Genomic DNA, 56,213 nt, shown 5'->3' on the forward strand with positions numbered 1-56,213 from the left:
TCTCTTCCGGATCACGATCAGGCAGCTGGTTAGTCAACCCGCTGAGGATATGGGAGGTATCTTCTCCTGCAGCCACGGCAGCCTCTTTTCATCTTTGAATGTCTGGGCTCTAAGTTTTCATATTGTGAGAAAACATTCTTGCCATTCGAGATTATGCAGGAGCGGGCGGGCGGTCAAGGCGGGGAGGGCGTGCGGCGCACCCGGATGGCCCGAAGGATGCTTGCGGACCGATTGTGACAGCGCGGCCTCCTTGACCGCGGCGTGACGCAGGTCATAAAGTTATTCCACTCCACAAAACCAATTTTCCATAATGTGGAACGAAGCTTCGGGGGCGCAGACTTCCGCCTCCAACCCATCCCTAGAACTGGAGATCCAGATGCAGACGACCCCATCAGTCGGCGTCGAAACGGCTCCTGTCCCGACAGAGTCGTCGGGACAGCCGGTCCATCACGCACAGGGCATCGAGGCCCTGTGCGAATCAGCAAGCGCCGCATCCGGGCGCACCATCAGCCCCACCCTCTACAACACCGACCTTGCCCCGACGAAGCGGCAGGGCCGGCGCTGGACGAGCTACAGCATCTTCACCCTCTGGGCCAACGACGTGCACAGCCTCGGCAACTATGGTTTCGCCATCGGGCTGTTCGCGCTCGGGCTCGGCGGCTGGCAGATCCTCCTCGCCCTTGGTATCGGCGCGGTCCTGCTGTTTGCGCTCCTCAGCTTTTCCGGCTTCATGGGCGTCAAGACCGGCGTCCCGTTCCCCGTCATGAGCCGGATCAGCTTCGGCATCCGGGGCGCCCAGATCGCCAGCCTTCTGCGCGGAGCCGTGGCCGTGGCCTGGTTCGGCATCCAGACGTACCTTGCGTCAGTAGTGCTTCGCGTCATGCTTGTGGCCATGGTCCCTTCGCTCCACGAACTGGACACCAACTCCATCCTCGGCCTCTCGACGCTCGGCTGGGCCGCGTTCGCTTTCCTCTGGATCGTCCAGCTGGTCATCGTCAGCTTCGGCATGGAAATGATCCGCAAGTACGAGGCCTTCGCCGGCCCCATCATCCTGGTGACCATGGCCGCCCTCGCCATCTGGATCTTCGTGGAGGCCGGCGGCTCCATCGCCTGGGCTTCGGATAACGCCCTCGAAGGCGCTGACATGTGGCGCACCATTTTCGCCGGTGGCGCCCTCTGGGTGGCCATCTATGGAACCTTTGTGCTGAACTTCTGCGACTTCACCCGCTCGGCCGTTTCCAAGAAGGCTGTGGTGCGTGGCAACTTCTGGGGCATCCCCATCAACATGCTCCTCTTCGGCGCCATCGTGGTGGTCATGGCAGGCGGCCAGTTCAAAATCAACGGCACGGTGATCCAGAGTCCGTCGGACATTGTCCAGACCATCCCCAACACCCTGTTCCTGGTCCTGGCCTGCCTCGCGCTCCTCATCCTGACCATCGCCGTGAATCTGATGGCCAACTTCGTGGCTCCCGTCTACGCCCTGACCAACCTGTTCCCGAAGCACCTGAACTTCCGCAAAGCGGCCTGGGTCAGCGGCTCCATCGGGCTCATCATCCTGCCGTGGAACCTGTACAACAATCCGCTCGTGATCGTGTACTTCCTGGGCGGCCTCGGAGCACTGCTCGGCCCGCTGTTCGGCGTTGTGATGGCCGACTACTGGCTGCTGCGCCGCGGCCGGGTCAACGTCCCCGAGCTCTATACGGATGACCCCGCCGGAGCCTATTACTACAAGAAGGGCGTCAACCCCCGGGCAATCATTGCCCTGGTCCCGGCCGCCGCCGTCGCGCTCCTGATCGCGTTCGTTCCCGCGCTGGAGGCCGCGGCGCCGTTCGCCTGGTTCTTTGCCGCCGGCATCGCTGCAGTGGTGTACTACTTCATCGCGGACCGCTCGCAGCAACTGGAAGATGTCGACGGCGAGTCCATCGCCGTGGCGAGCACGCACTGACACCCCGGCGCGGAAAAGTTCGGCACGGAAAAGTTCAGCACGGAAAACGGAAGAGACAGACATGCGCATTCTTGTCGCAAACGTAAACACAACGCAGTCCATGACCGACTCCATTGCCGCCCAGGCGCGGTCCGTCGCGGCGCCCGGGACGGAGATCGTCGGGATCACGCCGCGGTTTGGCGCGGACTCCTGCGAGGGAAACTTCGAAAGCTACCTCGCCGCGATCGCCGTCATGGACGCAGTGGTCAATTACCCGGAGCCGTTCGACGCCGTCATCCAGGCCGGCTACGGCGAGCACGGGCGGGAGGGGCTGCAAGAGCTCCTGGACGTCCCCGTCGTCGACATCACCGAGGCTGCAGCCTCCACGGCGATGTTCCTGGGGCACAAGTATTCAGTGGTCACCACCCTTGACCGGGCGGTTCCGCTGATCGAGGACCGGCTGAAGCTGGCCGGCCTCGATGCCCGGTGCGCCTCCGTGCGGGCCAGCGGCATGGCTGTCCTCGAGCTGGAGGAGGAGCCGGAGCGGGCCGTGGAAGCGATCATCGAACAGGCCCTGGTTGCCGTCCGCGATGACAAGGCCGAGGTCATTGTCCTGGGCTGCGGCGGCATGGCCGGGCTGGACGAGGAGATCCGCCAGCGTGCCGGGGTTCCGGTGGTGGACGGCGTGGCGGCGGCCGTCACCATCGCGGAGTCCCTGGTGCGGCTGGGGTTGTCCACGTCCAAAGTCCGGACCTACGCCACCCCGCGGCCCAAGACGGTCATAGGCTGGCCCGTAACGGCAGCGGAAGTGCCTGCTGCGCGGTAGGCCGGGCCTCGGAAGCCCGGCCCTCAAACCAAGGAGCGATGAATGACTGCAACCCACAGGCCCGTTCCACCCCACCGGCCGGGGCCGGTTGCCGTCGTGACCGGAGCAGGTTCCGGGATCGGCCGGGCGGTGGCGCGGCTCATGCTGGCCGAGGGGTACCGCGTGGTGCTGGCAGGCCGCCGCGAGGCTCCGCTGCTGGAGTCCGCGGCCGGCCACCGCCAGTCCCTGACGGTGCCGTGCGACGTGACAGTGCCCGACGACGTCGAGCGCCTTTTCGCTGCGGCCCTCCAGAAGTGGGGGAGGGTGGACGTCCTGTTCAACAACGCAGGTGTGTTCGGCCCGGCCGCGTCAGTGGACGAGATCAGCGTGGCCGACTGGGACGCGGTGGTGGCGGTGAACCTCACCGGTTCGATGCTGTGCGCTGCCGCTGCAGTGCGGGCGATGAAAGCCCAGGAGCCGCAGGGCGGCCGGATCATCAACAACGGGTCCATTTCCGCGCATTCGCCGCGGCCCCGGACCGTGGCCTATGCGGTGACCAAGCACGCCATGACAGGCCTGACCAAGAGCATCGAGCTGGACGGCCGGGAGTTCGGCATCACGTGCGGCCAGATCGACATCGGCAACACGGCCACGGACATCATGGGCACCATCGGCGTGGACTCCGGCGCCCTCCAGGCTGACGGCAGCCGCAGGGTGGAGCCCACGTTCCCGGTGCAGGACGCCGCACGTGCGGTGCTCCTGATGGCCGGCATGCCGCCGTCGGCCAGTGTTGGCTCGGTGGTGATTACAGCCGCCGGCATGCCGTTCATCGGCCGCGGCTGACAGCCGGGGACTCCGCTACTTTCCGCCACGGCTTCGGACATCCGCACCCCATGATCCAGGGTGCGGGTGTCCGAAGCCGTGGCTTTTTCGTGCCCGCAAAGTGCCAACTAATTCCGTATTGTGAAAACTCAATTTCCCCTTACGGAATAATGTGAGCGGGGTTACTTTGGAAACAGACCCCGATTTCCGGGGCTGTTCCCGATTGATAGGTACAGATCAATGAAGATCCCAGATTCCGCGGCGCTGAAGGCGAGTTCGGCGCCGTCGAAGAAGAAGCCCCTGTATAGGTCGCTCTTCTTCCAAATTCTGATCGCCGTCGTGGCAGGTGTTCTTATCGGACATTTCTGGCCGGACCTCGGCTCGCAGCTGAGGCCTCTCGGTGATGGATTTATCCAGCTCATCAAGATGATCATCGCGCCGCTGATCTTCCTGGTGATCGTCACCGGCATTTCGGCCGTAGGCGACGTCAAGGCGGTCGGAAGGGTCGGAGTCAAAGCCCTTCTTTACTTCACCGCGGCCACGCTGTTCGCGCTGGTCTTCGGCCTGATCGTAGGCAACATCGTCCAGCCCGGTGCCGGGCTGAACATCGATCCGAGCACACTGTCCCAGGAGGCCCTGGACGCCAAGACCGGCCATGCCGTCCCGAAGGACGCCGCAGCCTTCATCCTGGACGTCATTCCCACCAGCGTCATCGGCGCCTTCGCGAACAACAGCCTCCTGCAGGTCCTGTTCTTCTCGGTGTTCTTCGGCGCGGCCATCGTCGTCATCGGACGCGAACGCTGCATGCCGGTCATCAGCCTCATGGAGACCGTCCTGGAACTCATCTTCAAGATCATGTCCTGGATCATGAAGGTGGCCCCGATCGGTGCCTTCGGTGCCATGGCGTTCATCATCGGCCAGTACGGACTCGACACCCTCAGCACCTACGCCTTGCTCATTGCCGCCTGCTACGGCGCGGCCATCGTCTTCATTGGCCTGCTGTTCCTCGTGGCATGGGGCTTTGCCCGCGTCCCGCTCTGGCACTTCCTCAAGTACACCCGCGAGGAGTTCCTGCTGGCGCTCGGCACCGCCTCCACCGAGGCTGTGATGCCGCGCATCATGACCAAGCTGACCAACGCCGGCTGCTCTCGCGCCACCACCGGGCTGGTGGTTCCCACCGGCTATTCGTTCAACCTCGACGGCGCCGCCATCTACCTGTCGATCTCCCTGCTCTTCCTGGCGCAGGCCTTCGGCCACCAACTGGACCTCGGCCAGCAGCTGGCCGCGCTGGGCGTCCTGCTTCTGACCTCCAAGGGCATGGCCGGAGTGCCCGGTTCCTCGTTCCTCGCGCTGTCCGCCACCGCTGCCGCCCTCGGGATCTTCCCGGTTGCCGGCGTGGCCCTGCTCCTGGGTGCGGACCGCCTGATGGATTCCATGCGTGTTGTGGTCAACCTGCTGGGCAACTGCGTGGCCACGTTCGTGGTCTCCAAATGGGAGGGCCAGTTCGACCGCAGCGTTATGGTCCGTGCCTTCCGGGGCGAAATCACCAACCATGACTCCGCCATCATGCTCGGCGTCGAGGACGACTTCGAGGACCAGGAGCTTGCCCGGATCAGCGGCGGCGAAGCACCGTCCCCCAAATTCCGCGGCGGTCCCGATCCCAAGGACATCCACGGATTCCAAATGACGCGGCCCGGCGGCCACGCAGCTCCGCCGGAGCGCAGTTCGGCCGCGATCAACCACGAATAGCGGCACCTGAAAAAAGAACAGCGGCCCCGCCCCGGAACCCACCGGGGCGGGGCTGCCCGTTTTTCCCCGGCTGCCCGCGGGCCTGCCCTAGGATCAACCCATGACGGCAAACAGGGGACTTGCACTTTTCCGGTACTTCTTCGCGGCGCTGTGCCTGGCGGCACTCGTGGGACAGTTCACGTACAACGTCCAGAACATCGCCGACTACCGGCCGCTGAACTTCTTCAGCTTCTTCACGGTCGAGTCCAACATCATCGCAACGGCAACGTTCGCTATTGCCGGCTGGTACGCCTGGCAGGGACGGACCGCCCGCTGGCTGCAACTCCTGCGCGGCGCCGCCACCATGTACATGACCATCACCGGGATTACCTACAGCCTGCTGCTGAGCAACATCGAGGTGGACACCGCGGTTCCGTGGATCAACGTGGTGCTGCACTACACCATGCCCACCGTGATCGTCATCGACTGGCTCGTGGACCTGCCGCGGAAACGGATCTCCCTGAAGGAGTCCTTGATCTGGCTTGCCTTCCCGCTGGCGTACCTGGTGTACAGCCTCCTCCGCGGCCCTTTCGCGGACTGGTACCCCTACCCGTTCCTGGATCCGCGGATTGAGGGCTACGGCCACGTGGTATTCATGTCCGTGCTGATCGCGGTGCTGGCGTTTGTGCTGGCCGTGGTGATTGCGCTGTCCACGAAGCTTCAGGACACCGTCCCGCACCCGGCCGCCGAACTACCGGCCGAGGTCCGCTGAACGTCTTCCCGGAGGCTAGAGCGGGAGCAGTTCCGACAAGTCCGCCCGGAGCCCTGACGCGGACACTTTGCCCGAAGCTACTGCGTCTGCCCAGCTCAACCGGCCGGTGACCATTGCCAGCCAGGTGGCGGCGTCGCACTCGATGACGTTCGGGGGAGTGCCGCGTGTGTGCCGCGGGCCTTCCACGCACTGGGTGACGCCGAACGGCGGAACACGGACCTCCACGGAATTGCCGGGCGCCCTGGCGGTCACCTCTTCGAGCGTGTAGCGCACCGCCGTCGCGGTCACCGCACGCGGAACGCCCGACGCCGGGACGCCGGACGCCGGGACGCCGGCTTCCAGCCACGCGGCCAGCGCGGCGCGGCCTTCGTCGATCTCAATGCGTCGTCGTGAAACGGCCATGTCAGTCCAACAGGGCCGAGACGGCGTGGCCCAGCCGGATCTTGCCTACGGGCCGGCCGCCGCCGAGCACGGGTTCCACCACTTTTTCCAGGACGCTGGAGACGCCCGGGATGTCCACGGCGCCGGAGGCTGCCAGCAGCGTGAGCCCCACCAGGGTGGTGGCACGCAGGTTTCCGTCCAGGACCTTGATGGCCACGGAGACGCCTGTGGTGGTGGCCATGGCCAGTACACCTTCGGCGCCGATCTTGGCGATGATCTCCAGTTCGTCCATCACGATGGTGTTGGGCTCGCCCTTGCCCTGTACTGCCCACGGGTAGTCGAGCATGGAGGTGGCAATGGTGGCGGCGCGGGCATTGGAGTTTTTGTCCCCGGGAGCCTTGGCCAGCCGCGAGTAGGCCCGGGCCAGTCCGGTCAGCGAGATGGCTGCCACCGGAGCGCCGCAGCCGTCGATGCCCAGGTGGGCGATCCGCTCCTCGGAATACTCTTCGATCGCGGAGCGGACGCGCTGCTGCAGCGGATGGTTGGGCTCAAGGTAGCTGTGGGTGTCCCAGCCGTTCTCCGTGCAGGCCCACAGGAACGCCGCATGTTTTCCCGAGCAGTTGAACGCGAGCTTGGACCGGCCCTGCTCGGACCGGATCAGCCAGTGGCGGGCGTTCTCGTCCTGCGGCCAGGCGGTGGGGCACTGCAGTTGGTCTTCCTTGACGCCGGCGGCCTTGAGCATCCCCTCCACCACATCCATGTGGTCCAGCGACCCGGTGTGGCTGGCGCAGGCCAGGGCCACCTGGGCGCCGCGCAGGGGGACGCCGGCCTGCATGGCCGCGAGGGCCTGGAGCGGCTTCAGCGCCGAGCGGGCATAGATGGGGGTGGTGATGTCGCCGAGCTGCGTGACGACCGTTCCGTCGGCGGCAAGAACCACGGCTGAGCCGATGTGCCGCGATTCAACGAAACCGCTCCGTTCCACGACTGCCAGTTCGACGGCGGACTCCACTGTGAATGTGGCATGCGGATTTTCTGGCATGGCTAAAGTCTATGGTGCCGGTGCTGGAAACCCGGGAAATCCGGGCGGCGGCCCGGCTGTTGCCCGGGCCGCCAACGGGGCCACGGCCGGCTATTGCACCGTCACCATGACCGACTGCCAGCCGGACGCACCGTCGGGCACGGGATCGGCGCGCTTGTCCGTCTGGACCTCGCCGGTGCCGTCGGTGGCGCGGGCCTTGATGTAGTGCGGTCCCGGGGTGGCATCCCACTCAAAGGACCACTGGCGCCACGTCACCACGGACGCTTCCGTGGACAGCACGGCCTCGGTCCAGGGCCCGTCGTCGATCTGCACTTCCACCTTGGTGATGCCACGGGTCTGCGCCCAGGCGGTGCCGCCGATTGCCACCTTGCCGGCCGCCACCTGGGCGAAGGACTTGGGCACCTCCACCCGGGCCATGGTCTTGATAGGGCCGCGCTCGGACCAGCCCCGGTCAGTCCAGTACGCCTTGCTGTCCGCGAAGCGGGTGACTTCGAGGTCCACCACCCACTTGGTGGCGGAAACGAAGCCGTACAGGCCGGGGACCACCATGCGCACGGGATAGCCGTGTTCGAGCGGCAGGGGCTCGCCGTTCATGCCGACCGCCAGCATGGCGTCCCGGTCGTCCTGCAGCACTTCGAGCGGCGTCGAGGCGCTGAAGCCGTCCTCGGAGGTGGACAGCACCATGTCGGCGCCCTCCGTGGGGCGGGCCATTTTGAGGACCTCGCGGAGGGGGAAGCCCAGCCACTTGGCGTTGCCGGCGAGGTTTCCGCCGACGGGATTGGACACACAGGTGAGCGTCACGTGCGATTCGATCAGCTCGGCGTCGAGCAGGTCCTGGAAGGTGAGCGTGACCTCCTGCTCCACCAGGCCGTGCACCCGGAGCTCCCAGTCCTGGGCGTTGATCTCCGGCACGCTCAGGGCGGTGTCGATCCGGTAGAACTCATTGTTGGGTGTGACCCACGGGGTGACGCCCGGGGCGGCTGACTGCACTCCGGCCGGGACGGCGGGGGCTGCCTTGGCCGGCGACGGGAGCTGCAGGGATTCACGGGCCTGGGCGATGTTGCTGCGTGCCGCGCTGAGCAGCCGGCCGCCGGTGGCCGCGAGGGCGGCCGCCGCGGCAGTGATCCCGGATGCGGCGAAGAAGGCGCGGCGCGTTGTGGCCGGGCGTTCGGTGCCCTTGGCTGCCACATCGGCGGCCTCGCCGGGCCACTGGCGCATCCGCCACAGCCGCGTCATCAGGAGGCGCAGCACCACCAGGCCGGCGGCGGTGCCGATCAGCGAGGGGATGGCGTCCAGCGGCTCCACGCTCGCGCGGGTGACCACACTGGCGACGATGACGGCGCCCATCAGCAGGACACCGGCTACGCCCAGCGCCCACTTCCGGTAGGCCACCACGCCCAGCACGCAGGCCAGCAGGAAAATGGTCAGCCCCATGCCGGCGAACAGTGCCGCCTTGTCGTTAGTGCCGAACGTGGCGATGGCAAAGTCCTTCAGCCACGGCGGCGTGAAGTCAATGAAAGTGGAGCCGAGGGCAATGATCGGCGTTGCCCGCGCCGTGAAGAACGCACCGATCAGTTCCGCAACGGAAAGTACGACGGCGGCCGCGGCCACGCCTGCCAGCGCAGCCAGCGCGGTGGGGCCCTTGAGCCAGTTCGTGAGCTTCTTCATGCCGGAGGTTCGTAGCGGCCGGCGTTAAGGATTGACCGGGGCGGGTCACGGCTTAGGAGCGGACCGGGTGCACAAAGTACCCTTGGAGACTGTGAAGGTACTCGTCATTGGCCCCGGTGGCCGCGAACACGCCATTGTCCGCTCCCTGCTTGCAGACCCCAACGTTTCGGAAGTCCACGCGGCTCCCGGCAACGCCGGCATCGGCAAACTTGTCCCCACGCATGCCATCGACGCCAACGACCCGGACGCTGTTGCCGCCCTGGCCACGAAGCTGACGGTGGACCTCGTGGTGGTCGGTCCCGAGGCGCCCCTGGCCGCCGGCGTTTCCGACGCCGTCCGCGCAGCAGGGATCCCGGTCTTCGGACCCAGCAAGGCGGCCGCCCAGCTGGAGGCATCCAAGGCCTTCGCCAAGCAGGTCATGGCCGAGGCCGGAGTGCCCACCGCCATGGCGCGGGTTGCGAGCACCGCTGAGGAAGCCGCGGACGCCCTGGACACCTTCGGCGCCCCCTACGTGGTCAAGGACGACGGCCTGGCCGCCGGCAAGGGAGTGGTGGTCACCAACAACCGGGACGAAGCCCTGGCCCACGCCCAGACCTGCTTCGACGCGGGCGGTTCCGTGGTGATTGAAGAATTCCTGGACGGCCCCGAAGTTTCCGTGTTCGTGCTGTGCGACGGCCGCAACACCGTGGCACTCTCCCCGGCGCAGGACTTCAAGCGCATCTTCGACAACGACGAAGGCCCGAACACCGGCGGCATGGGCGCCTACACCCCGCTGGAGTGGGCCCCGGAAGGCCTGGTCCAGGAAGTCATCGACCGCGTGGCCCAGCCCACGGTCAACGAGATGGCGCACCGCGGCACCCCGTTCGTCGGCGTGCTGTTCGTGGGCCTTGCGCTGACCTCGCGCGGCACACGCGTCATCGAGTTCAACGTCCGCTTCGGCGATCCCGAAACGCAGGCCGTCCTGGCCCGGCTCAAGACCCCGCTGGGGTCGCTGCTCCTGGCAGCGGCCAAGGGCGAACTGGACAAGGCGGAAGAGCTGCGCTGGTCCAAGGACACCGCTGTCGCCGTCGTCGTCGCCTCCGAGAACTACCCGGACACCCCGCGGACCGGGGACCGCATCCGCGGACTTAAGAAGGCGGACGAACTGGAAGGCGTGCACGTCATCCACGCAGGCACCAAGCTGGACGAGGAAGGCAAGGTGGTCTCCGCCGGCGGCCGCGTCCTTGCCGTGGTGGCGCTGGGAACCGACCTCGTGGAGGCCCGCGAACGGGCATACGACGGCGTGGAGCTGATCCAGCTTGAAGGCGCACAATTCCGCACCGATATCGGGCGCAAGGCGGCGCGCGGCGAGATCAAGGTGGTATCCACTGCCACCGGAACGCTGCCCGTGACGAAGGCGAAGGCATAGCATGACTGAGAATTTCCCCCTCGAGGCGGCCCCCAAAGCCGGCCTGGACACCGAAACACTGGACCTCCCGGGCTGGCGGCATGTCTACTCCGGGAAGGTCCGGGACCTCTACGTTCCCGCTGACGATTCCCTCGTGGCGCAGTTCGGCCAGGAATGCGTCCTCGTGGTGGCCAGCGACCGCATCAGCGCCTACGACCACGTGCTCTCGAGCGAAATCCCGGACAAGGGCCGGATCCTCACCCAGCTGAGCCTGTGGTGGTTCGACCAGCTGGACGTGGAACACCACGTCCTGGCCTCCACCGTGGAGGACGGCGTCCCGGCAGCAGTCGAGGGCCGCGCCATGATCTGCAAGAAGCTGGACATGTTCCCGGTGGAATGCATCGCCCGCGGCTACCTCACCGGCTCCGGGCTGCTGGAATACCGGCAGTCCCGCACCGTCTGCAGCATTCCGCTGCCGGAGGGCCTGGTGGACGGTTCCCGCCTTGACGAAGCCATCTTCACGCCGTCAGCCAAGGCAGAGGTGGGGGAGCACGACGAAAACATCACGTATGACGCCGTGGTGGGCCTGGTGGGCGAAGACGTCGCCGCGCGCCTCCGTGAACTGACCCTGGAGATCTACACCAAAGCCGAGGAAATCGCCCGGAAGCGCGGCATCATCCTTGCCGACACGAAGGTGGAGTTCGGCTTCGACGTGGCCACGGGCGTCATCACCCTGGGCGATGAGGTCCTCACCCCGGACTCTTCACGGTTCTGGGACGCGGCCACCTATGAGCCGGGCAAAGCCCAGCCGTCCTATGACAAGCAGTACGTCCGTGACTGGCTGACGTCCTCCGAGTCCGGCTGGGACCGGGCTTCGGACGTCCCGCCGCCGGCACTGCCGGCGGACGTGGTGAGCCGTACGCGCGGCCGCTACGTTGAAGCGTACGAAAAGCTCACCGGACGGACGTTCGCCTAGCTGGCTTCTGCCGCGGCCTTGGCCGCGGCAGCGCGCCGCTGGGCGAGTTTGATTTCCAGCACGGCGTCCATGGCCTGCTGGACACGGTCGGACGCGCCGGCGGCACTGAATTCCTGCTGCGCTTCCTCGAGGAGCACCAGGGCTTCATCCGATTCCCCGGCGGCCTTGAGCGACTTCCCCAGCAGGAGTGACACTTCGCCGGCGGTGTGACGGGCCAGGGCCTTCCGCTCGGCGTGGATCTCGCGCAGCTTCTCCACGGCGGCCGGGATGTCACCCGTGAGGTACAGCCAGCGCGCGCGGATGAACGCCACTTCGAGCTGGTCCGTCTTGTTGCCGCCCACGATCGACAACGCCAGTTCGGCGCGCTCGATCGCGGAGAGGGTTTCCGGTTCCACAATGCCGGAGGAGAGCCGGACGGCCGCGGAGGCCTTGTTGAAACGGGCCCACAGTTCGATGTCGTTGGCCGGGGAGAGCAGCTTGGCGGCCCGCTCGTGGTACTTGATGCCCTCGGGGTAGTCGTGCCGCATAAACGCCACGTTGCCGATCACCCACGCCACCTCGCCTGCGAGCTGGGAAATGGATTGGTCGTCCATCTGGTCGTTCATGGCCTGGCAGTAGGTCCAGGCTTCGTCCAGCCGGCCGCTCTCGGCCAGGGCGCCGATCAGCGCGCGCAAGGCGCCGATGATCAGCGTGGAGCCCTTGGGCAGCTGCGAGCACAGTTCCACGGCCTTCTGGGCATGCTCGACGGCGGTGGCCAGCTGTCCCTGCCCGTGGCACACTGCGGCCAGCATCTGCCGGGCGCGCACCCCGAGTCCGGCGGACTCGGTGGCCATGGGGTGTTCCAGGAGGTGCTGCATGATGTTCTGGCACTCCTGCAGCTGGCCCTGTTTCATCAGGCATTCCGCCTGCATGTAGGTCATGTTCCACCATGCGCTGGTGTTCTTGCCTTCGAGGGCGATCTGGGCGGCAGTGGCGGCGTGGGCCGCTGCGAGCGGGTAGTCTCGGAGGTCCCAGGCCTGCCGGGCGTAGAGCCCGGCCAGGACATACTCGGCGTCGCTGACCGAGATAGGCTGGCTCCAGGCTTCCAACGCTTTGGGGGCCAGCTCCAGCCGGCGGGCTAACTCTTCTATAACATCGGCGGTTGGTTCACGCCGGCCTGTTTCCAAGAGGGAGATGTAGCTGGGAGAATAGAGGTCCTTTCCCAGTTCTGCTTGCGTCAACCCACGTTCGAGTCGTTCGGCGCGGAGCTTCTCCCCGAATCCGTTCCCCACGGGTTTCCTCCTTATTCCGGACAGTCTTTATACCAAATGCTTGACAGTCTCTGTGGAAAACATTTTACAATGTATGTCAACAAGGGCAGTGCTGACTTTGTAACGAATCCGACTCGTATTGAGGAAACCTAATGTTGAAGAAGATTGCAGCCGCCGCCGCACTGGCTGGCGCACTGGCATTTTCAGCCGCAGCCCCCGCAGTGTTGTCTGCAGGTCCTACCGGCAATTGGGCGGATCAGCTGGGAAGCACCATCGCTATCGGTAACTGGCCCGATCCCATGCAGTTTGCCCAGGCCATCGGTAACTGGCCGGACCCCATGTCTTTCCCGGCATACATCGGTAACTGGCCGGACCCGATGTAGGCGGTTGATGTACTTCCCGCAATGGAACACAAGCTCCGGGACATGCGCGAACCATGTCCCGGAGCTATTTTTTTTGGCCAAACGATGCGGGGGAGGGTCATGACGCGCAGGGGATCGAATGACTTGAAGCGGGCCTATGCCGCGTGGACCGTCGCCGGGAGCTCGCTGATCGTGGCCGCCGTGGCGGGGTCGGCGATAATCGCCGTGGTGGGCGGAACGGCCGACGCCGGAACCCTGGTGTGGGGGATGGCGGGCATTGCGTTGCTGCTGGAGGCGCTGGTGCTCTTTGCCTATGGGCTCCGGCTTAGGCACCGGTACGTGAACCAGGTCCAGACCTATGAAACGCGGGGAGATTGCCGGGAGGACGACGGCTCCAACCAGCCACGGGTTCCCCTGCTGGGCGACGGCCAGGCCAGCCAGCGTTCCACGTTGGAGGGCCTCTCGGACCACGGGCGGCAGCGCCGCAAGCAGCACCGCTGGAGCAATGCGGCCTCAGGTGCAACGCAAAGAGGGCCTTCCGAATGGAAGACCCTCTTGCTTTTGGTCGGGATGACAGGATTTGAACCTGCGACCTCGTCGTCCCGAACGACGCGCGCTACCAAGCTGCGCCACATCCCGATCCGTTGCTTCAAAAGCAACTTCACAAGAGTATCCGATTCCGGCCGCCATGTGAAATCGGCGCCCGGAAGCCCCGCGGGAGCTACACCAGCGAGTCCTTCCACGCCCCGTGCAGCTCCGCGAATCGCCCGCCGCCGCCGATCAGTTCCTCCGGCGTACCGTCCTCCACGACGCGTCCGTCGTGGACCACCAGGACGCGGTCGGCGGTCTCCACTGTGGAGAGCCGGTGGGCGATGATCAGGGCCGTGCGGCCGGCGTCGTGCCCTGCCACGCCCGCCAGCAGGCCGGCGAGCCCGCTCTGCACCAGACGCTCCGACGGGATGTCCAGGGAGGAGGTGGCTTCGTCGAGGATGAGTACCGCCGGGCGGGCCAGGAACGCCCGGGCGAAACTGATGAGCTGGCGCTGGCCGGCTGAGACGCGCCCGCCGCGCTTGTTGACGTCGGTGTCGAACCCCTGGGGCAGTTCCATGATGAAGTCGTGCGCGCCAACTGCCCGGGCAGCCTCTTCGATCTCCTCGCGGGAGGCTTCGGGGCGGCCCAGCGCAATGTTGTCCGCCACGGAGCCGCTGAACAGGAAGGCCTCCTGCGTCACCATCACCACGTTCCGCCGCAAGTCCGGCGTGGTGAGGTTCCTCAGGTCCACCCCGTCCAGTGTCACCGACCCCTCGGTCACGTCGTAGAAGCGGGCGATCAGTTTCGCCAGCGTGGACTTGCCGGCGCCGGTCTGGCCCACCAGGGCCACGATCTGCCCGGCCGGAATGTGCAGGTCCAGCCGGGGGATGATCACGGGGCCGTCGCCGTACCGGAACTCCACGCCGTTGAAGTCGATGGTGCCGCGGGCGTCTGGGAGCGCTACGGGGTTCTTCGGCGGCCGCACGGTGGGAACCTCCTCCAGCAGCCCCGAGACCTTCTCCAGGGCCGCCTGGGCGCTCTGGAAGGAGTTATAGAACATGGCCATCTGGTCCACCGGCTGGAAGAACCGTTTGGTGGACAGGATCAAGGCCAGCAGCACGCCCACAGCGAGGTCCCCGCCCAGCACACGGAAGCCTCCGAACAGCAGCACCACGGCGACGCAGACGTTGCCGATCAGCACCAGCCCCGGCTGGAAGACGCCGTTGAGGTTGATCGAGCGTACGGTCACCTTGCGGTAGTCCTCGGACAGTTCGCCGTAGCGCTCAGCGTTCTCGCGCTCCTTGCGGAAGGCCTTCACGGCCCGGATGCCCGTCATCGTTTCCACGAAGTGCACGATCAGCCGGGCGGACACTACCCGGGATTCGCGGAACGCGATCTGGGAGTGCTTCTGGTACCAGCGGGCCAGGAAGTACATGGGCACGCCTGCTGCCAGCACGATGAGGCCGCTGCGCCAATCCAGGGCGAACACCGTGATGGCGGTGAACACCATAAAGAGCATCCCCGAGGCCAGCGAGCTGACGCCGGAGTCCAGGAGTTCACGCAGTGCCTCAAGGTCGGAGGTCTGGCGGGCGATGATGCGCCCGGAGGTGTACTTCTCGTGGAACTCGAGGCTGAGCCGCTGCGTATGCCGGAACACCCGGACCCGCAGGTCCAGCAGCATCGCCTGGCTCAGCTTCGCCGTCGAGGTCACGTACAGCGCCGTGAGGCCGGCCGTCGCAACCGCAGCGGCAAGATATGCGACGCCGGTGAGCACCAGCGGCATGTTGTCCCCGTCCTGGAGTGCCGGCATGGCATGGTCGATCCCGAAGGCGATGAGCGCCGGTCCGGCCACCCGGGCGGCCTGGGAGAGTACCACCATGGTGATGGTGAGCCAGAACCTCAGCCGGACGGGACGGATCAGGGACCCCAGCAAGGCGAGCGACCGCCGTCGTACGGCCTTGCTCTCGCTTTTGCTCAGGTGGGCGTTGTCCTCGTTGGCGGTGCCGAAAGTAGCGGTGGTCATCGGGAGATCTCCTCGGACTCGTCCGTTAGTTCGGACAGTTCGGACAGTTCGGAATCCAGGTCCCGCGGTTCCGTTTCGAGGCTGGCGATCACGTAGCGGTAGTGCTCGTTGTGCGCCAGCAGTTCGGCGTGGGTCCCGACGGCGGCGATCCGGCCGTCCTCGAGCAGCGCCACCCGGTCCGCCAGTGCGACGGTGGAGGGCCGGTGGGCGACGATCAGGGTGGTGGTGTCGGCGAGCACCTCGCGCAGCCGGGCTTCGACTAGTTCTTCGGTGTTGACGTCCAGGGCGGACAGGGGATCGTCCAGGACCAGCACCTTGGGCTTCGCGGCGATGGCACGGGCCAGGGCGATGCGCTGCCGCTGCCCGCCGGACAGGCTGAGGCCCTCCTCGCCGATGAGCGTGTCCAGGCCCTCCGGTAGGGAGTAGGCGAAGTGGGCCTGGGCAACGTCCAGGGCTTCCTCCAGCGTTTCCTGGCTCCGCTCCTTGGCCCCGAGCAGCACATTGTCCCGGACGGAATTGGAGAACAGGGTGGTGTCTTCGAAGGCCACGCCCACCACGGTGCGCAGTTGTTCCACGGAGAACTCGCGCAGGTCCACGCCGTCGATGGTGATGGAGCCGGCCGTGACGTCGTAGAGGCGGGGGACCAGTTGCAGCAGCGCGCTCTTGCCGCTGCCGGTGATGCCCACCAGGGCCATGGTCTCGCCGGGGCGGATGTCCAGGCTGACGTCCTTGAGGATCGGCTTGTCCGGGGCGTCTTCGAAGGCGAACGTCGCCGCGTTGAAGCTGAGCGCGCCCTTGAGCTGCCCGGGTTCGCGGGGATGCTCCGGGCTGGTGATGGTGTTGGCGGCGTCCATGACCTCGAAATGCCGGTCGATGGCCGTCTTGGCCGTCAGCGCCATGGCCAAGAGCATGCCGCTGAATTCCACGGGCGCGGCCACCACGGCCGCGGTGGCGAAGAACGCCACCAGCGAACCGATGCTGAGCCGGCCGTCCGCGGCCAGCATGATGCCCACCACCAGGCCGGCGCCGAGGGCGAGCTCGGGGAGGAGGGTGACCACCATGCTGAAGGTGGCCTGGTGTTTCGCCTTGGCGATTTCGGTCTGCCGGAGTTCCTCGGCCTGTTCGTTGAAGTTCTCCAGGGCTTCGCGGCTGCGGCCGAACGCTTTGAGCACACGGATGCCGTGCACCGACTCCTCAACCGTGGTGGCGAGGTCGCCGGCCTGGTCCTGGCTGCGCCGGGCCACCTTGCTGAAGCGGGTCCTGAACCGGAAGCCGTAGATCATGATGGGCACCGCCGCGGCCAGGAAAATCAGTGCCAGCTGCCAGCTCATGGCAAACATCACGACGACGCCGATCACCACCGTCAGGCTGGTCACCACCAGCATGATGGCGCCGAACGCCATCCAGCGGCGCAGGAAGTTCAAGTCCGTCATGGCCCGGGAGAGCAGCTGCCCGGAACCCCAGCGGTCGTGGAAGGAGACCGTCAGGTCCTGCAGATGCCCGTAGAGGGACACCCTCATCCGGGTTTCCACGGTGGTTGCGGGGTTGATGACGAACTGGCGGCGGAGGGCAACCAGCCCGGCTTCGGCGATGCCCAGGCCCAGGATGATCAGGGAGGCCACCCAGACAGCGTCGGTTGCGCCGCCCGGCCGGAGCGAGTCATTGATGAGGACCCGCAGGACCTGGGGGATGGCCAGCGCCACGATACTGGCGAGGAGTGCGCACAAAAGTCCCATCACAAGCCGGGGGATGATCGGCTTCACATGGGGATAGAGTCGGCTGATTGACGTGAAGAATGGAGTCTGCTTGGCCATGCCCGCTTCTTAAAGCTCAACTGCGAATGTAGTTTCCTTTAGCAACTACCCTATGCCATCGAGTGACACGGTTCACAGGATTCGGCACCGCGCGGGAATCTTCCCCAGTCATTGCGTACCGCAATACTGCAGGCGGAGGTTGAGCCCCTCGAAACCGGGCTCAGCGTTCCGTCAGCGTCAGCAGCACGGCCTCGGGCCGGCAGGCGATGCGGACCGGTGCGAAGCGCGAGGTGCCGATCCCGCCGGAGACGTTGACCGGCGTCGTGCTGCCGTTGCTTTCCCAGTTGTTGAGTCCCTTGGCACGCCAGGTGGGGAGGTCGCAGTTGGCCACCAGTGCGCCGTACCCCGGCAGGCAGATCTGGCCGCCGTGCGTGTGGCCGGCCAGCAGGAGGTCGGCGCCGTCATCGGTGAAGTGGTCCAGCACCCGCTGGTAAGGGGCGTGGATGACGGCCACGCGGAGGTGCGGGGTCCTGTCCTGGCCTCTGGTTCCGCGGGGCCAGCCGGCGTACCTCTCCAGGCCCAGGTGCGGATCGTCGACGCCGGAGAAATCAAAACGCAGGCCGTTCAGCACCAGGGACTGGTGGCGGTTGGTCAGGTCCACCCAGCCGGACATGCCGAAGTAGGAGCGCAGCCGGGGCCAGTCGAGTTCCACGGGCTTCTTCTGGGCTTTCGAAGGACCCAGGAAGTAGGAGGCGGGATTCTTGATCGTGGGCGCGAAGTAGTCGTTGGACCCGGGCACAAAGACGCCGGGGAATTCCAGGAGGGGCGCCAGCGCCTTCAGGAGGGGGTCGATCGCCTTGGCGTGGCTGAGGTTGTCGCCCGTGTTCACCACCAGGTCCGGTTCCAGCTCCGCGAGCGACGACAGCCACTGGGCCTTCCGGTTCTGGCCCGGGACGAAGTGGATGTCACTCAGGTGGAGGATCCGGAAAGGACCGAAACCGGCCGGCAGGATGGGCAGGGTCTCTTCGCGCAGGACGAACTGGTTCTTTTCCCACAGCCCGTACCCTGTCGCGGCCATGCCGGCTGCCGCGCCGGCCGCTGCGGTTACGGCAAAGCCGCGCCCGATGCTCCGGGCGCGGCCTGCCAGCGTTGTTTTGTCCCCCATCGGTGCGCTACCCGTTGCCCTTGCCGTTGTCCTTGCTGGGCTCCGGCGACGGAGCCTGCGTGGCCGGCGCGGGTGCCGGTGCCGTGCTTTGCGTCGTCGGGGTGGTGGTCCGCGTGGGGGTCCCGTTGACCATGTTGGACGGTGGTGCCGTGAACGGGTTGGTGCCGTAGGCGGGCGCTATCTGGGACATGAAATTGGAGAACATAGGTCCGGCGATCATGTAGCCGTCGATGCCCGTGTAGAACTTGCCGTTGACGGTCACGTTCTGGCCGGCGCGCTGCTGGGTTCCGAGCGCGTCACCGAACCACGCCGCGGTGGCCAGGCCGGTGGTGTGGCCCACCACCCAGGTGGAGCCGTTGTTGTTGGAGGTACCGGTCTTGGCTGCGATGGGGAAACTGGTCCTCGTGGAAATCCGGGGCTGGATCAGCGAGCCGGAGCCTCGGTTGAGGACTTCCTGCAGGGCGTAGTTCACGCCGCGGGCTACTTCCGGTTTGAGCGCGTCCCGGCAGCTCGTGGACTGGGCCGGAAGCTGGGCGCCGGTAGGGTCCGTCACAGAAGTGATGGCGATCGGAGAGCAGTACTTACCGTCGTTCGCGAAGGTGGCGAAGGCGCTCGCCATCGACAGCGGCGACGTTTGCCTGGAACCAAGGAGGTTACCCAGCGTCGTCATGGTGATGGGCGGTTGCGTGTTGGTGATCTTCCCCTCGGAATCCCGCTGCGGAAGGCCCTCGTGGAGGCCGACAGCGTCCACGATCTTCTGGATTCCACAGAGGTCAACCTTGGCGGCAGTGGCAAAGGTCATGGTGTTGATGGAGTTGGCCAGCCCGTCCAGGACCGTCATCGAGCGGTAGTAGCCTTCCTCGGCGTTCTGCAGGTCCTTGGAGTCGCCGTTGGTGCTGTCATACCAGCCAACGGTCGGAGTCTCGCAGGTGTTCTTCCACGGGAAGTTTTGCGGATAGCGACGAACCGCGCCGTTCAGAACGGTGCTCATCGAGTTACCCTCGTTGAGCCATTCGGCGAAGGTAAATGGCTTCATGGTTGACCCGGGCTGTGCGCCGCCGAGGCCGTTGAGGTCGCCGCCGTTGGCGTCGAGCTTGTCGACGTTGAAGTTGATGTTGGTGTCAAACTTACCGTCATTAGGCAGCCAGACAGTGTTTTGAGCCATATTGGTGATCTTGCCGGTGTTCGGCTGGACTGAGACCACCGCTGCGCCCCACTTGTCCGGGTTGGCACCGGCAGAGGCGTCCACCTGGGCCTGCGCCGCGTTCTGCGCCTTGGTGTCAAGAGTGGTGGTGATGGTCAGCCCGCCGCGGAAGATCTTCCGCTCACGTTCCGTGTCATCGGCGCCGTACTTGGGGTCATTCAGAAGCAGGTGCAGGACGTAATCACAGAAATACGGTGCGGTGGAAGCATAGGCACAACCCTGGCGGGCAGGAGTGACCTTGGTTTCCACCGGGGTGGCCACCGCAGCCTCATAGTCAGGCTGGGTGATCTTTTTCTGGGTGTACATGGCCTTGAGCACCTGGTCGCGGCGGTTCTTCGCGTTGTCAGGGTTGTTGATGGGGTCAAAGAACGACGGGCTGTTGACGAGGCCCGCCAGCAGCGCGGCCTGCGGGAGCGTGAGGTCCTTCGCCGTGGTGCTGAAGAAGAACTTGGACGCGGCTTCAATGCCGTAGGCGTCCCGGTTGAAGAACACGATGTTGAGGTAGCCCTCGAGGATCTGCTCCTTGGTGAATTTCTTCTCCAGGGCGATGGCCAGTTTCATCTCGCGGAGCTTGTCGCCAACGCCCTTGTTCACGCCGTTGAGCTTGATGTCCTCGGTGTTGCCTTCGGCCTCAAGTGAGGCGTTGATGACATTGTTCACGTACTGCTGCGTGATGGTGGACGCGCCCTGCTTGTTGCCGCGGGCGGTGCTGACCAGTGCACGCATGATGCCGGTGGTGTCCACGCCGCCGTGCTCATAGAAGCGGCTGTCCTCGATGGCGATCACTGCGTCCTTGATGAATGGCGACATCTGGTCCAGTGCAACGCGCGTCCGGTTTTCGGCGTAGAGGTTGGCGATCAGGCTTCCGTCGGAAGCGAGGATTTTGGTGGACTGGCTGGGCGGGTCCACCTGCAGCTCCGCCGGGAGGGTGTCGAAGAATTCGATGGAACCGCTGGCTGTGCTGCCGGAAACAGCGGCCGCCGGGACCAGCAGGCCCGCTACCAGGACACCACAAATAGCGCTCACGCCAAGGAAAGCAAGGATCTTTCCGAGGGTGGTGGCCGTGTCGAATAAAGGGTTCTTACCAGTCGCCATGTTTTCCACTTTACCGGCAAGGACTAGTCTTTAGCTCATGACCAAATGGGAGTACGCCACGATTCCGCTCATTATTCACGCCACGAAGCAGATTCTGGACCAGTGGGGCGAGGACGGCTGGGAGCTCGTCCAGGTCGTCACCGGTCCTGACGGCAACGGCCTCGTTGCCTACCTTAAGAGGGAGAAGCAGTAGTTATGACAAGCCCCGCAGGCACGGCGCCGGAATCCCCGGCCCGCGCGGAAAGTTCGGCCTCCGGCGCGGAAAACGGAGCACCGGTATCGGCCGTGGAACAGCGGCTGGCAGAGCTGGGACTGACCCTTCCGGAAGTCGCGGCCCCGGTGGCCGCCTACGTCCCGGCAGTCATCTCCGGCAACCACGTTTACACCTCCGGCCAGCTGCCCTTTATTAACGGCAAACTCGAAGCTACCGGCAAGGTGTCCACGGGCACCGAAGGCTTCGCCGACGAACCGACGGTCTCTCCCGAAGACGCCAAGCGGTTCGCTGCAGTCTGTGCAGTCAACGCCCTCGCGGCGGTGAAAAGCGTAATCGGTGACCTGGACCGTATTACCAGGATCGTGAAGGTGGTGGGCTTCGTCTCCTCGGATCCGTCCTTCACGGGCCAGCCGGGTGTCATCAACGGCGCATCGGAACTCCTGGGCAAGGTCCTCGGCGATGCGGGTCAGCACGCCCGGTCCGCCGTCGGCGTGTCGGTCCTGCCGTTGGACTCGCCGGTCGAAGTCGAACTGATCGCCGAATTTAGCTAAGGCCGGTCACTTCCCTTGCCCCAGTTAGCCCGTCGCCTGTTTGTGCTGCCTCCCGATCTTGAGGGGGCAGCACAAAGCTGGCTCGAACACGGCGAGCGGACACCACGTGCCGCCCGCCTCGCATCCTCCGTCGTCCTGCTCCGCGACGCACCCTCAGGGCTGGAAACCTGGCTGGGCTACCGCCCAGGGTCCTCGCCGCTCGGAGTCCTCGCCTTTCCCGGCGGTTCCCTTGAGGCTTCCGACGACGACGCCGTCAGCTGGTTGGGCCCCTCACCGCAGCATTGGGCGGAACAAATGGGAACGGACGACGTCGGGCTGGCGCGCCGCCACGTGGTGGGCGCCATCCGAGAACTCTTCGAAGAAACCGGTGTACTCCTGGCCGGCCCGGACCTGTCCACCACCGTGGAGGCCACTTCCACGCCGGAATGGATGCGGGCCCGGATTGCCGTTGCCGAGCAGGAAAAATCCTTCATCGACGTCCTGGCCAAGCGCGGGCTTTCCATCCGTACCGACCTGCTGAAACCGCTGGTCAACTGGCTCAGCCCCGACTTCGCCCACCGCCGCTTCAACACCCGGTACTTTGCCGCCACCGTGCCCGTGAACCAGCAGCCCACGCTGCTGGAAAGCAAAGGTGTCTGGGGCCGCTGGGTCTGCGCCAGCAAAGTCATTGCGGAGCGTGACACCACCGCCCTGGGCGATGAAGTGGGCCAGGAAAACACCGTGGGCCTGACCCTCGGCCAGCTGCTGGTGCCAGGCTCAGAGATCATGCTCGAGAAGATGGCGGCCGCGAACGGGTGCATCGCCTACCTGAGCTACAAGCGCAAGGCGCACGTCTACCAGCCGAAGCTCGTCGAAGAAGGCGGCAAGCTGATGCTCGAAGTCGAGGCCGCCAAGACGGTCGCGGGCGAGCCGCAGCGGGAGCGGTAGGCCGCCCGCTCTGACATCCTCTGCGTGCCCGCTCGTTCCCGACCCGCAAATAGACTGACGACACAGAAAATGCCTGGCGACACCGTTATTCGGGGGTCGCCAGGCATTTTGCGCGTCATTTCCCGCTAGGGAAGGGATGCGCAATTTCCTTGATTCAATGCCGCAGAATGACTAGCGGGAGCGCTGACGGAGGCGCTGCATGTCCAGGATCACCACGGCACGGGCTTCCAGCCGGAGCCAGCCGCGCTGGACGAACTCGGCCAGGGCCTTGTTCACGGTTTCGCGGGAGGCGCCCACCAGCTGGGCCAGCTCTTCCTGGGTGAGCTCGTGAGCCACCAGGACGCCGTCGGTTGCCGGGCGGCCGAAGCGGTCGGCCAGGTCCAGCAGCGCCTTGGCCACGCGGCCCGGAACGTCGGAGAAAACAAGGTCCGACAGCGAGTCGTTGGTGCGGCGCAGGCGGCGGGCCAGTGCCTGCAGCAGCTGGGCCGAGACCTCCGGGCGGGTGCGCAGCAGGGCGTTGAGGCTTTCGTTCTTCAGGCCGGCGAGTCGGGTCTCCGAGACGGCGGTTGCCGTGGCCGTGCGGGGGCTCGGATCGAAGAGGGCCATTTCGCCGAAGAGCTCACCCGGGCCGAGGATCGCCAGCAGCGACTCGCGGCCGTCCGGGGACGTGCGGCCCAGCTTTACCTTGCCGGAGACGATGAAGTAGAGCTGATCACCCTGGTCGCCTTCGCGGAACACCGAGGCTCCGCGTGACAGGTCCACCTCGGTGAGCTCGTCCGTGAGCAGACGGAATGCTTCGTCGTCGAGCGTGGCGAAAAGGGGTGCGCGGCGCAATACCTCGATGTCCATGAATTCTCCTGAGTAAAATGTGTCGGCTGGGGCGCTTCAGCCATTGTTTCAGAATTTTGAAGGTTCTGTGACGTACTTGGCACGTGAAACGCCTGAAATGGGCCTTCCGAGGCCGGTCCAGGGCCTCTGGAGTGCGTTTCCAGCGCAGATTTCGACGGCGGGACCGGGCTTTCCGGGGCGCCTCGCGGTTTGCCCGGGGCGGCTGTCAGTCACGGCAAACTGTCAGGGTTCGCCACTAGAATTGGGGCTTACCTGTTTTTGTGAGGAGCCCGTGTGTTCGGCTTGACCATCCTGGACCTGGCCTTGATCCTGACGCTGCTGTCCTACCTGATCTATGGCCTTCGCAATGGCTTCCTGGTGACCCTCGGCGGCATCGCCGGGTTCGTCGTCGGTGCCGTGGCGGCGTTTGTGTCCGTGCCCATCGTCAGCAACCTCGTGGAAGACAGCGGCTGGAGGCTCACCGCGATCGTCGCCGCCGCCGTCGTGCTTATAGTCCTGGGGCATGCGCTCGGGACCATGATCGGCCGCAAAATCCGCAGTGCCGTGCGGATCCAGCCGCTGCGGGCCATGGACCGGGTGGTGGGCGGAGCAGTCAACGTGGTGGTGGCAGCGCTCGTGATGTCCATGCTCTCCTTCAGCATCAGCGCCCTGGGCGTGCCGTTCGTTTCCCAGCAGCTGGCGGAATCCAAGGTCATTCGCTTCATCGACGGACTCACGCCCGTGCCGGTGAAAACAGCCGTGGCGCAGCTGCGCTCCACCGTGATCGGGGACGGCATACCCACGCTCATCGAAGGGCTCGGGCAGGGCCAGCAGGTGGCCATTCCCAACGCGAGCACGGACACCCCGGCCCTGAACCGGGCAGCGGAGTCGGTCCTGAAAATCGCGGGCACCGCCTACCAATGCGGCCAGAACCAGACCGGCAGCGGCTTTGTGGTGTCGCCGGGGCGGGTTGTGACCAACGCCCATGTGGTGGCGGGCGTGTCGCAGCCTGTGGTGGAGATCCCGGGCGGAGGGGCCATGCCCGGCAGGGTGGTGTATTTCGACAGCCAGCATGACCTCGCCGTCCTTGCCGTGGACGGACTTCCGTCGTCTCCGCTCCAGCTGAGCGCGGACCTGCCGGCAGGCAGCCCGGCCGCGTTCGCAGGCTACCCGCACGGCGGTCCTTTCCAGTCCAAACCGGCAACGGTGCAGGACATCGCCACCGTCCTGGTCCCTGACATCTATGGCGGCAACCCCGCTCCCGAAGACGTGTACCGGCTTGCCGGCGATGTCCAGCCGGGCAACTCCGGCGGGCCGCTCCTCACCACCGAAGGCATGGTTGCCGGTGTGATCTTCGCCAAGGCCACGTCCGATGCCGAGCTCGGATTTGCCATCACGATGGATGACCTGGGCCCGGTGGCCGCCCAGGCGCCGGGCCTGAGCAGCCCTGTTTCCTCCGGGCAGTGCATCCAGAAGTAAGTGGTGCGGGGACCAGATGCAAGCAGGCGGGGACCCTAGAGCCACTCCAGGGTTTGGCCGTGCGGCCCGGCGATGGCCACGGGCACGCCGTCCTGGAGGAGGAGGAACCGTCCGCGCAGCCTTGAGTCATCCATTTCCGGCACCACCACGGAGCCGTCCGCCTGGGCAAGCACGGTGTGGCCCTCGTTGGACAGCCAGTGGCAGCCGCGCTCTGCCGCAAGGGTGCCGATGGTGGCGCGGAAGGCTTCCCGCTGGGAGGCATTTAGGTAGGCCATCACCGCGCTGTGGAATACCACCAGGGTGGCGTCCGGCGGCGCCTGGTCCGCTAGCGAAACCAGCTGCTCGTTGAGGTCGCCGGCCACCAGCAGCGGCGGATCCTGCTGCGCTATCGCGATGGCATGGCACCTTGCACTGCGCAGCGCAGAACGGGCGCTTCCTCCGCCGCGGGGCGCGCCCCGTCCGGTTGCGGCACCAGCCGCGTGACTGAGCCGCCGTCGTCGTACTCGTAGGCGTACTTGTCCGGAAACAGCGCAAGCCCGGCGGAAGCACCCACCTCGATCAGTGCCAGCGGACGGCCCGTCGAGCCTGCGATGGCGGCGAGGGACGGCAGCAGCGTGGTGCACCGGCCCGCCTCGTTGGTCTGGGTGGCGCGGGAGAGCACGACCCGCGAGACCTCGTCCCAGCGTGCCAGGAGGAACTCCCGGAACTCGCGGTACGGGGTGATCCCGGCGCCGAGGAACCGGGCTGCCGCCAGGATCAGGAGGGGCTGCCGCTTGTTGTGCGGCCACTGTTCGATGCGGCTGATCAGTTCAGTATCGCCGGCGATTCCCAGCGACCATTCTGCGTAGCACGGGGAGGAAGCCGGCGCATCAAAGGTGCCGAAGTTCCGGTACCAGTCCGCGGTGCCCGCGTTCCCCGCACCCATGATCAGGCCTTGCCGGCGTTCAGTTCTGCGAGGTATTCGACGGCGAACCGGTAGCCCATCACGCCGGCACCGGCGATCACGGCCTTGCTGATGTCCGAAAGATACGAGTGGTGCCGGAACTCTTCGCGGGCATGGACGTTGGTGATGTGGACTTCCACCGCGGGCAGCTGTACCGCGGAGATGGCGTCGCGGATGGCCACGGAGGTATGCGTGTAGGCGCCGGCGTTGAGCACGATGCCGATGGCCTTGCCGCGGGCCGCGTGAATGGCGTCAACCAGCGCGCCCTCGTGGTTGGACTGGAAGCATTCCACCTCCAGGCCGTAGGCTGCGGCGGCCTCCTTGGCGAGCTGTTCGACGGCGGCCAGCGTTGCCGTGCCGTACTTCTCCGGTTCCCGGGTGCCCAGCAGATTCAGGTTGGGTCCGTTGAGGACAAGGATGGTGCCGCGGCCGGCTTCGGTGGCGGGGGAGGCTTCAGTCATGAGAGCAAATCTATCGCTTCGGATGCAGCGTGCGCTGTTCTTTACGGCGGGCTGACGGGACGGGCCGTGATCCTGGCGATGCGGCGCAGTGCCGCTGAGCAAACAGGGAGATAGGCGGGCGCCCACCAAGGAACCGTGAACGTGACCCGGCAGCCGTCGCCTTCCGGAACCACCAGGTGCCCGGTGGCGCGGATTCCGGCCACCGACCAGGACCAGAAGCGGTCCGCCCGGAATTCCGTCACCGTGAAGGGCAGGCTGACACCGGCCACCGTCTTCACCCGGCCGGTGCTGCCGGCCGTGAAGCCGGGCGAGTCCAGCTCTGCACCCGTCACGGAAGGCCCCCATTCGGGCCACCGGCCGACGTCGGTGAGCAGCTCCCACACCTCCGCGGCAGGCGCCGCGATGTGCCGGGACACGATGTGCCGAGACACTGAATAGCGCATCCGCGCTACCCGAAGTCCGGGCGCAGGACAGCCTGCGCCGCGAGGTGGCCGCTTTCCAGGGCACCCTGGATGGAGGCCGTGGCGCGGTGGTCGCCGCAGGCGAAGAGTCCGGGGGAGATCTCAGCCGGCTGCGGGGACCCCAAGGGCGGAGGCTGGACGGGCAGGGCATTCGGAACCTCGTGCCGGGCCACCAGCTCCCATCCCGCGGCATCCGCCCCGTAGATTTCGGCGGCATGCCGGCGGACCGCATCATCGCCGGGCACCGGCCGGCCGGGGCCGAACAGCGCCGACGTCTGCACAAGGTGCCTGCCGGCGGGGGCGTACCCCGGGGCTGCGTTGGAAACGAGGGCCGTATTGACCAGGGGCCCGCCGGGCCGCTCCCGCGCGTCGACGCACAGCAGGTTCAGCCGGGTCGGCGGCTCGCTGGCCGCGAACCAGTGCGTCAGCACGCCCTTCATGGCGGGAACGCCGCTTCCCGTTGCGCCTCCGCCGTCGATTCCCAGCGCCAGGGATTCGGCGCCGGCCGGGTCCGTGGCCACCACCACCTGCTCAGCCCGGAGCTCGGCGCCGCCGGCACGGACCAGCATGGAGCCGCCTTCGCGCCGGATGGAATCCACCGCGGTCCCGGTGCGGACAGGCGTGGCGAGCGCGGCCGCCAGCTGCCGCGGCAGGGCCTGCATGCCCAGTCGCGGCAGCCCCGGCACTCCGAACGCGAAGGTGCGCAGCAGGAGCCGGGCGAAGTCATTGGAGGTGCTCCCGTCGTCTTCGAGGAGCACCCCGGCGAAGAACCGTTCAACCACCCGCCGGAGCCCGCCCGCCAGACGAGCGTCGTCCATGGCCTGCCGCAGCGTCACGTCCCGGCCGGGCACGGCGGTACGACGTCCGCCGTCGTCGTACTGTCCCCAGGACCGGACGACGGCGGGAGCCGCCCAGCGAAGGAGGGCAGCCACCTCGCGCGGCTTCGCCAGGCCGCTGCCGAAGGTCCCGGCGATCAGCTGCGGTTCGCGCAGGGGATGGGCCAGCACGGCCAATCCATCGTCACGTCGCACTCCCAGCCCGGCACCGAAGGGCTGCAGGTCCAAGGCACCGACGTCCACCCAGCGGCGGACGGCAGGGTACGCGGGATTCAGGACCTGGAACCCGCGGTCCACCAGGAATCCGTCCCGGTGCTCCGTGCGGATCCGGCCGCCCACGTCGTCGGCGGCTTCCCACACGCGCACCTCACGCCCGGCTGCCTGCAACTCCCGGGCGCACTGGAGCCCTGCAAGCCCCGCGCCGACCACCAAAACCTCGCACGAATCGGTCATGGTCCATCTTGGCACGCATGCCATTTCCGAACCTCTGGCCACGCTTTGTGCCGGTGCCTAGACTTGAAGGACCATCGTGCGGAGCTCCCGTACCGGTCAGCTCGCGCGAAAAGCCCGATCTGGAGAGAGCGTCATCATGCGCTGCAAAAATGTGGATTCAGGAAAAGCGATGCGCCGTGCCGCCGTGGGACTGGTGGCCCTCGCAGCACTCATAATTCCGGCACCCGTTGCGTCTGCCGGCCCGCCGTCGACGAGGGGCGATGACAAGGTCATTGAGCTTCCCGGCGCTTCGTCCGCCGAAGGCATAGCCGAGGGAGAGGGCACCACCTTTTTCGCCGGGGACCTCATGAAGGGGGACATCTTCCGGGGCGACATCCGCCGCGGAACCGCCCGACTGTTCATCGATGTGCCGGACGGCCGGATGGCGGTCGGCATGAAAGCGGACGTGGAGAACGGCCTGCTCTTCGTTGCCGGCGGCTTCACCGGACAGGCCTACGTGTATGACACGGACACACGGAAGACCGTGGCCACGTACCAGCTGACGGCGGATCCGGCTTTCATCAACGACGTCGCCGTCACGGATGACGGCGCCTGGTTCACCAACTCCGTGAAGGGCGAGCTGTACTTTGTCCCGGTGGATCGCCACGGCAAACCGGGTGACGAGGTCAGGAAGCTCACGCTGAAAGGACCTGCTGCTGAGACTCCTGCCGACTTCAACCTGAACGGCATTGCGGCCGTCCGGGGCGGCCGGACCCTGATCCTGGCGCATTCAGCGAACGAAGCCCTGTACACGGTGGAGCCGGGATCGGGTGAATACGCCGACACCGCAAAGATCACCGGTGCCAGCCTGCCCTACGTGGACGGGATTGTGGTGAAGGGGAACACCCTCTGGGCCGTGCAAAACATGATCAACCAGGTGAGCCGCGTCCGGCTGGACTCCCGGCTGGATTCCTTCGAGGTCAAGGACGTCATCACCAGTCCTGACTTCCAGGTCCCGACGACGGGGGCCCTGTTCGGCGATACCCTCGCCCTGGTTAACGCGAAGTTCGGCGTTCAGGGGGCCAGTACGTACGAGGTGGTCCTGGTCGACGCCCGCTAGGGACTTTCGATGCCCGCTAAGCGGTAGTGGAAAGCAGGGAGCCTGCCAGCCGGGTTGCTACCCGGCCGGCAGGCTCTTTGGGTGGCGCTGAAGCTACACGGCGCTGAAGCTACAGGCAGTGAACCTACGCGGCAGTCAGGCGCAGCAGCACTGCGTGTTCCGGGTTGAGGACGGGCATGGGCAGCCCCACCTCGGCCAGGAACCGGCCGCTGGCATCCGCCCCGGCGGCCAGCCAGGCGGGCGGCTGCGCCTGGGTGTAGTTGTGCGCGTAGTCCGCGTCGCCGGGTGTCGGGAAGATGGCCTCGACGCGGTAGCTGCGGTCCTGGTCCAGTCCCGGAATGGTGATGCGTCCCGGACGCTCCGCGAACGAGGTCCGGGTGCTGACCAGCGCGAACAGAGCTGCCGTGTCTCCGGTCGCCGGGGTGCCCTGGGAAACGACGCCGTGCAGCATGAATGAATCGTCGGCAACATCCGCCCGGACCATCCGGCCCGAGTGGATCAGGCCGCGGTGCTCCTTGTACAGGCCGATGAACCGCTTGAGTTCTTCGCGCTCCGCGCCGTGGACCTGGCGGACATCCCATTCCATGCCGAAGTGCCCGAAGAATGCCGTGATGGCGCGGAATGAAACGTCGTGCGTGCGGGCGGTCGTGTGGGACGTGGTGGGGCCGATGTGACCGCCCACCAGCTCCGGCGGTACCACCAGCCCGGTCCAGCGCTGGATGGTCTGTCGTTCCAGGGCGTCGTTGCAGTCCGAAGCCCAGATCCGGTCGGTCGTTTCCAGGATCCCGAGGTCCACACGGGCTCCGCCGGAGGAGCAGCTCTCAATCTCCAGGCCCGGGTGGGCCTTCTTCAGTTCGCCAAAGAGGCGGTAGGCGGCCAGCGTCTGCTGGTGCACGGAGGAGCGCCCGGCGTGGCCGTGTTCGGTGAGGTCCCGGTTCTGGTCCCACTTCAGGTAGCTGATGTTGTTTTCGCGGAGCAGGGCGTCGATGCGGTCAAAGACGTACTGCCAGGCCTCGGGGTTGACCAGGTCGATGACGTGCTGGTGGCGCCAGGTCAGCGGCAGCCGGCCGCCGTCCTTGTAGGACCGGACAGCGGGTCCAACGATCCATTCCGGGTGGGCGCGCGCCACGTCGGAGTCCAGGTTGATCATTTCGGGCTCCACCCAGAGGCCGAATTCCATCCCGCGGGAGGTGACGGCATCTATCAGCGGCGTGAGGCCGTCCGGCCACAGGCCCTCGTCCACGTACCAGTCGCCCAGGCCCGCCTGGTCATGCCGGCGGCCGCGGAACCAGCCGTCGTCGAGCACGAAGCGTTCCACGCCCAGGTCCGCCGCCGAATCCGCCAGTTCGACCAGCGTGGTGAGATCGTGGTCGAAGTAGACGGCTTCCCAGACGTTGAGCACCACGGGCCGGGCCTTGCCGGTGCCTGCATTACCTGCTGAAATGGCTGACGCCGAGGGCAGCACGTGGTGCGGACGGTTCCTGAACCAGCTGTAGAAGGCCTCGCTGATGCCATCCAGGCCGCGGTCCGAGTACGCCGCGAACAGTACGGGGGTGGTGTAGCTGCCGTTCGGCTCGAGGATCACTTCGGCCGGGCCCAGCAGCTCGGAGCCGCCGATCATGGTCCTGCCGTCGCCGATGGTGTCCGCGAACTGTTCGTGGTTTCCGCTCCAGGCAAGGTGGGTGGCCCAGACCCTGCCATGGCGGTTGCCGAAGTTCGCCGTGCCGGCGGCCAGCAGCAGCGAGGAGTCGTGGCCGGTGCGCCCGTGGCGCCCGGTCCGCACCCAGGTGCCCTGCTGGATGGCCCGGCGCTGCGGGTGCCGTTCCCGGCACCAGCGCCCGGTCAGGTCAAGAAGTTCGACGGCGTCAGGAGCCACCGCCAGCACGGTGGCCAGTTCGTCGAGCTGAAAAGGGGAAGTGCCCGTGTTGGTGACGGTGTGGCGCATTTCCAGCAGGCCGCCGTCGTGCAGTTCCAGCGTGGATTCGACGGTGATGCCGGCGTCCGGATCTGACTGGACAATCACAGCTGAATTCCCGACGGCGGACGTTCCGCCGGCTTTGACGTCCGCGACGCGGAGGCGGACGGAGAAGTCGTAGCCGGGCACGCCGTCGGCGATCCGATGCCCGCGGAGGGCAGGGCGTCCGCGCCAGCTCGACGACGCCTGCGGCAGCAGCCCGGCCGGGACGGCTGCGTCGGAGGCGGAAGGCGGGATCGGTTCGCCGAGGATGGCCAGATCGGGCAGTGTCGCGCCCAGATCTGCGCCCCAGTGAATGACCTCGGCCTCCCCGCTGTCGAAGCTGATCACCAGGCTGGTGCCGGCGGAGCGGAGGTGCAGGGGATCCATGGGGTTTCTCTTTCGTTGTGGCGGGCGTCCGGTGACGCTGGCGGCGGGGTTCGTAGGGTTTCGTTTGTATGCGGGTGCGGGGTGGAGTTCACCGGGTGCCGCCGCTTCGCGAGGATGAAACGGCGGCATCCGGCCCGTGACTGCGACCACTTACGCAGTCACGTCAGGTGCGGTCTACTTGAAGAGATCGTTCACCTGGTTGTTGGCTTCGGTCAAGGAGCTGGCAGGCTTTTTGCCCGAGAGCACGGCGTCCATTGCGGGCTTCATGATGCCGTCAACTTTGGCCGCTTTGTCCGCGATGGGGAAGAGGAAGGTGGTGCCTTCCTTGACGTGTGTGGTGAAGGCCGAGACGTCGGTGCCCTTGGCCTTGAACGCTTCGGCTGCCTTTTCGGAGGAGCTGGCGATGGCGGGGAAGACAACAGCCTTGGAAGCCACAACGTCCTGGCAAGCGGTGGAGCCGAGGTATTCAACCCACTTGACAGATGCAGCCGGGTTCTTGGTGCCCGCCCAGACGGAGTCGGCCAGGCCGTTGAACATGCTGGCACGCTTGCCGTCGGGACCCTTGGGGGTGGGTGCGAACGCCGTCTCCACGCCCTTGTAGGTCTTGTACTGGCCGATCAGCCAGTCACCCGTGGTGTTGATGGCGGCCTTGCCGGCACCGAAATTGTCGGCCAGGCTGGCGCCGACGGTGGTTTCCAGCTTGGGCATGTAGCCCTTCTCGATCAGGCCGGCCCACCATGCGATGGTTTCCTGGAATTTGGGGTCATCGTAGTTGAACTTGGTGCCCCAGGGGTTCTTGTCCGTGGCGGTCCAACCCGTGGTGGCGCTGAGGAAGCTCCATTCGGTCTGGCCCTGGCCGGAGCCGCTGCCTGCCAGGCCCAGGCCGTAGACGGCCACGTTGTTCTTATCGAAGCCGGCTTCGTCGCCGCGCTTGCCGCTCTTGTCCGTGGTGAGGTGCGCGATGGCCTTCTCGTAGCTGCCGCCGTCCTTCGGGTTCCAGTCCAGGTTGGCCATCTGCTCGGCGGTGAGTCCGGCGGAGTCCGTCATTGCCTTGTTGTAGAACAGGCCTACGGTGTCCCAGTCCTTGGGCAGGCCGTAGCGCTTTCCGTCCTGGCCCACCCAGAGTTCCGGCAGGCCCTTGGTGTAGCTGTCCAGCTTGACGCCGTCCTTGGCGACGGCGTCGTCGAGGGAGAGCAGCTGCTTTTTCGCGGCGTACTCGGGGTACTTGGAGAGATGGTTCGTGAAGACGTCCGGGGCGGTGCCGGCGACGAAGCCGTTGGTCAGTGTGGTCCAGTAGTCGTCCCAGCCGCGCTGGGTGATCTTGACCTTGATGTCCGGGTTGGCCTTGGTGAAATCGTCAGCGCACTGCTGGTAGGCCGGGAGCTGGTTGGCGTCCCACAGCCAGTAGTTGATTTCGCCCTTGGCCTCGCTGGAGGCGGGGCTGCCTCCGCCACAGGCGGAGAGGGACAGGGCGATTGCCGCGGCGGCAGCTGCGACGCCGATGGTTTTCTTCATGATGGACCTTTCGAGGGTGTTACTGGAGACGAACGTGTTTCTGGGGAAAGTGAACTGAAGGTGTTACTTGATTCCGGAGAAGCCGATGGAGTTGACCACCTTCTTGCCGAAGGCAATGAACAGCAGGAGCACCGGGAGCGCGGCCACGAGCGTTGCGGCCATCAGGCCGGTCCAGTCGGGGGCGCCCTGCGGTGACTGGGACTTGAAGACGCCCAGGCCCACCGTGAGCACCCGGACGTTTTCGTCCTGGCCCACCAGGAGCGGCCAGAAGTATTCGTTCCACTGGCCGATGAAAGTGAGAAGGGCCAGTGTGGCCAGCGGCGCCGCTGCGTTGGGCAGGACGATCTGGAAGAAGATCCGCAAGTGCTTGGCGCCGTCGAGCATGGCGGCCTCTTCCACTTCCCGGGACATGCTGAGGAAGAACTGGCGCAGGAAGAAGATGGCGAACGGGGTCATGAACAGGAAGGGCAGCGTCATGCCGGCAAAGGTGTTGAGCAGGCCCAGGTTCTTGATCATCAGGAAGTTGGGCAGCGCGGTGAAGATCGGCGGGACCATCATGGTGGCCAGGAACAGTCCGAATACGGCGTTCCGTCCGGGCCAGCGGAGCCGGGAGAACGCGTAGGCTGCCATGGCGCTGAAGAAGACCTGCCCTGCCGTGGTGACGCTGGCGAAGATGATCGAGTTCCGCAGGTAGAGCCAGAAGTTGATCGCGGCTCCCGAGCCTCCTTCGGCGATGGCCTCCTCGGGGCTCTGCATTCCGAGGACCCGCTTGAAGGCCCCGAGGTTGAAGTCCGCGGGAAGGAGGTTACCTGCGTTGGAGGCCAGCGAAGCATTCGTGGACAGTGCCGTGCGGAGCATCCACAGGAAGGGCGCCACGGTGACGGCGACTGCGACGGCCACCAGGGCCCAGGCTCCGACGCGCCGCCAGTTGACGGGCTTCTTGTTGACGGGAATGTTGTTGACGGACTTGCGGGTGAGTGTGGAGGTGCTCATGGCTGGGGTTCCTTAGTCCAGATCCGATTCGTTGCCCTTGAGGAACTTCATTTGCACGAAGGCCACCAGGGCAAGAATGAGGAAGAGAATGACGGACAGGGCCGATGCGTAGCCGAAGTCCGATTCGCCAAAGGCCTTTTGGTAGATGTACATCTGGATGACGCGGGAGGCGTTGATGGGGCCGCCGCCGGTGGTCACTGCCACAGTGTCGAAAACCTGGAACGAGCCGATGATGGTGACGACGAGCACCAGCACCAGCACGGGACGCAGGAGCGGCATGGTGATGCTCCAGAAGGTCCGGGTGGGGGACGCGCCGTCCAGCGATGCAACCTCGTAGACGTGGTTGGGGATCGACTGCAGCCCGGCGAAGAGCAGGAGGGCCGTGTAGCCCATGTGCCGCCAGACGTTGACGGCGGCAATGGTGGGGATGGCCCATTGCTCGCTGCCGAAGAAGGCGATGCGCGGCAGGCCCATCCAGTTGATGATTTCGTTGACGATGCCGATTTGGTAGTCGAGCATCCAGAACCACAACAGGGCGACGATGACGTTGGCCACCAGGAAGGGAAGCAGCAACGCGCCGCGGATGAACGTGGACTTTGCCACCCGATGCATCAGGAGGGCCAGTCCTAGGGCGATCACGGTCTGGAAGCCGATGTTCAGGCCAACGTACTGGACGGTGACCCCCATGGCGTTCCAGAACAGTTCATCGCCAAGCAGGGCGGTGTAGTTCTTGACGCCGATCCAGGTGGGGTCGCCCAGGACGCTGTACTCGGTGAAGCTGAGGTAGACGCCCCGGATGGTGGGCACCAGATAGAAGAGAACAAAGCCGATCATTGCCGGGAAGATGAAGAACAATGCCATCTTCAAGTCGCCGAGCCGGCGAAGGCGGCCCTTCCGGGCGGTCTTCCCGGTCTTGGGGAATCCGGACCGGGCTGCCGGGTCCTGTTGCTGCTTGGTAAGGGTGGTCATCATCGACCCTTTCCTGACTGTGATGTGGGTAACAACTGATGATGAATCTACACGAGTAGATATGAGGTGGCAAGTATTTTTTCCTGCAAACAAAGAAAGTTACGGCTAACGCTTCCAAATCCGTTGACTCGAGTAGATTCGGGTGGAAGACTTTGGCGCAGGCCCATACGGGGCCTTCATGCCCGCAATCGCGGGCCAGCCAAGGGAAGGTAAACAATGGCGTTTTCAATCGGAGTCGTCGGTGTCGGGCAGTTCGGCGGCCATTTCGCCCATCTCTTCAAGCTCCACCCGGGAGTCAGCGAGGTTTACGTCGTCGACGAACGGCCGGAACGCGCCGCCGCGGCACAGGAGCGCTGGGGGCTTGACGGCACCAAGGCGAGTTTCGAGGAACTGCTGGCGTCCGACGTCGACGCCGTCGCCATCTTTACGCAGCGCTGGACCCACGGCCCGCTGGTGGAGCAGGCGCTCCGTGCCGGCAAGCACGTCTACTCCGCTGTGCCCATGGCTGTTTCGGAAGAACAGATCGAGCGCATCATCGAGGCCGTGAAGGAAACCGGCCTGGTGTACGCCATGGGGGAGACCAGCTACTACAACCCCGCCACCGTCTACGCCCGCAACCAGCACGCCGCCGGTAAGTTCGGCAGGATTTTCTACAGCGAAGGCGACTACGTCCACGACATGGACCTGGGTTTCTACGACGCCTACCAGTACAGCGGCGGAGACGCCTGGAAGTCGACGGCGAGCTACCCGCCCATGCTGTACCCCACCCACGCCATCGGCGGCGTCCTGGGCGCGCTGCCGTCCCACGCGGTGAGCGTCAGCTGCATCGGCGTCAAGGACGACCGCGACGACGGCGTCTTCGACAAGGACGTCAGCATGTTCGGCAACGACTTCTCCAATGCCACCGCACTCTTTGAACTGAACGACGGCGGCGCGATGCGGACCAACGAGATGCGCCGTGTGGGCTACCCGTCGCACATCCGTGAATCCCGGTTCCGCTTCTTCGGCACCGAAGCCAGCTTCGAGCAGCTGGCCAAGGTCACGGTGTGGCAGGACAAGGAAAACGTCCACGACATCTCCGAACAGGTGGAAACCCGGCCCAGCATCCCGCTGGACGACCCGTCGCTGGCCGACGTCGCGCCGGAACTGCGCGACGCCTTCATCTCCGGCCTTGCCCCCGTGCATGACCGCAGCCGCCTGCCGGAGGAATTCCGCGGCGCCCCGAACGGGCACGAGGGAAGCCACCAGTTCCTGGTGGACGACTTCGTGACCGCGGTCAATGAAGGAACGCTGCCGCCCGTCAATGCCTGGGTGGCCGCGAGGTTCACTCTTCCCGGAATCGTGGCGCATGCCTCGGCTCAGCAGAATGGAGAACGCCTGCCCATCCGCGATTTTGGCGACGCTCCGCGGGACGCATAGCTAGCATGTACTCCATGACCATTCCCGCAACGCACCCGACCCGAGGTCCGGTAACCCGCAAGGATGTTGCCCGCTATGCGGGTGTGAGCACGGCGGTGGTCAGTTACGTTGTCAACGGCGGCCCTAAACGGGTGGCGCCTGCCACGGAGGCGAAGGTCCAGGACGCGATCCGCGTCCTGGGCTACCGCCCCAACGCCGCTGCACGTGCCCTCAAACTCGGGTCCAGCGAGACCATCGGCCTGATCATTCCGGACAACAGCAACCCGTTCTTCTCGTTGCTGGCGCACGCGGTGGAAGACGCAGCCGGCGAACTCGGCTACGCGTTGTTCCTGACCAACTCCGACGGCGACCTCGCCAAGGAACGCCGGCACATCCGGAACCTGGCCGCGCGCCAGGTGGACGGAGTGGTGCTTGCGAGCGTCCTTTCCGAACCGGACCTGGCGGACCTGGAATCGGCGGAGATTTCATCGGTCCTGCTCAGCCACAGTGAGAGGCCCGCCGGCGTCACCAGCGTCGGCGTGGACCTCGCCGCCGGTGCACGCACTGCCGTGGAACACCTGATCGGCCACGGCCACACCAACATCGGCCTGGCCATGGGTACCACCACGGCCAATGAGGCCGATGACCGCGAACAGGGCTGGCTGCAGGCGCTCGAGGCTGCCGGACTGCCCGAGGGCCCCATCGCGCGCAGCGCCTTCACCCGGGACGGGGGCTACGCCGCGGGCAAACGCCTGCTGGCATCAGGGCACCGCCCCACGGCGATTTTTGCGAGCTCTGACATGCAGGCAGTGGGCATCCTCCGTGCCCTGCACGAAGCGGGACTCACCGTTCCGGGCGACATTGCCCTGGCCGCCTTCGACGGCTCGGTGGAGGCCGAATATTCGTGGCCTCCGCTGACCACCGTGGAACAGCCGGTCCGTGCGATGGCGGACGCCGCAGTGCGCGCGCTGGTCGGCGCCGGCCGCGGCGAGCCGCCCCGCCACCACGTCTTTCCCACGAAGCTGCTGGTCAGGCAGTCCTGCGGCTGCCCGTAGAGCTTTCCGGCAACACCGCTAGCCGGCGTCCACGATCCGCAGCCGGCTGACGCTTTCCTGCAGGATCCGGCGCGCGTCCGCACTGAGGCCGGAGTCGCTGATGACCTCGTCCGCCTCCTCGAACCCCGAGATGGTGCTCATGCCCTGGGTGCCCCACTTGGTGTGGTCGGCCACCACCACCACCTTGCGCGAGGCCGCCACGAACGCACGGTCGGTCTCGGCCTCGAGCAGGTTGGGCGTGGTGAAGCCGGCATCGGGATCCATGCCGTGGACGCCCAGGAACAGCAGGTCCAGGTGCAGCTGCTTCAGCGCCGCCGTCGCAATCGGTCCAACCAGCGCGTCCGACGGCGTGCGTTCGCCGCCGATCAGGATCACCGTGGACCCGTACCGTCCGGCACCGGAGGATGAGCCGTGATGGAACACGTCGGCAATGCGGATGGAGTTGGTCACAACAGTGATCCGCGGTCCGTTGACCAGCTCCTTGGCCAGGGCCCACGTGGTGGTTCCGGCACCCAGTCCCACCGCCATCCCTTCATGGACAAGGGACGCCGCTTCCAGGGCAATGGCCCGTTTCTCGGCCGTGAGTTGCGTGGATTTCTGTTCGAAGCCCGGTTCGTGCGTGCTGGCATCGCCGGGAAGCTTGGCGCCGCCGTGGATCCGCTCCACCCGGCCGCCTTCCTCGAGCAGCTCGATGTCCCGCCGAACGGTCATGAGCGACACACCAAGCTGCTGGGCCAGGTCCGAGACGCGGACCACCCTCTCGCGCTGGACTGCGTCCACGATTGCCTGGTGGCGTGCTGCGGGGAGCATGGAATTCCTTTCGGGCTGCGGGCGGGGGAGTGCTGCCCCCGTCAGGTTCCATCATGGTCTACCCCTTGGAGGAACCAAGAGTCAGCCCCGCAACAAACTGCCGCTGCAGGAGCAAATAGATCACCAGCGTGGGGATGACCGTGATCACGGCGCCGGCGGCCAGCAGGTTGTAGTTATTCAGGAACTGGCCCTGGAGGTTGTTGATGGCCGTGGTGATCGGGAGCCGGTTGCCACTCTGGATGAACAGGAGCGGCCAGAAATAGTCGTTGTAGATGAAGATGACCTGCAGGGTGCCGAGGGCAGCAAACGCCGGCCGGCAGAGCGGGAGGATGATCTCCCGGTACTGCCGCCAGATTCCGGCACCGTCCACCAGCGCGGCTTCGGTCAGGTCGGCGGAGAGGGCCTTCATGTAGTTGGAGAGTACGAACGTGCAGAATCCCATCTGGAAAGCGGTGTTGACGGCGATGACGATGATGTACGTGTTCAGCATGTTGCCGGAATCGCTGAAGGAATACGGCACCTCGAAGTGCTTGGCCATCTCGAACAACGGCGCCGCCAGGACCTGCGGCGGCAGCAGGTTGCCGGCGGTGAACATGATGAGCAGCGTGATGTTGAACTTCCAGTTCACCCGGCTCACGGCAAACGCCATCAGGGACGCCAGGAACAGGGTCACCAGCACGGCCGGAACCGTGATGATGACGGAGTTCCAGAAGTAGGTGGCGAATCCGCCCTGCGTCCAGGCCTGGATGAAGTTGTCGAAATTGAATGCGCCGGCAAGGCTGAAGTAGCCGTGCTCGTTGGTGGACGCCACCGGCCGGAGGGCAGTGAAGACGGACCAGCCCAGCGGGATCAGCCACATGACGGCCATGACCGTCAGGAAGATGTGGGTCCCGTAGTGGCGTTTCGGCCGGCTTCCGGACCTGGGTGCGGGGGCGGTAGCTTTCCTGCCGTCGCGTGCTGTGCTTGTTGCGGGGGAGCTCATGCTTTGTTCTCCTTGCCGAACGTGCGGCTGAGGTAGAAGACGATGGGGACAAGGGAAATAACCAGCAGCACCACCGCAAGAGCAGAGCCGACGCCGATCACCTGGCCTTCGCCCACAAGGTTCTGGATCACCAGGGCGCTGAGCATTTCCAGGCCGTTGGTGCCGCGGTTGATGACGTACACAACGTCAAAGGCCCGCAGCGACTCAATGATGGTGATGACCACGATCACGATGTTGATGGGACGCATGGCCGGAAAGACCACCCGGAAAAACGTCTGGTAGCCGTTGGCGCCGTCGATTGCGGCGGCCTCCTTGAGGCTGGGATCCACGCCCTTGAGCCCGGCCAGGTACAGGAGCATGACATAACCGGCGTGCCGCCAGGTGGCTGCGATCATGGCGGCCCAGATGTTGACCGAGGAATCTCCGAACCAGTCCACGGCCTGCGGCGTCCCGGCCGTGCCCAGCAGGAAATTCAGCAGCCCGTTGTCCCGCTGGTAGAAGAGCTGCCAGATGATGCCGATCAGGGCCAGCGACAACATCACCGGGGCGAAGAAGATGCTCTGGTAGATCTTGCTGCCGCGGATGTTCTGGTCCAGCAGCACCGCCAGCAGCAAACCGAGCGGTGTTGCGATGAGTGCCAGGAACAGGAGCCACAGCATGTTGTGCTGCACCGCCGGCCAGAACGGCGGGTAGTCCTGGGAAATGAATTGGTAGTTGTCCAGGCCGGCGGGGCGGATGTCGCCCAGGTCCAGTCCGTTCCACCGGGTGAAGCTCAGGCCCACCGACATCAGCATGGGCAGCCACACCAGGGTCAGTTCGATCAGGGTGGGGATGCCCACCATCAGGGACAGGACAAGCTTGTCCCGCCCGGACAGGCGGCGGACCCGCCCGCCCTTGGCCCTGCCGGTTCTCCCGGGAGCGCCTTCAGGCTCCCGGGATTCCGGCGGAATCAGTTCTCGTGCGGTGCTGCTCATGGAAGTCTTCCCTCGCTATTGTGCCGCGTACAGCGTCTTGGCCTGGGCTTCGAGGTTTTTGACGTCCATCTTGCCGTCCTTGATGAAGCTCTGCAGCGCGGGGATCATCACGTTGTTGGCCATCGCGGGAAGGGCATCCCGGTCGAAGAACTGGCTGATGTATTTGGCGTTCGCGATGGTGTCCGCACACGCCTTGTTGAGGGGCGTGAACTTGGACGTGTCCGTGCCCTTGGCCGTGGCGATGTTCGATGAATCCACCGCGGCGTACGCGTCCTGTGCCTCGGCAGACCCAAGGAAAGCCATGAAGTCCCGGGCCGCCTTGTTTTCGCCGCCCTTCTTGGACAGCAGGAGGCCGTCGATGGGGGCTTCGACGGCGTCGCGGCCTTCCATGGCGATCTCCGGGAACGCGAAGAACCCGATGTCCGCCAGGACCGCGGGATCGGTGAACTGCTGGGTCACGAAGGAACCGAGAAGGTACATGCCGGTCTTCTTGGCTTCAAGTGCCTTTGCGGCGTCCTGCCACGTCTGGCCCAGGGCCGCCGGGTCCTGGAACGGAAGGAGTTCGGCCCACGTGTCGAAAACGGCGCTGACCTTCTGCTGGTCCCAGGATTCCTTGTGCGCGCACAGGTCCACGTGGAACTGGTAGCCGTTAAGCCGCATGTTGATGTAGTCGAAGGTGCCCATGGCGGGCCAGCCGTCCTTGTCGGCGAAGCCGATGGGAATGATGCCGTCAGCCTTCATCTTGGTGGCCAGGGCCTTGAGCGCGTCGAAAGTCTCCGGAACCTCGTAGCCCTTCTCCGCCCAGAGGCTCTTCCGGTAGAAGAAACCCCACGGGTAGTTGTAGTTGGGGACGAAGTACATCTTGCCGTCGGGGCCGGTGGACGCCTTCTTCAGCGCGTCGGAGTAATTGGCGCCGATGCTCTCCCAGACGTCGTCGATGGGTGCCAGGAGTCCCTTGCCCGCGTAGTACTGCATGCGGTAGCCGGCAAACCATGTGAAGGTGTCGTCCGGGGAACCCTGCAGGTAGGAGTTGATCTTGTTCTGGAAATCGTTGTGCGGCACCACGTTGGTGGTGACCTTCTTGCCGGACTTGGCGGTGAAGGCATCCGTGACGGCCTGGTAGGCGCGCTTGGGAACATCATCCGAGGACCCGGAACCGAACGTCAGGCCGGTCGAGTCGGAACCTGTGGCCGACGGTCCGCTTCCGCCGGTACAAGCCGCGAGGAACGGAATCCCCGCCAGGCCCGCTGCGCCGACGCCGACGGTCTTGAGGATGGTCCGCCGGCTCGGAAAAGCGGTTGCCGACGCATCAAACTGTGCTGCCATGTTCTCTCCCTTGAAAAATAGCTGCATGTGAGAGACCTCACATGCTCATGACTATAACGTCTCAAAAGGGAACAGGAAAGAACGGGAAAGAACATTTTGACGGCAATCGCTATTTGAATCGTCACAAAGCACCGCGGCCCCGTTTTCCCCGCCGTGGCGGGGGAAAACGGGGCCGGCTGGTTTCCCGGGAGGCGTCCGGGACTGTTAGTTTCTGAGCGGCCGCTACTTCCGGAGCGACTGGGCGATCTGCGCCATGACGGTGTTGTCGGCGAGGGTGGTGGCGTCGCCGGGGTCGCGGCCTTCCGCGACGTCCTTGAGGAGCCGGCGCATGATTTTCCCGGACCGGGTCTTCGGCAGTTCGGGCACCACCAGGATGGTTTTGGGTTTGGCGATCGGACCGATTTCCTTGCCCACGTGGTTGCGGAGTTCCTGGACGATCGCGTCGCCGGAGTCCACCGCATCCTCACGGAGGATCACGAACGCGACCACGGCCTGTCCGGTGGTTTCGTCGGCGGCGCCCACGACGGCGGCCTCGGCGACGGCCGGGTGGCTGACCAGGGCCGATTCGATTTCCGCGGTGGAGAGCCGGTGGCCGGAGATGTTCATGACGTCATCCACCCGGCCCAGGAGCCAGACGTCGCCGTCGTCGTCCTTCTTGGCCCCGTCGCCGGCGAAATACATGGTCTCGAACCGTGACCAGTAGGTCTCCTTGAACCGTTCCGGGTCGCCCCAGATGCCGCGGAGCATGGCCGGCCACGGTTCGCGGATCACCAGGAACCCGCCGTGCCCGTTCGGCACGGATTCGCCGAGTTCATCCACCACGTCGACGGCGATGCCGGGCAGGGGGACCTGGGCGGAGCCGGGCTTGGTGGCTGTGACGCCGGGCAGCGGGGCGATCATCTGGGCGCCCGTTTCGGTCTGCCACCAGGTGTCCACGATCGGTGCCGGGTTCTCCTTCTTCTCGCCGTTCTTGCCGGCGTTGGCGCCGATGACGTCGCGGTACCACATCCAGGCTTCGGGGTTGATGGGTTCGCCCACGGAGCCCAGGACACGGATCGAGGAGAGGTCGAACTTGGCCGGGATTTCCTTGCCCCACTTCATGAAGGTGCGGATCGCGGTGGGGGCGGTGTAAAGGATGGAGACCTTGTACTTTTCGATGATCTCCCACCAGCGGCCCTGGTGCGGGGAGTCCGGCGTGCCTTCGTACATGACCTGGGTGGCGCCGTTGATCAGCGGGGCGTAGGCGACGTAGGAGTGGCCGGTGATCCACCCGACGTCGGCGGTGCACCAGTACACGTCCGTTTCCGGGTGCAGGTCGAAGACGGCCTTGTGGGTGTAGGCGCCCTGGGTGAGGTACCCGCCGGTGGTGTGCAGGATGCCCTTGGGCTTGCCCGTGGTGCCGGAGGTGTAGAGGATGAACAGCGGGTGTTCGGAGTCGTGGCCCACGGCCGTGTGTTCCGGGGAAGCGGCGTCAACGGTGTCGGCCCACCAGTGGTCCCGGCCCTCGTGCCAGTCGACGTCCTGCCCGTTGCGCTTGACGACGACGACGTTCTCGACGGTGTGGCCGCTGCCGTCTCCTTCGTGGGACAACGCATCGTCCACCGCATGCTTCAGGGAGCTGGGCTTGCCGCGGCGGTAGGTGCCGTCGGCGGTGACGACGAGTTTGGCCCCGGCGTCGTCGATCCTGGAGCGCAGGGCCTCGGCGGAGAAGCCGCCGAACACCACCGAGTGGACGGCGCCGATCCGGGCGCAGGCCAGCAGCGTGATGACGGCCTCGGGGATCATGGGCAGGTACACGGCCACGCGGTCGCCCTTGGCAACCCCGAGGGACTCGAACGCGTTCGCGGCCTTCTTGACCTCTTCGGTGAGCTGCGCATACGTGTACGAGCGGGAATCGCCGGGTTCGCCTTCAAAGTAGATGGCCACCCGGTCCCCGAGCCCGTTCTCCACGTGGCGGTCCAGGGCGTTGTAGGCAGCGTTGATCTCGCCGCCGTCGAACCATTTCGCGAAGGGCGGGTTGGACCAGTCCAGGGTCTCGGTGAAGTCCTTGCTCCAGGTGAGCAGTTCGCGGGCCTGCTTCGCCCAGAAAGCCGGGCGGCCGGCGTCGGCCTCTGCATAGTCCGCGGCGGTGACCACGGCGTTGGCCGCGAACTCCGGTGACGGAGCGAACTTCCGGTTCTCCTGGGAGAGGTTTTCGAAGGCGTCGCCGTTCCCGCCCTGGGCTCCGTTGGCTGACGGGCTTGCGGCTGATGCGGAGACTGCAACGGCTCCGGCGGTGGACAGGTTGGCCGGCACGTCGGTGTGTGCAGCGGTGGCCGTGGAGCTGGGAGTGTCCTGGGACATGGTGAACCTCATCATTCATCGATCTTTGCTGCGCGGGACGGGCCGCCACGGGGCCGCAGCCGTGCCGCATGCGCGGCATCGGGCATCGGCTGGTCACGGCTGTACCGCAAAGAGCTGTTCCGAAATAAACACTAACGCCTGCCCCGCGCCAGACGTGTGCCCCGTCACATAGTGAGCCGTGAGCGGTGTTTATTAAGCGCCGAATGGTTCCCGGAGGTCCGGGGCTGAGACCTCCCGTGCCGGAACCGGAGCCTCCGCCGGCCTTGCCGGACGCCCCGCATCCAGCCGGCAAACAGGCGGGGGTGCTAGGGAAATCCGCGGGTGTTTTGCCGGGCCCGCCTCCGGCCCGTCAGCTAGTGATCAGCCAACCACTTGGCTAGGCTGAGATGGAGTTGTGACATCCGATGGAGGCGACAGGACCGCTTGCGGTCCCGTTCCTGCCTGCCGTTAGGAGGCGCTGTCCAGGGCGCCGCCGTGCTAAGGAGAACAGTATGAACCAGCAAAGCCATGGACAGCATAAGGCCGTCCATACGCATCCCGGTCAGACGGCCGGCCAGGCCACCGGCCCCGCTTCTTCCGGCAAGCCGGCAGGCACTGACGGGCAAAAGTCCGCGGGAAGCGGGCTGACGGCCAGGAAGAACGAAACGGTGCTCGGCCCGTTCACCGTGCGGGACCTCACCGTCTTCACGTCAACGCTGATTCTGTTCGTCGCGTCGCTGATCCCGATGTTCGATTCCCGCTACAACCTGTGGAACCTGGGAAGCCTCTTTTTCCTGGGCCTGGGCATCATCCTGCCGCTGGTCGTGACGGCCCTTTTCGTGGCGCGCAGGCTGAGCCCGGAGTCCAAGGTGCGGGTGGGGTCGCTGTCCATTGACCAGTTCGCGTCCGTGGTGGCGTCGTTCACCCTCGGGTTCTTCTTCCTGTCCGCGGCCGAAGCCTTCATACCGGTCATGCTGGTGGGCCTGATCGGATCCGTCGGGCTGTTTGCTGCCACCGTGCTGGCACGCTTCATTCCCCTCCTCGCCGGTGACTTCCTGGACCGCGCGGAGGTCCCCGCACACGTTGTGGCCCGCGAGTCTGCAGCGCCGTTCCGCAAGCCCAGCGCCCCGAAGGAGCCCAAGGCCGCCAAGGACCCGGGTTCCAGCACTCTGGCCGGCTGGTCGAAGCGACTGACCGCGGGTGCCGCGGGTGCCGCAGGCGGCGCTGCCGCCGGAAAAGCAACGACCGCCGGTGCGGCGAACGCCGACCGCCCGTACGCCGGAGCTGGCGCCAGTGAAGCCCCGCGCGCAGCAACCTCATACGGAGAGACGCAGCACGCAGCAGCGCAGCAGGGGACGGCGCAGGCCGCCGCACCGCACGCAGACTCCGTGCCGGCTGCTGCCGCCGCTGCCACGCCCGGCAACGCGGCCGGCAACAACGCTGCTGCCGCTACGGCAGCAGCAGCAGTAGGTGCCGCCGCCAGCCGCGGTACTGACGCTTCGCCCGCAACGCAGGCCGCCGACGTCGTGCCTTCGGCTGCGGAGCGGACGCAGGCCGCCGGCGTCGTGCCTTCCGCTGCGGAGCGGACGCAGGCCGCGGCAGTTCCCGCGGCCGCGGGCCGGGATTCAGCCGAAGCTCGCGCCACGGGTGCTTCGCCGGCAGCGTCGGCTCCCGCGGCCTCCGAGCACGCAGCTTCGGCTCCCGCGGCCTCCGAGCACGCAGCGCCGGCGCCGGCAGCTTCGGCGCCGGCTGCGACGATGCTGAACCCGCAGGTGAAGTCGCAGGAGCCCATCGGCGCCACCGTGGACCCCTACAGCCGCCCGGAAGAACACGACGAGCAGCCGGTCCACGAGGCCTTCTGGTTCGCCGTCGCCCAGCCCCGCACTGCAGTCGACGAGCGGACGGGCATGCCTGCGTTCGTGATCGAACCCGGCGGGTGGGTTCTGGCCCTGGAAGACCGCGGGCACGAATTCCTGGTGCAGCATACCGACGGCCGCGTCGGCGTGCTGCGGGACCTCAGCAACATCGAGCGCGGCTAGCCGGCCCTGATGGCCACCGTTTCCGGGACGCCGAATCCGGGCAGCATTACCCCCAGGGCGGCGGGCGAGTCCCTGCTGGCGCTCAAGCGGCGCGCCCGCAGGATCAACCGGGCGCTCGCGGAGCTCTACCCGTATGCGCACGCCGAGCTGGATTTCCGCAGCCCCTTCGAGCTGCTGGTGGCCACGGTCCTGTCGGCACAGACAACCGACGTCGTGGTCAACCAGATCACGCCGCTCCTGTTCGACCGGTATCCGGACGCCCGGAGCATGGCCGAGGCGGACCCTGCCGAGCTTGAGGTGATCCTCAAGCCAACCGGTTTCTTCCGCGCCAAAGCGCGGAACGTCATGGCACTCTGCAACCGACTGGTGGACGAGTACGACGGCGAGGTGCCGCCCCGGCTGCAGGATCTGGTGACGCTGCCCGGAGTCGGACGGAAAACCGCCAACGTGGTGCTGGGCAACGCTTTCGGCGTTCCCGGAATCACCGTGGACACGCACTTTGGGCGGCTGGCCCGCCGGTTCGGCTGGACTGACTCGGATGATCCTGTTCGTGTCGAAGCGGACGTGGCCGAGCTTTTCGAGCCGAGGGACTGGACCATGCTCTCGCATCGCGTGGTCTTTCACGGGCGGCGCGTCTGCCATGCCCGCAAGCCGGCCTGCGGTGCGTGCGCGGTGGCCACCTGGTGCCCCAGCTACGGAGCCGGGGAGACGGATCCGGTGAAAGCAGCCAAGCTGCTCAAGTACGAGCTGGCCCCGGGGCAGGAAGCCCTCCTGGCCCAGCTCCTGGCGGAGACCCACCGGGCTGCCGAAATCCGGATGGAATCACAAAAGCGGGGGAAATGACTGCCCGCCAGGACCTCGTCGGCCTCATTGAGGCAATTACCGCCGGGAACGGCCCGGAGCGCAATCCTTATTGGCGGGACCTGACCGTGGACGATTCCGTCGCCCGGAAGGCCGCCGTGCTGATGCTCTTCGGCGCCCTGGACAACGTCCCCGCCGTTTCCTCGAAGCACCTGGCGCCGGCCGACCTCGATGTCCTGCTGCTGGAACGTGCCCACACCCTGGACGACCACCCCGGCCAGGTGGCGTTTCCAGGCGGCGGAATCGACCCGGGCGAGACGCCCATTGAGGCTGCCCTCCGTGAAGCGGAGGAGGAGACCGGCCTCGATTCGGCCGGTGTGGAGGTTCTCGGCGCCATGCCGCAGCTGGCCTTGCCGCGCGGGAACTTCCTGGTGACGCCGGTGCTCGCCTGGTGGCACTCGCCGTCTCCGGTCCGCGTGGTGGACTACGGCGAATCGGCCCAGGTGTTCCGTGTCCCGGTCCGCGACCTGCTGGACCCGGACAACAGGGTGATGGCCACCGTCAGCCGGGGCGGCCAGTCGTTCCTCAGCCCAGCCTTCGTGGTGAACAAAGTTGTGGTCTGGGGTTTCACCGGGATGATCCTGAATGAGCTTTTTGATCAGCTGGGCTGGGCCGTTCCGTGGGACCGGAACCGGCTGCACCAGATCGACATTTAACTTCCGGCGGGTCCCTGACCCATCGGTCAGGCCGACCGGGGCCGTACGCGGGCGGCCCGCCCCGTCTGCCCGGGGCTATCCGGTGGCCAGTTCCCTCCGGGCCCGGTTGACCACAAGTCCTGTGGCTGCGCTCTCGCGGACGGCATCAATGCCGGCCACCACGCCTTTGAGTGTCTTGAACCGCGGCGATACCGCCACTACCGTGCCGTCGTCGGCCTTGAGCCTGAAGTAGAAAGCTTCTTCTTCAGCGTTGATGATTTCGAATGTGCCAGCCATTGTGCGGTGCCTCCCCAAATATCCATGCGTCATTGCATCGGCCGGTTCTTTTTCGGTGCTGCACTGCCACTGCTGCGAACCGGCTAATTGAGCTTAACCGGGAGGTGAGACAGTTCACAAAGCTACCCGCGGGTACGTTACAGGCCGCGTCTTTCAGCGAACTATTTGGCTTTGTCGTAGGAATCGACTACGGCAACGCTCACCGGAAATTCCACCGGAATCCGGCCGAACAGCAGTTCCTTGGCCGCCGCGGCCGCCTCCTCGATGGCTCCGATGCAGGCGTCCACCGAAGCGTCAGGGCAGTGGACCATCACTTCGTCATGCAGGAAGAACACCAGTTCGCCGGCATTGCCGCCGGCCGACCGCATTGCGCGGAGCCGCCGTCGTAATTCCGCCAGCCAGCAGGCTGCCCAGTCAGCGGCCGAGCCCTGGACCACGAAGTTGCGGGTGAACCGGCCGCGGGAGCGGGCAACCGCATCTGCCCGGCGCTGTTCCTCCGCCGTGGTGGACTGCTGGCTCTGCAGCCAGCGGTCCGACGGCGGCGGGCTGCTGCGGCCCAGCCGCGAGGTGACAGTTCCGCCCGCTTCGCCATCCCGGGCGGCCTGTTCCACGAAGCCGACGGCTCGCGGATAGGTGCGCGTCAGCTGGGGCATCAGCCGCCCGGATTCACCCGTTGTGGCACCGTAGATGGCACCGAGCAGGGCCACCTTCGCCTTGGCACGGTCACCGCCGAAACCCTGGGCAGCAATGCCGGCATAGAGGTCCTTGTCCCGGGCCGCCTCGGCCATTTTGGAGTCCTGGGCCAGGGCCACCAGGACCCGCGGCTCCAGCTGGGAGGCGTCGGCCACGATGAGTTTGTGGCCGGGATCGGCGTGCACCGCGCCGCGGATCTGGCGCGGAATCTGCAGTGCACCGCCGCCGCGGGATGCCCACCGCCCGGAGACGACGCCTCCCACCACATACTCGGGCTGGAAGCGGCCATTGTTCACCCAGGCGTCCAGCCAGGCCCAGCCGTTAGCCGCATGCAGCCGGGACAGTTTCTTGTAGGCAAGGAGTGGCTCGATGGCCGGATGGCTGGATTCCTTCAGCTCCCATTGCCGGGTGGTCTTGACCTCGATGCCGTTCCGGTGCAGGGCACGCATGAGGTCCTGCGGCGAATCCGGGTTCAGGCTTGGCGAATTCAGGAGCCTGCGGAGTTCCGTGTTCAACGCCTCGAGCTTGGCGGGCCGGTGGCCCAGCGGCGGCCGCGGGCCCAGGTAGTCCGCCAGGATTTGTTCGTGCAGTTCTTCCCGCCAGGGCACGCCGGTGTGCTGCATTTCCGCGGCGATCATGGCGCCGGCGGATTCTGCGGCGAGGAGCAGGTGGAGGCGCTGCCTTCGGTTCGTCTCCGTGCTCGCCTGGCCGAGCGCTTCCTGCTGGGCGGCGAACTCCATGCGCAGCTCTTCCAGCGAGTGCCTGGGCTGACGGCCGAGTCCGGAGTCTTCAAAGAGTGCCCCCTGGTGTGCCGGCTGGGGCGGTGGCTGGAGGGCGCGGGGCGGCTGCTGCGAGTCGTCGTCCTGCGTGAGCTTTTCGGCGTTGCGGGCGTAGTCCGTGTGGGCGGTGAACTCCGAATGGGCCAGGATGGCGCCACAGAGCGTCAGGTCATGGCAGCGCTCCAGCTCAACCCCTGCCGCCAGCAGCGCCGGGTACCACTCCTGCGTCCGGTGCCAGATCCAGCGCGGGCGCCGCTTTTCGAGTTGACGTACGACGCCGGCCAGTTCGCCTGCGCTGATCAGGCGCGGTTCGGGGTTGCCGGGGGCGGGGGAGCCGTCCGGTGTGAGCTCCTGGAGGGCTGCGCCGTCAGCGTGGGCGGACAGCAGCAGATACATAGCCTCAATTCTGCCTTGTGGAGCGGGATGGTCTGCGCCGCTGTCTGGGCGATGGCGGAAAGCCTGCCTCCGGGTGCGGGTCCGGAGGGCTCACTATCCCTCCACAGGTGCCCGGGGCCGGGCGTTGTCCACATGGCTTGCGGCGGGGCTGTCCGGCAGCGCGGCCGCTCGGCACAGTGGCAGGATGAGCAGGCAGCATCTTCAGGAACCCACACCGGAGTTCACGCCGGAATTCACCGGTCCCGGCCCCGTGACGGCCTCCGGCCCCGCTTCCCAGGAGCCACCTGGCCGGCATACGGGGAGCCGGCAACCGAGCAGTCGGCAACAGCGGGGACGGCAGCCGAGCAGCCGGCAAGAGCGGGGGCGGCAGCCGAGCAGCCGGCAAGAGCGGGGGCGGCAGCCGAGCAGCCGGCAAGAGCGGGGGCGGCAGCCTGGCGGAGGCAGCCCGGCGGATCCGCTCGGCCTGGCCGGTCCGGCAGCCCGCGGTGCAACCGCGGCAGATGCCCCGGGCAGGGGCGCGTCGGCGGGGGAGCGCGCTCCGGGCGCCTGGCTTCCCGCGGAGTCCGCCGAAACACTTCTGGTGACCGGCTTCGACTTCCTTCGCGGTGAGGTTGAGCGGATCGTTGCCGCTGCCGGCGGCCAGCTTCGCGTCGCCGCCGATGCCACCGAAGCGGCCCCGTTCTGGGACACCGCGTCCGTGGTCCTGGTGGGCAGTGACATCCGCGAACTGCCGCCCCGCCGCCGCGCACCGGCCGTGCTCGTCGGGCTCAGCGGCGAAGGTGACAGCCTCTGGCACCTCGCCGCGGTCCTGGGAGCCGAACGGGTGGCCGTGCTGCCGGACGCCGCCGCGTGGCTGGCCGAATACCTGAGCCGCTCGCGGTCGCCGGAAGCCGGCGGACTGGTCCTGGGCGTGACCGGCGGGTGCGGCGGAGCCGGTGCCACCACGGCTGCGATCTGGATCGCCCAGGCCGCGGCGGAGTGGGGAGCCCGGGTCCTGTTGATCGACGGCGATCCGTGGGGCGGCGGCCTGGAGATTGCCCTGGCCGCGGAGGAAACACCGGGCCTTCGATGGACCGATCTTACGGAGGCGAGCGGGAGCATCGATCCTGAACAGTTGTCCGACGCTCTGCCGGTGGCGGGCGGTTTTTCCTTTCTGTCCTGGCCGGGCAGCCGCGAACGCCAGCCCGGCGTGGAAGCCACCACCGTGGGCGGCGTTCTTGACGCTGCGCGGCGGGGCTACGAACTGGTCCTGGTGGATATCGGCCGCGGAACGGAACCGTTGCGGACGTTTGCCTGGGACTGCGACCGTATTTTGGTTGTGGCACCCGCGCAGCTGAAAGCCGCCGTTTCATCCGCCAGGCTGCTGCAGGAGCTTCCGCCGGTGGACACGGCCCTGGTGATCCGGGGCAAAGCCGGGGCCGTCCTGGACGGGCCGCTGATCGCCGAATCCGTGGGCCTGCCCCTGCAGGGACTTGTCCCGGAAGTGAAGGGCACGGCCAACGCCACGGAGCTCGGCCGCCTGCTGGAGATGGGCCGTCGGCGTACCGTGCGCCGGTTCGCCGCGTCGGTCTTGGATCTGCTGGGCGGCGGGCTGCCATGACCACGCCATCGCAGCCGCCGGGGCTGCCCCGCTTCCCCGGTCCGGCCGGAAGCTTAAGGCGGCGGCAGAGCAGCGCCCTGGACGCCGGGTTGCTCGAATCGGTAAGGGAATCCGTGATGGCCGATTCCGGCCCGGTGACACCGTCCCGGGTGGCCGCGGCGGTTCAGGCCACGGGCCGGCTCCTGGGTACGGCCGGATCGTTGGCTGCAGTCGAGCGGATCAGTGCCGAGCTCAACGGTTTGGGCCCGCTGCAGGTGCTGACGAGGGACCCGTCGGTGACCGACATTTTCGTCAACGCCCCGGACTCCGTCTGGCTGGACCGCGGGAACGGGCTGGAACAGGCGCCCGTGTCCTTTTCCTCCGAAAATGAGGTCCGTTCCCTGGCGTCCCGCCTCGTCGCTGCCGGCGGGCGGCGGCTTGACGACGGGTCCCCGTGCGTGGACGTCAGGCTGGAGGCCGGCTACCGCATCCACGCGGTCCTGCCGCCCATTTCGACGGCGGGAACACTCCTAAGCATCAGAATCCGCCGCCATGAGGTGTTCACGCTGGACGAGCTGCGGGACGGCGGCATGTTCGGTGCCCTTGTCCAGGACGTGCTGGAGCATATGGTTTCCCGGCGCCTGAGCTTCCTGATCAGCGGTGCCACGGGATCAGGAAAAACCACCCTGCTCTCCACGCTGCTGGGGCTGAGTCATCCCGGCGAACGGCTGGTCCTGATCGAAGACGCCTCCGAACTTAACCCCGTCCATCCCCACGTCGTTTCGCTTGAATCCAGGCACGGAAACCTCGAAGGCGGCGGTGCAGTGGATCTTGCCGAACTGGTCCGGCAGGCCCTCCGGATGCGGCCCGACCGCCTGGTGGTTGGCGAATGCCGCGGGGCGGAGGTTCGCGAACTGCTGACCGCCATGAACACCGGACACACCGGCGGCGGCGGAACCATCCATGCCAACACAGCGGCAGCCGTTCCTGCCCGGCTTACCGCGCTGGGTGCCCTCGCCGGGATGGGCCAGGACGCCATGCGGCTCCAGGTTGCAAGTGCCCTGGACGTCGTGGTGCACGTTGAACGCTTCCGAGGCCTCCGCCAGGTGGCAAGCATCGGTGTCATTGAAGACGGCGCCCACGGCCTGGAGGTCTCAGCGGCTGTTTCCGTGCGCGGTGGAACCGTCACCTTGGGCCCTTCGTGGCCGGGGCTGGCCCGGCGGCTGGGTATTGACGAATCCCTGACCGGCGGCCGCGATGCGGTGCCGACGGTGCCAGAGTCCGGGGCAGACGGATGATGAGTCTGCTGATCGCCCTGCTGGCACTGGCCGCGTGGCTGGTGGCCCGGCCTCCCGGCGGCCGCTCAGGAAGGATCCGTGCGGCACTGGGCGCCGGGCGCCCCGAGTCGCGCGGCACGCCAAAGGCCCGGCGCTCCGTCCGGCACGGAAAGTCCCGCCACCACCCTCACCATGTGCCCATGACCGTTGTGGTCCAGCAACTGGCAGCACTGCTCAAAGGCGGCAGGACGCCCTCGCGACTGTGGGACGAACTCTGGCTGGTCTATGCCGTCGACGAGCGTCCCGGGGCCGGACAGGACGACGTGCAGGGACTCTCTCCTGCGTCCTTGTCGATGGTGTCCGTGGCAAGGGCGGCCGCAATGCGGGGTTCCCCCGTGGCCGACGCCATCCGTTCGGCGTCGGCAACGGCCTTCCCCGGAAGCCCAAGCCGCGAACGTCGAATCTGGGGTGAGCTCGCCGCATGCTTCGACATTGCCGCAGCCAGCGGCTGCCCGCTGGCGGACGTCCTGACCCGCCTGGCGGCCCAGCTTGAAGTGGAGGACGACGCCGAAGCTGCCCGCCAGACCGCCCTGGCCGGGCCGAAAGCCACCGTCACCCTCCTGACCTGGCTTCCCCTCCTGGGCCTAGGGCTGGGTGTCGCCCTGGGCGTGGATCCGCTGTCCATCCTGCTCGGCACACCGTTGGGGATGGCTGCGCTCGCTGCCGGCGTGGCACTGACACTGGCCGGCCGGCTCTGGTCTGCCAGGCTTGTCCGCTCGCCCATTGGAACATCATGACGGCGGCCCTGCTTCCGGCCGTGGCTGTGGCCCTGATGCTGGCCGCCGCCGCAGCACTGGCTTTGACCGGGCACGGCAGCGCACACCGGAGGCTTCTCCGGCAGCACCAGAGGCATCCCGCCGTCGGAACCAACGGCGAGGGCGGAAGCACAGCCCGGGCCCCTTGGCCGGCCGGCGAGGGCCTGCGCGACACAGCAATGATGCTGGAGCTGATCGGAGCAATGCTGGACGCCGGGTCGGGGATCGGGCGAGCCTTGGAGCTCGTCGCGGCCTCAGCGTCACCTGAATATCACCGGTCGCTGCGGCCCGTGGTGTCGGCGCTGGCCATTGGTGCCGACTGGGAGACCGCGTGGCGCAGTTCCGAGGTCCGGGCCCCCGAGCTGCTGGACCTGCGGCAGGCCCTGGGCTTTGCCGCCCTGACAGGGGCGCCGTCGTCGGCCATTCTCTACGCTCAGGCCGCAAGGCTGCGGCGGGAGCGCTTCAGGGCTGCGGAAAAGCGTGCGGCCGCGCTCGGCGTGCGGCTGGTGGTCCCGCTCGGCCTCTGTTCGCTGCCCGCCTTTATCTGCCTCGGCGTGGTTCCGGTGTTGCTCGCGATGCTGCCCTCCGGAAGCTGACCGCTGCAGCCGGGTCCGGGGCCGCACGGCGCCCGAGTGTTCCTCCACAGCCGCGAGATTCCGGGCTTTTCCACTTAGCCGAACATGTCCCTTATCTCCTTTCGGCCCAGCCGGGAGAGTCAAGTCAGCCGGCACATCAGCCGGAAACCAATGAAAGGAAATCCCATGTCAGTCACTTCCAACCACCGTCCGGACCCCCACCCCGAGCCTTCCGAACCCGCCCGCCGCGCCGACGCGAAGGTGCACGAGATCTACCCCGGTGCGAGGGACGCGGCGCCCGTAACGGCCCGCGCACGGGTCCGGCTCATGGGATCCGAGGCGGGAATGGCCACCGCGGAATACGCCATCGCCACACTGGCTGCCGTTGGTTTTGCCGGAATCCTGGTGTTCATCCTCCGAAGCGATGAAGTGCGGGGCTTCCTGCTGAACCTGATCCGGACGGCCCTGGCGTTGCCATGATGCCGGGCCTGCGCCGGCATGCGCCAGGGATGACGGCGTTCCGGGGTCCGGGGAAGGACCGCGGGGCGGTCACCGCCGAATTTGCGGTGGCCCTGCCGGCCGTCCTCCTTCTCCTTGCCCTGCTCCTCGCGGGATCGGCGGCCGGGATTACCCAGCTTCGGCTGGAGGAGGCCGCCAGGGCCGGGGCGAGGGCCCTGGCGCGAGGGGAGGACGCCGGAGCGGTCGATGGAATCGTACGGCAGCTGGCCGGAGCCTCGGCGTCATCATCAGTTGCAGCGGACGGCGAGTGGCTCAGTGTCACGGTGTCCGGCAGAGTCTCCGGCCCCGTCGGGTCGATCGTGCCGTGGACGCTGTCTGCCCGGGCCTTGGCACGGGGCGAAGCGGCCCAGTCCGCACGCCTGCGTCCTCAGGAGGCGTTGCCTGCACGGCCGCCGACCGCACAGGGGCGGCGTCAAGGCCTGGAAGCTGCAGCCTCGTGAGCGCGCAGGCAAGACCGCGCCGGGGGAACGTAGAAGCCGGGCGTCCGGACCCCCCGGCTGCGGAAAATGGCCATCCGGGCCAAGTCCATGAGCGCGGATCAGGGACGGTTCTTGCTGCCGGGCTCGGGATGGTGGTGATGGTGACCATGGCGCTGATGCTGCTCCTGGCCCAGTCAGCCGTGATGGCGTCCAGGGCCGCAGCAGCCGCCGACCTGGCAGCGCTGGCCGCCGCGGACGCACTGCGCGGGATCAGCCAGGGGGTGCCATGCACCGTTGCGGCCGACGTTGCGGGCCGGCAGGGGGCGAAAATCACCAGCTGCACGGAAGGGGGACGCGACACGGTGGAGGTGCGTACTGAGCTCCTGAACCGGAGCATATTCGGCGCTGCCACCGGGCACGCCCGGGCGGGCCCGCCACCATAGGCCGGCCACCACGGACCGCGGCCGTAGGCCGGCCACCACAGGACCTCCGCCAAGGGCCGGCCTCAGGATCGGGCGGCGCGCTCTTCGGCCCCGGCAGTATGCGGAAGGGGAGCTCCCGGCTGCCCGGCGGGCTGCTCGGTGGCGTCCTTCAGCAGGACATCGATCAAGGTGATCGCCGCGGCCTTGTCCAGCGGGTTGTTTTTGTTGCCGCATTTGGGCGACTGCACACAGGACGGGCAGCCGGCGTCGCACTCGCAGGCAGCGATGGCGTCACGGGTCGCGGAAAGCCACACCTTGGCCTTGTCGAAGCCGCGTTCGGCAAAGCCTGCGCCGCCGGGGTGCCCGTCGTACACAAAGATGGTGGGCACTCCGGTGTCGGCGTGAATGGCAGTGGACACCCCGCCGATGTCCCAGCGGTCGCTGGACGCGACGAGCGGGAGCAGCCCGATGGCTGCGTGTTCGGCGGCGTGCAGGGCGCCGGGGAACTGGGCTTCGATCAGACCCGCCCCGGTCAGCGAACGGTTGTCCACCACAAACCAGACAGCCTTGGTGAACAGGTCACGGGCGCCCAGCTCGAGCGGTTCCTCGCCCAGAATCTCATTCGAAATCAGTGCCTTGCGCTGGAAGGAGACCACCTGCGTTGTTACTTTCACGTCCCCGAAGTGCACGGCGACGTCGCCCCACTGAGCTGTCCGCTGCGTCTCCAGGACCTCGATCTGGGTCACGTCACGGGCCGTGGTGTAGTAATCGGGGTTGGCGCGGCGCACCATCACGCAGTGGTCTCCCTCGTTCAGCTCCTCCACCACATAGCTGTCGCCCTGATGCACGTACACGGCTCCCGTGTGGGCCTGGTAGTGCGTTTGCGGAGAGTCCATCGTGCCGAGCAGGGAACCTGTCTCGGCGTCGACGATGCTTACCGGTCCGCCGCCGTCCGCCCTCAGGTTCACCATGGCCGCAGCGCTTTGCGGATGCGTCCAGAACCAGCCTGCCGGCCGCTTGCGTAGGTAGCCCTGGGACACCAGCTGGTCCAGCAGTTTCTCCGAGGTGGGGCCGAACAGGT

The 56,213-nt window shown here is 66.5% G+C and carries 50 protein-coding genes, 1 tRNA gene and 1 pseudogene (1 of these 52 running past the window's edge); 25 read left to right on the forward strand and 27 right to left on the reverse strand.

All coding sequences use genetic code 11. The features are described 5' to 3' along the window. Window positions 1–376 precede the first annotated feature (376 nt). The 5 genes from PV761_RS15515 (at window position 377) to PV761_RS15535 (ending at window position 6,051) form a co-directional block, all read left to right on the forward strand. Window positions 377–1,945 (forward strand): NCS1 family nucleobase:cation symporter-1, encoded by a 1,569-nt coding sequence (locus PV761_RS15515; protein ID WP_347898052.1) that lies wholly within the window; start codon window positions 377–379, stop codon window positions 1,943–1,945. A gap of 61 nt (window positions 1,946–2,006) precedes the next feature. Next, window positions 2,007–2,750, forward strand: coding sequence for an aspartate/glutamate racemase family protein (locus tag PV761_RS15520; protein ID WP_347898054.1), 744 nt, complete (start codon window positions 2,007–2,009; stop codon window positions 2,748–2,750). 42 nt (window positions 2,751–2,792) lie between these two features. Further along, complete coding sequence (locus PV761_RS15525) at window positions 2,793–3,572, forward strand: SDR family oxidoreductase (protein ID WP_028269875.1); 780 nt, start codon at window positions 2,793–2,795, stop codon at window positions 3,570–3,572. Window positions 3,573–3,791: 219 nt separating this feature from the next. Then, window positions 3,792–5,300 (forward strand): cation:dicarboxylase symporter family transporter, encoded by a 1,509-nt coding sequence (locus tag PV761_RS15530; protein WP_347898056.1) that lies wholly within the window; start codon window positions 3,792–3,794, stop codon window positions 5,298–5,300. 100 nt (window positions 5,301–5,400) lie between these two features. Next, window positions 5,401–6,051 carry a Pr6Pr family membrane protein gene (locus tag PV761_RS15535; protein WP_347898058.1) on the forward strand — a complete coding sequence of 217 codons (651 nt, stop codon included), beginning with the start codon at window positions 5,401–5,403 and terminating at the stop codon, window positions 6,049–6,051. A 15-nt stretch (window positions 6,052–6,066) separates the two neighbouring features. On the opposite strand, the gene PV761_RS15540 is transcribed toward PV761_RS15535, so the two are convergent. The 3 genes from PV761_RS15540 to PV761_RS15550 form a co-directional block, all read right to left on the reverse strand. Next, the gene (locus PV761_RS15540; protein WP_347898060.1) at window positions 6,067–6,453 is read right to left on the reverse strand and encodes a sterol carrier family protein; all 387 of its coding nucleotides are present in this window, start codon (window positions 6,451–6,453) and stop codon (window positions 6,067–6,069) included. A 1-nt stretch (window position 6,454) separates the two neighbouring features. Further along, window positions 6,455–7,471 (reverse strand): asparaginase, encoded by a 1,017-nt coding sequence (locus PV761_RS15545; protein ID WP_028269879.1) that lies wholly within the window; start codon window positions 7,469–7,471, stop codon window positions 6,455–6,457. A gap of 90 nt (window positions 7,472–7,561) precedes the next feature. Beyond that, complete coding sequence (locus PV761_RS15550) at window positions 7,562–9,139, reverse strand: molybdopterin-dependent oxidoreductase (protein ID WP_347898062.1); 1,578 nt, start codon at window positions 9,137–9,139, stop codon at window positions 7,562–7,564. A gap of 91 nt (window positions 9,140–9,230) precedes the next feature. Here PV761_RS15550 and purD point away from each other — a divergent pair, with 91 nt between their 5' ends. Together purD and PV761_RS15560 are read left to right on the forward strand one after the other, a co-directional pair. Next, the gene (gene purD / locus PV761_RS15555) at window positions 9,231–10,547 is read left to right on the forward strand and encodes a phosphoribosylamine--glycine ligase (RefSeq protein ID WP_028269881.1); all 1,317 of its coding nucleotides are present in this window, start codon (window positions 9,231–9,233) and stop codon (window positions 10,545–10,547) included. A 1-nt stretch (window position 10,548) separates the two neighbouring features. Beyond that, entirely contained in the window at window positions 10,549–11,502 is a 954-nt protein-coding gene (locus tag PV761_RS15560) for a phosphoribosylaminoimidazolesuccinocarboxamide synthase (RefSeq protein WP_347898064.1), read from the forward strand. Here the strand turns inward: PV761_RS15560 and PV761_RS15565 are convergent. Continuing rightward, entirely contained in the window at window positions 11,499–12,773 is a 1,275-nt protein-coding gene (locus PV761_RS15565) for a helix-turn-helix domain-containing protein (protein WP_028269883.1), read from the reverse strand. The genes PV761_RS15560 and PV761_RS15565 overlap by 4 nt on opposite strands. Before the next feature lie 131 nt (window positions 12,774–12,904). Here PV761_RS15565 and PV761_RS15570 point away from each other — a divergent pair, with 131 nt between their 5' ends. After that, window positions 12,905–13,135: a hypothetical protein gene (locus PV761_RS15570; protein WP_028269884.1), complete on the forward strand. Its 231-nt coding sequence runs from the start codon at window positions 12,905–12,907 to the stop codon at window positions 13,133–13,135. A gap of 134 nt (window positions 13,136–13,269) precedes the next feature. Here PV761_RS15570 and PV761_RS15575 read toward each other — a convergent pair whose 3' ends face one another. From PV761_RS15575 to PV761_RS15600, 6 genes are all read right to left on the reverse strand, one after another. Next, window positions 13,270–13,392: a hypothetical protein gene (locus PV761_RS15575; RefSeq protein ID WP_347898067.1), complete on the reverse strand. Its 123-nt coding sequence runs from the start codon at window positions 13,390–13,392 to the stop codon at window positions 13,270–13,272. A gap of 284 nt (window positions 13,393–13,676) precedes the next feature. Beyond that, window positions 13,677–13,753: transfer RNA gene (locus PV761_RS15580), tRNA-Pro, on the reverse strand. 82 nt (window positions 13,754–13,835) lie between these two features. After that, window positions 13,836–15,668, reverse strand: a complete 1,833-nt coding sequence (locus PV761_RS15585) for an ABC transporter ATP-binding protein (protein WP_347898069.1) — start codon at window positions 15,666–15,668, stop codon at window positions 13,836–13,838. After that, window positions 15,665–17,482: an ABC transporter ATP-binding protein gene (locus tag PV761_RS15590; RefSeq protein ID WP_347898071.1), complete on the reverse strand. Its 1,818-nt coding sequence runs from the start codon at window positions 17,480–17,482 to the stop codon at window positions 15,665–15,667. The genes PV761_RS15585 and PV761_RS15590 overlap by 4 nt, the downstream gene beginning before the upstream one ends. Before the next feature lie 160 nt (window positions 17,483–17,642). Continuing rightward, window positions 17,643–18,587: a metallophosphoesterase gene (locus PV761_RS15595; RefSeq protein ID WP_347898073.1), complete on the reverse strand. Its 945-nt coding sequence runs from the start codon at window positions 18,585–18,587 to the stop codon at window positions 17,643–17,645. A 7-nt stretch (window positions 18,588–18,594) separates the two neighbouring features. Then, window positions 18,595–20,886, reverse strand: a complete 2,292-nt coding sequence (locus PV761_RS15600) for a transglycosylase domain-containing protein (RefSeq protein ID WP_347898075.1) — start codon at window positions 20,884–20,886, stop codon at window positions 18,595–18,597. Window positions 20,887–20,923: 37 nt separating this feature from the next. On the opposite strand from PV761_RS15600, the gene PV761_RS15605 reads away from it, so the two are divergent. The 3 genes from PV761_RS15605 to PV761_RS15615 are packed head-to-tail and all read left to right on the forward strand — an operon-like array spanning window position 20,924 to window position 22,578. Further along, entirely contained in the window at window positions 20,924–21,079 is a 156-nt protein-coding gene (locus PV761_RS15605) for a DUF4177 domain-containing protein (RefSeq protein ID WP_011693223.1), read from the forward strand. A 2-nt stretch (window positions 21,080–21,081) separates the two neighbouring features. Next, window positions 21,082–21,651 (forward strand): RidA family protein, encoded by a 570-nt coding sequence (locus PV761_RS15610; RefSeq protein ID WP_347898077.1) that lies wholly within the window; start codon window positions 21,082–21,084, stop codon window positions 21,649–21,651. Between the two features lie 15 nt (window positions 21,652–21,666). Further along, the gene (locus PV761_RS15615; protein WP_347898079.1) at window positions 21,667–22,578 is read left to right on the forward strand and encodes an NUDIX hydrolase; all 912 of its coding nucleotides are present in this window, start codon (window positions 21,667–21,669) and stop codon (window positions 22,576–22,578) included. 171 nt (window positions 22,579–22,749) lie between these two features. Here the strand turns inward: PV761_RS15615 and PV761_RS15620 are convergent, their stop codons facing one another. Continuing rightward, window positions 22,750–23,427 carry a Crp/Fnr family transcriptional regulator gene (locus tag PV761_RS15620; RefSeq protein WP_011693220.1) on the reverse strand — a complete coding sequence of 226 codons (678 nt, stop codon included), beginning with the start codon at window positions 23,425–23,427 and terminating at the stop codon, window positions 22,750–22,752. Between the two features lie 273 nt (window positions 23,428–23,700). Between PV761_RS15620 and PV761_RS15625 the strand changes: the two genes are divergently transcribed. Continuing rightward, window positions 23,701–24,885: a MarP family serine protease gene (locus tag PV761_RS15625; protein ID WP_347898082.1), complete on the forward strand. Its 1,185-nt coding sequence runs from the start codon at window positions 23,701–23,703 to the stop codon at window positions 24,883–24,885. 35 nt (window positions 24,886–24,920) lie between these two features. Here PV761_RS15625 and PV761_RS15630 read toward each other — a convergent pair. The 4 genes and pseudogenes from PV761_RS15630 to PV761_RS15645 form a co-directional block, all read right to left on the reverse strand. Then, window positions 24,921–25,810: pseudogene (locus PV761_RS15630) on the reverse strand (DUF2332 family protein). Window positions 25,811–25,812: 2 nt separating this feature from the next. Next, entirely contained in the window at window positions 25,813–26,289 is a 477-nt protein-coding gene (aroQ, locus tag PV761_RS15635) for a type II 3-dehydroquinate dehydratase (RefSeq protein ID WP_347898084.1), read from the reverse strand. A 41-nt stretch (window positions 26,290–26,330) separates the two neighbouring features. Then, a complete protein-coding gene (locus tag PV761_RS15640; RefSeq protein WP_347898086.1) occupies window positions 26,331–26,720 on the reverse strand; it encodes an SRPBCC family protein in 390 nt (129 codons plus the stop codon). Window positions 26,721–26,737: 17 nt separating this feature from the next. Beyond that, the gene (locus tag PV761_RS15645) at window positions 26,738–28,039 is read right to left on the reverse strand and encodes an NAD(P)/FAD-dependent oxidoreductase (protein WP_347898088.1); all 1,302 of its coding nucleotides are present in this window, start codon (window positions 28,037–28,039) and stop codon (window positions 26,738–26,740) included. Window positions 28,040–28,208: 169 nt separating this feature from the next. On the opposite strand from PV761_RS15645, the gene PV761_RS15650 reads away from it, so the two are divergent. After that, on the forward strand, window positions 28,209–29,138 hold the full coding sequence (locus PV761_RS15650) for a hypothetical protein (RefSeq protein WP_347898090.1): 930 nt from the start codon (window positions 28,209–28,211) through the stop codon (window positions 29,136–29,138). 124 nt (window positions 29,139–29,262) lie between these two features. On the opposite strand, the gene PV761_RS15655 is transcribed toward PV761_RS15650, so the two are convergent. From PV761_RS15655 to PV761_RS15670, 4 genes are all read right to left on the reverse strand, one after another. Further along, window positions 29,263–31,482 carry an alpha-galactosidase gene (locus PV761_RS15655; protein ID WP_347898092.1) on the reverse strand — a complete coding sequence of 740 codons (2,220 nt, stop codon included), beginning with the start codon at window positions 31,480–31,482 and terminating at the stop codon, window positions 29,263–29,265. 174 nt (window positions 31,483–31,656) lie between these two features. Beyond that, entirely contained in the window at window positions 31,657–32,997 is a 1,341-nt protein-coding gene (locus PV761_RS15660; RefSeq protein ID WP_347898094.1) for a sugar ABC transporter substrate-binding protein, read from the reverse strand. Between the two features lie 63 nt (window positions 32,998–33,060). Continuing rightward, window positions 33,061–33,990: a carbohydrate ABC transporter permease gene (locus PV761_RS15665; RefSeq protein ID WP_347898096.1), complete on the reverse strand. Its 930-nt coding sequence runs from the start codon at window positions 33,988–33,990 to the stop codon at window positions 33,061–33,063. A gap of 12 nt (window positions 33,991–34,002) precedes the next feature. Next, window positions 34,003–34,959 carry a sugar ABC transporter permease gene (locus PV761_RS15670; RefSeq protein WP_347898150.1) on the reverse strand — a complete coding sequence of 319 codons (957 nt, stop codon included), beginning with the start codon at window positions 34,957–34,959 and terminating at the stop codon, window positions 34,003–34,005. A 216-nt stretch (window positions 34,960–35,175) separates the two neighbouring features. Between PV761_RS15670 and PV761_RS15675 the strand changes: the two genes are divergently transcribed. Further along, window positions 35,176–36,378, forward strand: coding sequence for a Gfo/Idh/MocA family oxidoreductase (locus PV761_RS15675; RefSeq protein ID WP_028269902.1), 1,203 nt, complete (start codon window positions 35,176–35,178; stop codon window positions 36,376–36,378). 14 nt (window positions 36,379–36,392) lie between these two features. After that, a complete protein-coding gene (locus PV761_RS15680; RefSeq protein WP_028269903.1) occupies window positions 36,393–37,412 on the forward strand; it encodes a LacI family DNA-binding transcriptional regulator in 1,020 nt (339 codons plus the stop codon). Between the two features lie 18 nt (window positions 37,413–37,430). Here the strand turns inward: PV761_RS15680 and PV761_RS15685 are convergent, their stop codons facing one another. The 5 genes from PV761_RS15685 to acs all read right to left on the reverse strand — a co-directional run bounded on the left by PV761_RS15685 (window position 37,431) and on the right by acs (window position 43,847). Next, window positions 37,431–38,222: a DeoR/GlpR family DNA-binding transcription regulator gene (locus PV761_RS15685; protein WP_347898099.1), complete on the reverse strand. Its 792-nt coding sequence runs from the start codon at window positions 38,220–38,222 to the stop codon at window positions 37,431–37,433. 58 nt (window positions 38,223–38,280) lie between these two features. Beyond that, window positions 38,281–39,204, reverse strand: coding sequence for a carbohydrate ABC transporter permease (locus PV761_RS15690; protein WP_347898101.1), 924 nt, complete (start codon window positions 39,202–39,204; stop codon window positions 38,281–38,283). Continuing rightward, window positions 39,201–40,178 (reverse strand): sugar ABC transporter permease, encoded by a 978-nt coding sequence (locus PV761_RS15695; protein WP_028269906.1) that lies wholly within the window; start codon window positions 40,176–40,178, stop codon window positions 39,201–39,203. The genes PV761_RS15690 and PV761_RS15695 overlap by 4 nt, the downstream gene beginning before the upstream one ends. 15 nt (window positions 40,179–40,193) lie before the next feature. Beyond that, window positions 40,194–41,504: an ABC transporter substrate-binding protein gene (locus PV761_RS15700; protein WP_347898104.1), complete on the reverse strand. Its 1,311-nt coding sequence runs from the start codon at window positions 41,502–41,504 to the stop codon at window positions 40,194–40,196. A gap of 222 nt (window positions 41,505–41,726) precedes the next feature. After that, complete coding sequence (gene acs / locus PV761_RS15705) at window positions 41,727–43,847, reverse strand: acetate--CoA ligase (RefSeq protein WP_347898152.1); 2,121 nt, start codon at window positions 43,845–43,847, stop codon at window positions 41,727–41,729. 491 nt (window positions 43,848–44,338) lie between these two features. Between acs and PV761_RS15710 the strand changes: the two genes are divergently transcribed. The 3 genes from PV761_RS15710 to PV761_RS15720 are packed head-to-tail and all read left to right on the forward strand — an operon-like array spanning window position 44,339 to window position 47,382. Continuing rightward, a complete protein-coding gene (locus PV761_RS15710; protein ID WP_347898106.1) occupies window positions 44,339–45,865 on the forward strand; it encodes a hypothetical protein in 1,527 nt (508 codons plus the stop codon). A 9-nt stretch (window positions 45,866–45,874) separates the two neighbouring features. Continuing rightward, complete coding sequence (nth, locus tag PV761_RS15715; RefSeq protein WP_051628748.1) at window positions 45,875–46,708, forward strand: endonuclease III; 834 nt, start codon at window positions 45,875–45,877, stop codon at window positions 46,706–46,708. Then, entirely contained in the window at window positions 46,705–47,382 is a 678-nt protein-coding gene (locus tag PV761_RS15720) for a CoA pyrophosphatase (RefSeq protein ID WP_347898108.1), read from the forward strand. The genes nth and PV761_RS15720 overlap by 4 nt, the downstream gene beginning before the upstream one ends. Window positions 47,383–47,457: 75 nt before the next feature. Here the strand turns inward: PV761_RS15720 and PV761_RS15725 are convergent, their stop codons facing one another. After that, window positions 47,458–47,658 carry a YegP family protein gene (locus PV761_RS15725; RefSeq protein WP_028269912.1) on the reverse strand — a complete coding sequence of 67 codons (201 nt, stop codon included), beginning with the start codon at window positions 47,656–47,658 and terminating at the stop codon, window positions 47,458–47,460. A gap of 161 nt (window positions 47,659–47,819) precedes the next feature. Next, the gene (locus PV761_RS15730) at window positions 47,820–49,526 is read right to left on the reverse strand and encodes a bifunctional 3'-5' exonuclease/DNA polymerase (protein ID WP_347898111.1); all 1,707 of its coding nucleotides are present in this window, start codon (window positions 49,524–49,526) and stop codon (window positions 47,820–47,822) included. Window positions 49,527–50,106: 580 nt separating this feature from the next. Here PV761_RS15730 and ssd point away from each other — a divergent pair. The 7 genes from ssd (at window position 50,107) to PV761_RS15765 (ending at window position 55,153) form a co-directional block, all read left to right on the forward strand. Further along, window positions 50,107–51,126, forward strand: a complete 1,020-nt coding sequence (gene ssd, locus PV761_RS15735) for a septum site-determining protein Ssd (protein ID WP_347898113.1) — start codon at window positions 50,107–50,109, stop codon at window positions 51,124–51,126. Beyond that, window positions 51,123–52,403 (forward strand): TadA family conjugal transfer-associated ATPase, encoded by a 1,281-nt coding sequence (locus PV761_RS15740; protein WP_347898115.1) that lies wholly within the window; start codon window positions 51,123–51,125, stop codon window positions 52,401–52,403. Before ssd ends, PV761_RS15740 begins: the two co-directional genes overlap by 4 nt. Then, window positions 52,400–53,179, forward strand: a complete 780-nt coding sequence (locus PV761_RS15745; protein ID WP_347898117.1) for a hypothetical protein — start codon at window positions 52,400–52,402, stop codon at window positions 53,177–53,179. The genes PV761_RS15740 and PV761_RS15745 overlap by 4 nt, the downstream gene beginning before the upstream one ends. Continuing rightward, window positions 53,176–53,793 carry a type II secretion system F family protein gene (locus PV761_RS15750; RefSeq protein ID WP_347898119.1) on the forward strand — a complete coding sequence of 206 codons (618 nt, stop codon included), beginning with the start codon at window positions 53,176–53,178 and terminating at the stop codon, window positions 53,791–53,793. The genes PV761_RS15745 and PV761_RS15750 overlap by 4 nt, the downstream gene beginning before the upstream one ends. A gap of 165 nt (window positions 53,794–53,958) precedes the next feature. Continuing rightward, window positions 53,959–54,252: a DUF4244 domain-containing protein gene (locus tag PV761_RS15755; RefSeq protein WP_347898121.1), complete on the forward strand. Its 294-nt coding sequence runs from the start codon at window positions 53,959–53,961 to the stop codon at window positions 54,250–54,252. 29 nt (window positions 54,253–54,281) lie between these two features. After that, window positions 54,282–54,731 carry a TadE family type IV pilus minor pilin gene (locus tag PV761_RS15760; protein ID WP_347898155.1) on the forward strand — a complete coding sequence of 150 codons (450 nt, stop codon included), beginning with the start codon at window positions 54,282–54,284 and terminating at the stop codon, window positions 54,729–54,731. Then, window positions 54,728–55,153 (forward strand): Rv3654c family TadE-like protein, encoded by a 426-nt coding sequence (locus PV761_RS15765; RefSeq protein ID WP_347898123.1) that lies wholly within the window; start codon window positions 54,728–54,730, stop codon window positions 55,151–55,153. The genes PV761_RS15760 and PV761_RS15765 overlap by 4 nt, the downstream gene beginning before the upstream one ends. Before the next feature lie 62 nt (window positions 55,154–55,215). On the opposite strand, the gene PV761_RS15770 is transcribed toward PV761_RS15765, so the two are convergent. Next, on the reverse strand, window positions 55,216–56,213 hold the end of the coding sequence (locus PV761_RS15770) for a DEAD/DEAH box helicase (RefSeq protein ID WP_347898125.1). It continues 1,405 nt past the right edge of the window; the window shows 998 of its 2,403 coding nt (coding positions 1,406–2,403); the start codon falls outside the window, past its right edge; it ends in the stop codon at window positions 55,216–55,218.

This window comes from Arthrobacter sp. CC3, assembly GCF_039907775.1.
In the GTDB taxonomy this organism is placed as follows: domain Bacteria; phylum Actinomycetota; class Actinomycetes; order Actinomycetales; family Micrococcaceae; genus Arthrobacter.

Excerpts from the sequence above, each read along its gene's own strand:
- PV761_RS15515 (WP_347898052.1), top strand. The coding sequence starts at position 377 with ATGCAGACGACCCCATCAGTCGGCGTCGAAACGGCTCCTGTCCCGACA.
- PV761_RS15520 (WP_347898054.1), top strand. The coding sequence starts at position 2,007 with ATGCGCATTCTTGTCGCAAACGTAAACACAACGCAGTCCATGACCGAC.
- PV761_RS15525 (WP_028269875.1), top strand. The coding sequence starts at position 2,793 with ATGACTGCAACCCACAGGCCCGTTCCACCCCACCGGCCGGGGCCGGTT.
- PV761_RS15530 (WP_347898056.1), top strand. The coding sequence starts at position 3,792 with ATGAAGATCCCAGATTCCGCGGCGCTGAAGGCGAGTTCGGCGCCGTCG.
- PV761_RS15535 (WP_347898058.1), top strand. The coding sequence starts at position 5,401 with ATGACGGCAAACAGGGGACTTGCACTTTTCCGGTACTTCTTCGCGGCG.
- PV761_RS15540 (WP_347898060.1), bottom strand. The coding sequence starts at position 6,453 with ATGGCCGTTTCACGACGACGCATTGAGATCGACGAAGGCCGCGCCGCG.
- PV761_RS15545 (WP_028269879.1), bottom strand. The coding sequence starts at position 7,471 with ATGCCAGAAAATCCGCATGCCACATTCACAGTGGAGTCCGCCGTCGAA.
- PV761_RS15550 (WP_347898062.1), bottom strand. The coding sequence starts at position 9,139 with ATGAAGAAGCTCACGAACTGGCTCAAGGGCCCCACCGCGCTGGCTGCG.
- PV761_RS15560 (WP_347898064.1), top strand. The coding sequence starts at position 10,549 with ATGACTGAGAATTTCCCCCTCGAGGCGGCCCCCAAAGCCGGCCTGGAC.
- PV761_RS15570 (WP_028269884.1), top strand. The coding sequence starts at position 12,905 with ATGTTGAAGAAGATTGCAGCCGCCGCCGCACTGGCTGGCGCACTGGCA.
- PV761_RS15575 (WP_347898067.1), bottom strand. The coding sequence starts at position 13,392 with ATGCCCGCCATCCCCCACACCAGGGTTCCGGCGTCGGCCGTTCCGCCC.
- PV761_RS15585 (WP_347898069.1), bottom strand. The coding sequence starts at position 15,668 with ATGACCACCGCTACTTTCGGCACCGCCAACGAGGACAACGCCCACCTG.
- PV761_RS15590 (WP_347898071.1), bottom strand. The coding sequence starts at position 17,482 with ATGGCCAAGCAGACTCCATTCTTCACGTCAATCAGCCGACTCTATCCC.
- PV761_RS15595 (WP_347898073.1), bottom strand. The coding sequence starts at position 18,587 with ATGGGGGACAAAACAACGCTGGCAGGCCGCGCCCGGAGCATCGGGCGC.
- PV761_RS15600 (WP_347898075.1), bottom strand. The coding sequence starts at position 20,886 with ATGGCGACTGGTAAGAACCCTTTATTCGACACGGCCACCACCCTCGGA.
- PV761_RS15605 (WP_011693223.1), top strand. The coding sequence starts at position 20,924 with ATGACCAAATGGGAGTACGCCACGATTCCGCTCATTATTCACGCCACG.
- PV761_RS15610 (WP_347898077.1), top strand. The coding sequence starts at position 21,082 with ATGACAAGCCCCGCAGGCACGGCGCCGGAATCCCCGGCCCGCGCGGAA.
- PV761_RS15620 (WP_011693220.1), bottom strand. The coding sequence starts at position 23,427 with ATGGACATCGAGGTATTGCGCCGCGCACCCCTTTTCGCCACGCTCGAC.
- aroQ (WP_347898084.1), bottom strand. The coding sequence starts at position 26,289 with ATGACTGAAGCCTCCCCCGCCACCGAAGCCGGCCGCGGCACCATCCTT.
- PV761_RS15645 (WP_347898088.1), bottom strand. The coding sequence starts at position 28,039 with ATGACCGATTCGTGCGAGGTTTTGGTGGTCGGCGCGGGGCTTGCAGGG.
- PV761_RS15650 (WP_347898090.1), top strand. The coding sequence starts at position 28,209 with ATGCGCCGTGCCGCCGTGGGACTGGTGGCCCTCGCAGCACTCATAATT.
- PV761_RS15655 (WP_347898092.1), bottom strand. The coding sequence starts at position 31,482 with ATGGATCCCCTGCACCTCCGCTCCGCCGGCACCAGCCTGGTGATCAGC.
- PV761_RS15660 (WP_347898094.1), bottom strand. The coding sequence starts at position 32,997 with ATGAAGAAAACCATCGGCGTCGCAGCTGCCGCCGCGGCAATCGCCCTG.
- PV761_RS15665 (WP_347898096.1), bottom strand. The coding sequence starts at position 33,990 with ATGAGCACCTCCACACTCACCCGCAAGTCCGTCAACAACATTCCCGTC.
- PV761_RS15670 (WP_347898150.1), bottom strand. The coding sequence starts at position 34,959 with ATGACCACCCTTACCAAGCAGCAACAGGACCCGGCAGCCCGGTCCGGA.
- PV761_RS15675 (WP_028269902.1), top strand. The coding sequence starts at position 35,176 with ATGGCGTTTTCAATCGGAGTCGTCGGTGTCGGGCAGTTCGGCGGCCAT.
- PV761_RS15680 (WP_028269903.1), top strand. The coding sequence starts at position 36,393 with ATGACCATTCCCGCAACGCACCCGACCCGAGGTCCGGTAACCCGCAAG.
- PV761_RS15685 (WP_347898099.1), bottom strand. The coding sequence starts at position 38,222 with ATGCTCCCCGCAGCACGCCACCAGGCAATCGTGGACGCAGTCCAGCGC.
- PV761_RS15690 (WP_347898101.1), bottom strand. The coding sequence starts at position 39,204 with ATGAGCTCCCCCGCAACAAGCACAGCACGCGACGGCAGGAAAGCTACC.
- PV761_RS15695 (WP_028269906.1), bottom strand. The coding sequence starts at position 40,178 with ATGAGCAGCACCGCACGAGAACTGATTCCGCCGGAATCCCGGGAGCCT.
- PV761_RS15700 (WP_347898104.1), bottom strand. The coding sequence starts at position 41,504 with ATGGCAGCACAGTTTGATGCGTCGGCAACCGCTTTTCCGAGCCGGCGG.
- acs (WP_347898152.1), bottom strand. The coding sequence starts at position 43,847 with ATGTCCCAGGACACTCCCAGCTCCACGGCCACCGCTGCACACACCGAC.
- PV761_RS15710 (WP_347898106.1), top strand. The coding sequence starts at position 44,339 with ATGAACCAGCAAAGCCATGGACAGCATAAGGCCGTCCATACGCATCCC.
- nth (WP_051628748.1), top strand. The coding sequence starts at position 45,875 with ATGGCCACCGTTTCCGGGACGCCGAATCCGGGCAGCATTACCCCCAGG.
- PV761_RS15720 (WP_347898108.1), top strand. The coding sequence starts at position 46,705 with ATGACTGCCCGCCAGGACCTCGTCGGCCTCATTGAGGCAATTACCGCC.
- PV761_RS15725 (WP_028269912.1), bottom strand. The coding sequence starts at position 47,658 with ATGGCTGGCACATTCGAAATCATCAACGCTGAAGAAGAAGCTTTCTAC.
- PV761_RS15730 (WP_347898111.1), bottom strand. The coding sequence starts at position 49,526 with ATGTATCTGCTGCTGTCCGCCCACGCTGACGGCGCAGCCCTCCAGGAG.
- PV761_RS15740 (WP_347898115.1), top strand. The coding sequence starts at position 51,123 with ATGACCACGCCATCGCAGCCGCCGGGGCTGCCCCGCTTCCCCGGTCCG.
- PV761_RS15745 (WP_347898117.1), top strand. The coding sequence starts at position 52,400 with ATGATGAGTCTGCTGATCGCCCTGCTGGCACTGGCCGCGTGGCTGGTG.
- PV761_RS15750 (WP_347898119.1), top strand. The coding sequence starts at position 53,176 with ATGACGGCGGCCCTGCTTCCGGCCGTGGCTGTGGCCCTGATGCTGGCC.
- PV761_RS15755 (WP_347898121.1), top strand. The coding sequence starts at position 53,959 with ATGTCAGTCACTTCCAACCACCGTCCGGACCCCCACCCCGAGCCTTCC.
- PV761_RS15760 (WP_347898155.1), top strand. The coding sequence starts at position 54,282 with ATGACGGCGTTCCGGGGTCCGGGGAAGGACCGCGGGGCGGTCACCGCC.